This window comes from Eximiradius sp., assembly GCA_937127445.1.
In the GTDB taxonomy this organism is placed as follows: Bacteria; Bacteroidota; Ignavibacteria; order Kapaibacteriales; family UBA2268; genus JAKIZO01.
In genome coordinates, this window is the sequence record CAKZLY010000020.1 from 1 (window position 1) to 57,671 (window position 57,671).

Here is a 57,671-nt window from a genome sequence, read left to right on the forward strand (position 1 = left end):
TTTATTAACAGAGATGATAACGTATTACAAAGAGAGCAAAACCATTCTAAACACAATTAACACATATTAAATTAACAATTTTTGGAGATAATGCAATGAAAAAGGTTGGAATGGTTTGGCTTATTATATTTATTATTAGTTATTCAACTGTATTATCAGATATTAAAAGAAAAGAATATTATCCACCTGAAAACTATTGTCGCGCTAAAGCAACCGTTGCTATAATTCTTGAAAAATTGGGACTCGGCCCAACAGGCGAATGTGAAGTTCGATGTCCCAAAGGTACTACAGCTCGATGTATAGCAGGTTTCTTTGAGGCTAGTTGTGAATGTCATAAAAACTCTGGATCCTCTGCACATTTTAGCATTCCAGGAGGTATTTCTGACCAACATATGCAAATCGCAAACGATTTCATTCATTTTTGCAACCAATCAACAAGTATAAATATTCAATCGCTTGGAACTTATGTTTTAAAAGCCAAAGAAGCAATAGAACAGAATGATCATATGGTGTTTACCGATTACGAAATGGCCTATGATGCACTTTTTGATCAACTATCAACCTCTGAAGTGATGGAAATAGAGAATTGGATAAATAACTACAAATAATTATAATTTTTACAACACCTCGAACCTTTTGAAGGGTTCGAGGTGCAGTATTATTATAAAAATAAAAAGGGAGTAGAATTATGAAAAGTTTTTTTATTGGCTCAATCTACATTTTGCTCATTTTTTTAAACTGTTTAAATTTATTATCTTTTGATATTGTCGGTAAAGTATCAATTTCGTGTATACATACTCCAACTGTAGCTAATATTAAAGTAACATCCTTGACAGATAGTATTTCCGAAAAAATTTATACTGTTGATGAAAAGGGGAATTTTCGATTGAACCTTCAGAAACCTGGATTTTATGAATTTAATGTAACAGGAATAAGCTCAGAACATCATAATTTTCTATATTATTGCAATGCAAATAAAGCAAATACATTTATTGACATTAGCTTACCACCAATAGTATTCCCAAATGATACTTTTTTTGTTTTAGGGAATTTTAATGATTTCGAGTTTGATTGCAAACACAAAATGAAAAAAATAAGTGCTGATGAGTATGAAATTAACATTTACTATCCGAAAGATACTTTAATTTACCAAATTTATTATTATGATCATATCAACGAATATTATCGTAGTTTCAATGGGAACCAAAAAAATGATAAGTATAAATTAGACAAAGCAGGTGATTACTATTCAATAATGGTTGACAATCGCCCCAATAAAACCATACGATTTAAAAAATGTTCATCCAATTATAATTTATCCAAACCGATAGTTGTCTTCAAAAGCGATTTACTTAACAAAGAATTTTACAATTTTCAAGAGAAAGTATCGAACCAAAAAGACCTATTTAATTTTTCTAGTACAATAGAAGATAAGGAAAAGACTTTAGAGCAAAAAAATATGAAATTAAATGATTTTGCCCAAAAATTAGAAAATCATATAAATTATTACAATGCTGTTTTTGATACGACCAAAAATATAGCTATAAAGAAATATATCGCGGCTTACATTCCCAACTATCTTTCAACCATTTACATGTTAAATAGAATCAATCTATTAGGAATAAAACTATTTCCTATTAAATATTCAAAAAGTTTTATGAAAGAAACATTTAGGCTAGTTGAAATTACTTCACCATTGAGGGAATATTTGAAATATTCAGATGGTGTTATATTTGCTTCGTGTCTATTATATGAAGATAATGTATATGATATTAACAAAACTTTTCTACATTACATTAATTATTCCAAAAACACAAGATATAAAATGAAAGAGTTGGAAAAAGCTATATTATATTATAAGATGGATGATTATAATGAAAAACTTTTTAAGTATTATTCAGGATTATACATTACAATGTTTCCTGATGACACCTTTGTTAAATTCCTGAAAGAATATTTGAAAAGCACAGATTTACGTGGAAAAACATTACCAAAATTTCATATTAGCAATCTTTTTGATTCAAAAAAAATAATTTCAAGCGATGAACTAAGAGGCAAATATACTCTAATAGATTTTTGGTCAACTTATTGTGGACCTTGTATAAAAGAAATACCTAAATTAATCGAAGCAAAAAGGAAATATCCTGAACTTAATATTCTAAGTATTAGTTTCGATAGCGACAGTCAAAGAGTACAGCAATTTGTATCTAAACGTTTTACAGAGCCATGGATACATGGAATAGAGCCTAAAAGCTTTTTAAGTGATATTGCTCAAAGACTTGGAATTATAAGCATACCTTATTTAATATTAGTAGATCCAGAAATGAACATAGTAGCTACAACTGGTGAATTGCGCGGCGATAGAATGTTTACAACCTTAGATAAAATATTAAAAAAATAATTTGCAAATTTTTTTATCAACAAATACAATAAATTAAATAATAATGAAAAAGCTTGGAATGGTTATCCTATTATTGTATTTCAGCAGTTCAGCACTTCAAGCAGGGACATTGTCGCCATATTGTCCGGAAGGACATGTCAATAAAAGACTTGATAGAGAATTATCAGTTCCAAAGAACGAAACAGGTAGTTGGGTTGAAATTAATCATCGATACAAAGATGGAGAACCCGATTGGGGCAATAGCGCTTGTATTGACCCTGGCACTTCATGCCATTATGGTGATTGGTTTACTTGGTGGTTTGGAATGGTTCAGCCTCCGGTCAACGAAAACTGTAAACCGGAATTAATAGATTTTGTTCCTGGTGATTACAATCCAGATACAGGTGAGTATTTACCTGTGAAAGAAAAATAATTGCAATTTGTGGAGTATCAACATTCGCGAGTTTTTGGGGAGATTGGATATTAAAATAACAATCTCCTCTTTTTTTGATTTTCGATATGTAATAAATAAAACGGGGTTACGCTATGAAAAAAAATTTTTATATATTTATTTTACTCTTTGTTTCATTTATTCATTGTAACAAATCTTTTGCCGGGTTGACTATTTAAATAGTATCAGCAGAAAACAATGAAGAGGTTAAGAATACTGTTTTAGAAAATCACAAATATTATTTTAAAGTTTTTTCGAATTTTCCAGTAAATAATCATAGTCATTACTGTGCAATTTATGGTTGTTATTTTTACAACGATACAAGAATAAATAATAATTTTTCCAAAGCGCAATTAGTCTATAACAAAGAAAAAAAATGTTTACTTTCAGATAACTTCTCAATTCCTCAAAATAGTACGTTATTATTTGTGCGAGTATATGAAAATGACAAAATACTAATTAATATGGAATATTATCCAGTTATCAATCAAAAAGGTGAATTTAACAAAGGGACCGCAGAATATTTCATTTCAAATGGTGAAACCGAAGAAGCATCTGATTTTTTTAAGTACGAAAGGGAAATGTACCCTGATAACGTAAATGTTTTTGCATTAAAATGGATTAATAAGATTGTAAATCAAGTTGATACAAAAGAAAATATTCAAAAAGAAATTAAATCAGATTTGCTGGAAATAGATAAAATCGAAACTGAATTATCCAATAAATCAATAATTTACTTTATTGGATATTATCTTATGGATGATACAACTAATTATGAAAAAACGATATTAAATATTTCAAATTTCAAGAACATCCCAATATTGAATAATTACTTTATTGCGGACTTTTTTCAATCAATATTGACAATAAATAAAACACCTGAACAAATTGGTAAAGATAGCATATTTGTTAAAATTCTCGCCAATAATCCTGAATCTCGATTAGCTGAAATTGCTTTTAATAGCGGACAAATCTTTGATTATTTCCTACCTAATTCAAAAAATGCTATAACAATAATTAATTTTATAGAAAATAAACAATAATATTCTTCTGAATATAAGTGAACAACTTGCATATATTCTTTACTCTTCATTTTCGTCGGATACAATGCAAAGGAAAAGAGCTCTCAGCATTACGAATGGCTTACTGATGCTGCTCTATCAAGACAACGATTTTTGTGAAAGAATTGCTTCGCCATTTACAATAGATCCTTTAAATCATTTTTCTTTAAAAATAAGTTCGTTGTATAATTTCGCAACAATATTATTTTTTAATACAAATAATATTGAAAAAGGTTTGGAATTACAAAACTATATTATGACAAAATCTCAACCTGGCGATGAGGATTATTTAGAAGCTGTATTGTATAAAGCACGATTTTTCCCAAAAGCTCAGATGTATGATCCTATGCTAATATAGTATGCGAAATCTTATCAACTTAATTCATCGAAAAAAAAATATAAAAAGAATAAAAAAATACCTAAGTGAGATTATTAATTTAGAAGACGAAGAATATGTTGATCTTTTCAATACAATTACTATCACTAATCAAACTCCAGCATCATTTCAAATATACATTGGACCAGATATTATTACTCTTGATAATAGTATAGTAAATTTGAGAAGAGGGAAGTACTTACTTGAATTTTACTCAAAAAATTGCACATTTTGCAAAGCAAATCTAAAATCATTAAACAACTACTCTGAAGATTTTTTTCACTCAAACAGTTTGAAAGTGTTAATAGTAACAAATATTGAAAAATCTCAGTATAAAAAAGAATTTTCAGCATATAATTTCCCCTATAAAATAGCATTAAACTCAAAAGAATTAATTTCATTTTTCAATGTTCAATTTTTTCCAGTAACAATAATAATTGAGAACAATATTGTAAAAAGAAGAATTGACGGAGGGAGTAAAAATAGAATAATTTTAGAAGACATATTGAAATAAACAATAGAATAACCTATACATCTATTTAATTTCACTATTTATAGAGTTTTTGTTAAAAATTTTAAATTTATTGCAGATTGAATTTGATAATGAATAAATATCAAAGATTGATTTTTGAACAAAGTATTAATATTCATAGAGGCGTATAAAAATATGCCTCTAAAATATTTTGGATAGTTTTGTTCGCTCCAAATTATTATTGGAATTTTCTAAATAAAAAATTTAAGTATGAACAGAATTGCAACAATGATTGTAATTAAAGATACTTCTTTAAATTTACCACTCAGTATTTTAAGTAAAACATATGAAAGAACGCCAAAGACTATGCCATCAGAAATAGAGAAAGTAAGCGGCATCATTACGATTGTGAAAAAAACAGGGATAAGCTCTGTGTAATCGTCGAGTTCGATATTTTTTATTGGGGTCATCATCATTGCTCCGACTAAAATCAGAGCAGATGCAGTAGCTGCTGATGGTATCATCAAGAAAACTGGCGAGAAAAGCAATGCCAACACAAATAACAACCCAGTAGTGAGTGCTGTCAGACCTGTTCTGCCACCTTCTGCAACACCTGCTGCACTTTCGACGTAAGTTGTAACAGTAGAAGTTCCAAGCATAGCACCAGCTGTTGTTCCGATTGCGTCAGCCATAAGTGCTTGTTTCACACGGGGCACTCTACCTTTGCTATCTAAGAAATTCGCTTTTGATGAAACTCCAATAAGTGTTCCCACAGTATCAAACATATCGACAAATAGAAAGGTAAAACAAACTATCACCATGTCCATTGAAAAAATTTCAGACCACTCAAACTTCATAAAAATTGGAGAAAGCGAAGGCGGAGCAACCTCAAAACTCGACGGAATAATCGTTAGGTTAAGCGGAATACCAATCAAAGTCCCGACCAAAATACCTATCAGTAATGCCCCTTTTATTCTTAGCGCAAGAAGTGTGCCAGCAACTAAGAGCGAGATAATCGTAATCATAGGAGCAGCGCTATGAGAAACATCCGTAATGTTGCCCAAGGCAACAAAAGTAGCATCGTTGCTAACAATAATTCCGGCATTTTTCAGCCCAATAAAGGCAATAAACAAACCAATGCCGACAGAAATAGCATGCTTTATATTGGTCGGGATAGAGTTCACAATTAATTCTCGAACATTGAAAATAGTGAGAAGAATAAAAATGATACCTTCAATAAAAACAGCAGTTAAAGCAAATTGCCAGCTATGCCCCATTCCAAGAACAACTGTAAAAGCAAAGAAGGCGTTCAATCCCATTCCGGGTGCAAGAGCAAAAGGTAATTTTGCGTAAAACGCCATTACCAAAGTTGCGATTGCCGAAGCAAGAGCAGTTGCAGTAAAAACTGCGCCTTTATCCATTCCAGCTGCGCTAAGAATTTGAGGATTTACAGCAAGGATATAAGCCATTGTCATAAAGGTTGTAAATCCAGCAATGAGCTCTGTTTTGAAGTCTGTTTGATTATCGGATAACTTAAAATAATTAACAAGAAATTTCATAAATCACCTAAAAATTGTACTTAATTGCTACTGTTGGATTGACTTTGAAACCGCTCTTGCCTGCGAAATCGTTACTTAGCTCAATTTCGCTACCTATGGAAAATGTTTTATTAATGTTGTACCAAATTTGCGGTTCGCTTAGAAACACAAAGTTTGATTTTTTAATATGATTTTGGAAATTATCTTTCGAAACATAGTGCTTTTCTCTCCAAAAATCAGCGAATCCACTAAAAGTAAGCTTCCCATCCAACAAATGTAAATACCATACTCCAGTGAGTTGAAAATTATGTGGCTCTTCGTTTCTCTCTATATTCTTGTACATAGCTTGAAGGGTAAAGCCTTTTGTGAAATCAGGAGAATTCCAGCTATATGAAGCACCGACAAGGTAGCAATTATTAAACTGAATTGCAGTATTAAAACCGCCATTATATTCAACGTGTGCAGCAATTGGGAAATCCCAGAATTTCAAGTCACGTGAAATTTCCCAGTATGCTTCTGTTGCACCTTTTTTGCTATGGTTAAAATCGACGAAGAAAAAAGTGCTGCCGTAACTATCTGGCTTGAATTGCTCTAAGGTAGTTGTAATATACTCGCGACCATTTCCAAGGTCATAGTGAACTTGCAGATTTTGCGAAATCAAGGATGAAAAAGGTATCAGAAAAATTGTCAATAACAGTAATTTTTTAAACATAATACCTCCATTAAAAAAGAAGTAAAGTTAATAAAAAAAATTGAAATTCGAGTTTATGAATTCTGTTTGATTTGTAAACGAATATACTTTCATAAAAAAACGAGCCACCCAGAAGGGTGGCTATAGTATATGTATCGCAATAATTTACTCTTTAATAGGTTCAATTCTATCGATGCCGTCTTCGGGACATCTTTGATGAATTTTGTATGAAGCAGAAAGAGTGGTAATAGGCACAGCAAGAAGTCTTTCCTTAGCAATCAAGATACCGCAAACACGGCAAATACCGTAGGTTTTATCTTTAATTCTCAGTAGAGCTTCATCTAACTTCTTTATGTAGTCTTTTATTCTTTGAATTTGAGCGTAAGTTTTTTCTTTTTCCATAGCTTCGGAGCCTTGTTCCGCCATATGCATAGAATAAATCATGCTTTCTTCTGCAAAATCGTAGTTAGTAAGGTCTTCGAGACGTTCATAAAGCATCTGAAGTTCGTCAAGAGCTTCGCTTCGAGCTTCTAAAATAATATTTTTGAACATTTCTAAGTCTTCATCGGAATAGCGGACGTCTGGCTTTGGAGCCTGTGGTTCGATAGGAGTAGGCTTCGACTCTTGTTTTTTAACAACTGATTTCGGAGGAACGGGCTTGGGTTCGGCTTTTGGTTTCTCAACAATTTTCTCAATAGGTTTTGTAACGGGTTTCGGTTCTTCCGCTTTAGGTTTTTCTTCATTTTCTGTTTTTTTACGAACAGTGCGTTTTTTTGAAGTCAGTTCTTCCTCGTATTTAATAGGTTCGAGCAAAGCATCATCTTTAATTATTTTTGGCTTTGCATCTTGCTTTATTTCAGTTTTTGTCTCTTCGACCACTTTTGTTACTTTCTTTTTCTCGTCTTTGGGTTGCTCGACTTTTTCTTCGGCTTTGGCTGCTTTTTTAGCAGATTTTGTTTTTGGCATTGGTTCGGGTTCGGCGACTGCAACTACTTCAGCCTTTTTCTTTGCTGATTTTGACGAAGCGGGTTTTACTTCTTGCTTTATTTTTACTTCAGATTTTGCTTCGGCTTCCTTTTGAGCAGTTTTCTTGGTCTTTTTTTCGTCTTTGGGTTGCTCGACTTTTTCTTCGGCTTTGGTTGCTTTTTTAGCAGATTTTGTTTTTGCCGTTGGTTCGGGTTCGGCGACTGCAACTACTTCAGCCTTTTTCTTTGCTGATTTTGACGAAGTGGGCGCTGTCGCCTTTGACGAATTAATATCCTCAATAGGTTTTTCTACTTTTTTAGTAGATTTTGTAACCTTTTTTGGAGTAGTCTCGACTACTTCTTCTTTTTTCTTCTTTGTAGGCATAATTTATTCCTTAATATTGAAATTTCTTTCATTAATAATCATTGCAGTTCTCAAAAGAAAACTGCAATGATATTTACTTATGTATAAGTTATAAATAAAATTTAAATTTTCAAATTATTTTTTTAGAATTTTAACAAAAACGATAGCTTCTTCAATATCAATTTTTTCAAAATCATTTTGATTAGAGACGAACTCTATATTTTCAGCAAGAGTTTCATTTTTAATATAATCAGATTTAGCAGAAAGAGCTTTTTGAATGTCATCATCAGCTGAAACGAATATCTCAATTCTATCAGTAACTTCGAATCCGGATGATTTGCGAAGGTTTTGGATGCGGTTTATGAATTCTCGCGCAATACCTTCGCGAAGCAAATCTTCATCAAGTGCAGTATCCAAAGCAACTGTAATGCTATTTTCAGTAGCAACAAGCCAACCCTCAATATCTTCGCTGAAGATTTCAACATCTTCGAGTGAAATCAAGAATTCTTCGCCATCGATTTGCAATTTATACTGGTTATCTCCAATTAGTTTATTAACTTCTTTGTTTGGCAAATCCTTGATCGCGTTGGCAACTTTTTGGGTAGATTTGCCAAATTTTTTGCCGATGGACTTGAAGTTGGCTTTTGCTCTCTTACTTACGATAGAAGAAGTTTCGTCAGTTACAAATTCTATTTCCTTGATGTTTATTTCTTCTTTTATAATATCGGCAACTGCTTGAATATCACGGCGTTCCTGAGGGTTATCGACAGGCAAAAGTATACGACGCAGCGGCTGGCGAACGCGGATCTTTGATTTTTCGCGAAGGAAACGAGCAAGAGATACAATTTGCTGAGCTTTTGCCATACGATTTTCGAGAGCAATATCAATTTTGTCGTTTTCAACTTCTGGGAGACGGCATAAATGAACAGATTCAGGCTCACTCGGGAATCGCAAGAATTGATAGATTTGTTCTGATAAGAAAGGTGCTGCGGGCGCCATAAGCTGAACAATAGTTTTCAAGACATAACGAAGTGTTTGATAGGCAGCAATTTTCTCTTCATCTTTTTCACCTTTCCAGAAACGGCGACGATTGCGGCGAATATACCAGTTTGAAAGTTCGTAAATGGTGAAATCCTGAATAGAGCGCATTGCTTTTGTAACTTCGTATTCGTTCATTAAACGGACAAAGTCGTTGATTAAAGAATTGGTACGGGAAACAATCCATCTATCAATTTCGGGCTTTTGAGCGTGTGGTACTTCAGGTTCGCTTCCATCGAAACCATCAATATTTGCATATAGAGCAAAGAAAGCATACGTATTAGTAAGCGAACGGAAGAAGTCGGAAATTACAGTTTTAACAATATCTTCTTCATTAAATAAAGTAGCTTTCCATGGTGGATTATTAACAAATAAGTACCAACGGACTGCATCGGCACCGAGCCTATCCATAATATCGAATGGATCAATAACATTTCCTTTGGACTTGGACATTTTAATTCCGTGTTTGTCCAGGATAAGCTCATTGACAATGATATTTTTGAAAGCAGGACTATCGAACAAAGCGGTAGCAATATTATGAAGAGTGTAGAACCAACCGCGAGTTTGGTCGATACCTTCGGCGATAAAATCAGCAGGGAATTGACTGCGGAAAAGTTCCTGATTTTCGAAAGGATAATGGAATTGAGCAAACGGCATAGCACCACTATCGAACCATACATCAATAACTTCGTGGACGCGGCGATATTTATTCCCATTGCGAATAAAAACAACTTTATCAACAAATGGTCTATGTAAATCGATTTCAAGGTCCGACTCTTTGAGTGGGATAAGACTTCCGTCCTCTTGCTCGTAGAAACCTTCCATCAGTTCAGCAATAGAACCAACGGCAAAGATATCATCTTTATTGTTTTCATTGACCCACAATGGAAGAGGAGTTCCCCAGTAACGGTCGCGGGACAAATTCCAATCTTTTACTTCTTCGAGCCAGTTGCCGAAACGTCCTTCCCCTATTTCTTTTGGTTGCCAATTGATTTGCTTGTTCAGTTCAATCATTCTGTCTTTGTATTGAGGCGATTTAATGAACCAGCTTTCGCGTGCGTAGTAGATAATCGGATTTCCTGTACGCCAGCAATGTGGGTAGCTATGGAGATAATCGTTAGTAGCACGATATATTTTCCCGGCGTATTTTAGAGCAACGATAATATCTTTATCCGAACCTTCTTCAGTGTGGTCATCGTAGACAAATGTTTTAACAGCACGACCAGCAAATTCGCCCATGTCATCAGTAAAATGACCATCAAGAGTAACAGGCTGAACAAATGGAATACGGAACTTACGGCTCATTTCGTAGTCGTCCTCGCCGAAAGCAGGAGCGATATGGACAATGCCGGAACCGTCTTCGGTGGAAACAAAACTGCCTGGAAGAACGCTCAGCGCATCAGGGTACTTGTCATTGTTCCATTTGCAGTATGGGAAAATCTGCTCGTATTTTGTTCCAAGAAAATCACGACCTTTGAATTCTTTAAGAATTTCATATTCACCATCAAGAGCAGATAGACGGGCTTTTGCAAGAACGAGTTCGTCCAGAAGTTCACCATCTTTTGTATTTCGTTTATTGCGGACAAGTACGTAATCGATATCCTCCCCCACAGCCGTAGCAACGTTGGCAAGGAGCGTCCAGGGAGTTGTCGTCCATACAAGTAGATATTTCCCAACAAGTTCAGTTATTGGAGAAGAGAGAATTTTCAATTTAATATAGCAATTTGGGTCGCGTACTTCTTTGTAGCCAAGAGAAAGCTCGTGGGAGCTGAGCGGAGTTCCGATTGTGGGAGATTGTGGAACAACTTTGAAACCACGATAGATAAGCCCTTTATCAAAGAAAGTTTTCAAAGCCCACCAAACTGACTCGATATAGTCATTGGTGCAGGTAATATAAGCTTTGGATAAATCGACCCAGTAGCCCATTCTTTCGGTGAGATATCCCCAACCTTCGTCCATTTCGATGTTTTTATAAACTAATTCTTTGCATTTAGCATTGAATTTATCAATTCCGAAAACTTCAATTTGAGATTTATCTTTAATTCCGAGTTCTTTTTCGACTGCGATTTCCACAGGCAAACCGTGTGTGTCCCATCCAGCCTGGCGGCGTACATAATATCCCTGCATAGTTTTGAAGCGGCAAATAGTATCTTTTATGGTGCGAGCCATCATATGATGTATTCCGGGCTTGCCATTTACAGTGGGGGGACCTTCATAGAAGCTATACACTTTGCTTTTGTCAGCCTTTTCGAGTGTTTTGTCGAATATTTTGTTTTCTTTCCAAAAGTTCAATACGGATTTTTCAATTTCGGGATACGAGATTTTTTCAGGTAATGATTTAAACATTTTTCTTCACGGATAAGTATTAAAACATACGAATATTTATATAAAATAAATTTCAATTTTACGACTTTTTTTTCATATAACAAAAAGAATTGTGAAATAAGTTATTAAGTTATTACGAAGAGCGAAATAATTGAAAAGACAGAAAGTTATCAACACAAGAAAAAAATATTTGTTATTTAGAAACGATTTGTTATATTGCGTGTGAAAAAGTGGGATAAAGTGGTAAAAAATCCCAAAAACGAGACCAAATTGGTAAAAAATGGCATTCTTTAAAGGACAAGAGACATACTCGATAGATAACAAGGGTCGGGTAAATATTCCAGCAAAGATGAGGAAATCACTTTCGCCGGAAGCAAATGATACTTTTGCCATTACACGAGGATTGGATAGATGTGTCACAGCGTATCCGATTGATGAGTGGAAGAAATACGAGGAAAAGTTTGCCAATTTAAATCAGTATGATGAGAAGAACAGGTATTTTTTGAGGATGTTGCTGATGTGGAGCGAAGAGGTGGTGCTCGATGCTCAACAAAGGATAACATTGCCACGTAAATTGCTTGAATTTGCAGGGATAGAAAGCAAAGTGATGATAGTTGGGATGGGAGACCACATAGAATTTTGGAATCCTGATGAATTTGAAAGTTACTTGAATAAATTCAACGAACCTTATGAAAAGGTCGCTGAACAAGTGTTCTCTGACAGTTTGAAGTGAGACTGGCTGTGAAAAAAAAAAGCATAAGAAGCGACAGAAACCTATAAGCACAGATGCGGCAAATTATGATTATCACTTGCCGGTGCTTGGCGAAAAGTCTGTCGAGTTGCTAATAAACAGGCAGGACGGAATATATATAGACGGCACTCTTGGAGGCGGTGGGCACGCGGCGTTAATCCTTCGAAAGCTCAGTTCTGGGGGGAATTTATGGGCTTTCGATAAAGATGAAAACTCTATTCGGCACTGCCGAATAAAATTTGAGGAAGAGTTAAACAAAAAGCCTCCAAGACTTGTGCTGTTCAATTGTGGTTTTGAAGAAGCCTTCGAGCAGCCCGCTCTGGCGGGCAATTTCTCTGGTCTTCTGCTTGATTTAGGCGTTTCCTCAATGCAGCTGGACACCGACTCACGGGGGCTAAGCTATCGGGTTAATTCGAGCTTAGATATGAGGTTTGGTGGAAGCGGCATTTCGGCAGAAGACCTTATCAATTCTTTAACGGAAGAGCAAATCTATAACATTCTGCGAAATTATGGCGAAGAGCCACGCTCGCGGGCAATCGCCCGTGCAATTCTAACTCGCAGAAAGTTTAGTCGACTACACACGACTTTCGAGCTTCGTGAAACAGTAGAAAGCTGCACACCAAGACCGCAACAGATAAGAACTCTCTCGCGTGTATTTCAGGCGTTTCGTATTGCTGTCAATCGAGAGCTAGAAGTGCTCGAATACTCACTCCGCAAAGCAATATCGATGCTTTCTCCTGCTGGAAGGATTGTTGTGATTTCTTATCACTCGCTCGAGGACAGAATTGTAAAGCACATTTTCAAAGAACATACGATAAAAAAAGGCACAGATGATACATCAAACACTGTGCCAAAAATGAAAATTCTCACTACAAAGCCTATTGTTCCTGATGAGGAGGAGCTTAGGATTAATCCTCGTTCAAGAAGCGCTAAATTGAGAGCCGCCGAAAAGATTTAATACCTATTTTGCTTCCTTTGCGTTTTAATTATTATTTGTTCTTCTGAATTTTTATTTAATTTGAAATCTATACGTAAAGTTCGCTTCCCTTCGAATTTATATTTGTGTGATGAAGAAAGGATTTTGGTGTTAGAGAAATCGCCAGAAATCAGCAACACAAGGTCCTCGCTATTATTGGCGTTGTTTGAGAAGGAATATTTGTAGGTTTCAATCTGGTCGATGCCATCAAAATCCAAGTTTTCGATTTCCTCTCGACCGTTGATATTAAAGGCTCGGGAAAGTTTTAGAGCTTCGGTATTATTTATGTTTATGCCATTAGTTTGAATTTCACCGATAAATTCAATGTTTTCCTTATTCATCGAATAAATTGAGAAAATACCCTTCGGAATTGCAAAACCTAATCCATTTTCCTTGGAATTCACCAATTCAATTACATTAAAAGCATCAACTTTGCCTTTTGTATTTTGCCAGGGTTCAAAGCTTGAAAAAGCATATTTTTTCTTTTGAATTTTGATATTGTCTGCACTTTTGTAAGAGATTTTTTTGAATTGTTGGTTCAAAATTGAGAAATCATCTTTAAGGTCGTAGATGAAAAGACCTGTTAATTCTTCTTCGGAAGTATTTGTAATATTCATTTTAGAAGCTTCTGGGGAAAATCTCATCAAACCATAGTCTTGTTGTTCAGAAATGTTGTTAAATCCAGTTGGTTTTTGGACGTCTCCGTAGATGAGTTTCAGTTTAGTATTTTTGAAATCTTTGCCTGAATTGTTATAAATCTGGAAGTGTGAAGAAAGAGAAGCAGTATTTGTCTGGTCGTTGATAATTAAAAAATGTTGAGCGTCCCAGGAAACATCATTAATTTGATAAGTAAGGTTAATGTTTTGCACGCCTGATTTATTGGGCTCTACTTCAAAACTATATTTGTTGTTCAAAGTAATATTCTCGGGAAGTTCTTTAATTTCTATATCATATTCGAGCAGGTTTGATAGAAGAACGATGGAATTATCTTGTTTTTTAATAATTAATCTTGGGTTATCATTCGGAAAGAAGGAAAGAATTTTGCCAGTTAGTTTTTCATTGCTGAATTTGTGGTAAACAGTAACATCTTTGTTGATTGAATTTGATAATATTTCATTGAATAATGATTTTCGGAAAAAGGAATAAGAATAGACATTCCCATTTAATTTTATCATAAGAGAATTAGGAATAACGTTATCAGATAGATTATCAATAAGGAATTGCTGGCGACCGCTTTTTAGATTAGCTTGGATGGTTTCCTCGACAACAGCAAATCCATTGTTATAGATTGTTAGTTTCGCTTCTTGTGCAACCAGAAAATTGCACGCAAGAAGAAACATAAAAAAATTCATTTTCATAGTTTATTCCTTATTTTCATAATAATTTTTGAGAGACTTGTTTTTTAAATCGTATTGTCCTTCGAGGTGGTTGGCTTTTGTTTTTTCCCAGAGAACAGCACCATCGAGATATCCGGCTCGACCTATCATATGAGAGGAAACAGGTGAGGTCATAAACACAAATATTACAATAAGGATAGAGCGAGAATAAACAGCAAGATCGTGAAAGAATACAGCAGTTCCGACGATAACCAAACCAACCCCGAGGGTACTGGCTTTGGTAGTAACAGAAACACGAGTGTAAAGGTCAGGCATTTTAACTAAACCGATAGCAGTAAGAAAAATAAAAATACTGCCAGAAACAATTAAAACACCAGCAATAATTTCGAGAATAGTATTCATTGCAGGTTTCTCCTTTCAAGGTAATAAGCGAAAGAAACAGTTCCGAGGAAGGAAATAAGAGCTAATATTAATGCAACATCCAGAGCCATTGTCTTTTTCATATAAACGCCGAAAGCAGCCATAAAAGCGATGCCAATTGAAGTCATAGTGTCGAGAGCGACAATACGATCAGCGATATCTGGCCCGGCAATAAGTCGGAACAAAGAAATAAGCACAGAAAGAATAATCAATGGCAACGAAATATATAAGCAAATATCGAGGAAACTCATCTCATAACCTCCAAAAGTTTTCTTTCAAGACCATTTTTTAAATCTTTGATAAAAGTATCGACATCATCAACATACATAGCGTGTATATATAGAGTTTTTCTATCGTCCGAAACATCAATACTCCAGGTGCCCGGTGTCATAGTAATCATATTAGCAAACAAAGTAATTTCTAAATCAGTTTTGCAATCGAGTGGGATTGCCAAAATTGCTGGTTTCATAAAATATCCGGGAGTAGCAACATCGTAGGCAACTTTCAAATTGGAAACAATAATTTCTTTTATAAAATAAAGAATAAACCAAATGACTTTGAAAAAACGGGTAAAATATGGTGTTGGTTCGGTTGATTTACGAGTAATAAAAAGGAAGATAAAACCAAGAAAAAAGCCTTCGAAAAAGGCGTATAGATGCATATTTCCTTGAAGAAACATCCAGATAAAAGCAAACATAATATTAACCATCAGTCTATTCATTGGGCACCTCCAAGAACAGCGTTAATGTAGATAGAAGGATTGAGAAGCTGGTGAGCAGCTTCATTAGCATAATTGAGGAAAGGCTCTGGATTTAGTCCAATAAATAAAGTAATTGCTGCAAGAAAAATAATTGGAGCAAACATCATAGCGATTTTGAATTTTGGCAGTTGGCGAAGTGTTTGCTGTTCAGCTGCAAATTCAGCTTTTTGCTCTTTCCAGAAAACTTCGTTCCAAATTTTTATCATAGAAAACAAAGTAAGCAATCCGACGAACAAAGATACAGCAAGCGCAAGGTATTCTCCTTTTTCGACGGCAGCAACAGCAACTGTGTATTTTGCCCAGAAGCCAGAGAGTGGTGGCACACCACCGAGCGAAAGAGCCGGTATTAAAAATAACAAGCCAAGAAGTGGATATAATTTAAGTACACCACCGAGCTTTTTCAGCAGGTAAGTACCTTTTAGTTCATTGACAACGCCTGAAACAAAGAATAGATTAGTTTTTACAATGATGTGATGAAAAATATAGAAAACACCGCCAGCAATACCAAGTGGGGTCATAAGTCCCAATCCCAAAATCATATAACCAATCTGGCTGATTATATGAAATGATAAAATTCTGCGGAATTCCATCTGAGAGGCAGCACCAAGCACACCCGAGAGCATAGTAAGCATTGCGATGATAATAATTATTGTGTGAGTGAAGGCAACATCAGTAACAAATATTAGTGTAAAAACTCTGAAAAGTGCGTAGACACCTACTTTGGTAAGCATACCAGCAAAAATTGCCGACACAGCTGCTGGTGGCGTATGATACGAAGCAGGAAGCCAGAAAAATAGTGGGAATATGGCGGCTTTGATACCGAACGAAACTAAAAAGAACATTGCCATAACATTGACAATACCTTTATTAGGGAGCATAGGGATTTTTCGGGCTAAATCTGCCATATTTAATCCGCCAGTAATCCCATAGAGAATCCCTACTCCAACAACAAAAAGAGATGATGAGAGCAGATTTAAAATTACATATTTTATAGCACCTTCCAGTTGCGAACGTTTGCCACCCAAAGCAACAAGAGAAAAAGATGAGATAAGCAGCACCTCGAACCAGACGAACATATTGAACAAGTCGCCCGTCATAAAAGAGCCGTTTATACCCATAATCATAATTTGTAACAGAGGGTAGTATCCGAAATGCTCTCGAGTTTCGTCCATTGTCCCAAGGGAATATATTGAGGTTGCAAATCCAATGATAGCTGAAACAAGTATCATAGTCATTGTAAGCAAATCGGCAGTAAAGATAATACCAAATGGTGCTTTCCAGGCACCAATGTAAAGACATTGTATTCCACTTGTTTTAACATACCACGTAAGATATATAGCAAGGACTAAAGTAATTGTCGAGCCCAAAGCATTAATGATTCTTTGAATTGAACGATGTTTCCAGAAAAACAGCATAATAATTCCGATAAATAGCGGAAAAACAACAGGCATAGCTAAAATTGAGTTCATCTACTTGTCCCCCGGAATATCTTCGTTACACATAATGTCGGTAGAATTCATTTTATCTAAGTCGTCATCGCCAACTTTTTGGAAAGCCTTACGGAAAAGAGCGATTGCGAAGGCTTGAGTGCCGAAACCTATAACAATTGCAGTTAAAATCAAAGCTTGTGGAAGTGGGTCGGCATAAGTGCCTTCGAGAGTGCTTGCGTTTTCGGGGATAAATGCAGCCAAGCCTTTTGTAACGCGAGCAACTGAAAAGATGGTCAGATTAACTGCATTGCCAAGGAAGACCATACCTAAAATTACTTTCACAAGGCTCCTTCGCAACATTAAGTAGAATGCTGATGTGGCTAATATCCCAACAATTATTGCTAATACAAATTCCATACATTACTCCTTATCTTCGAACAAAGTGAAAATGATGTTGAGAGTAACACCCAAAACGGTGAAATAAACACCAGTATCGAAAACTGTTGGGGTTCCTAAACTCCCGACGATAGGTAATTTATGCTCGTACCAAACACCTGTCATCAGTGGCTTCCCAAATAATATAGGGAAAACAGTACTACTTGCAGCAAGGAACAATCCAAACGCTAATACTTTTATTGGTTGTAGTCGGAATATAGTTTTAACTTTGTCAATACCAAAACCCAGAAGGTAGAGCGAATAAGCAGCAGAAGCGACAAGGCCGCCAACGAAGCCACCTCCGGGATGATTATGCCCACGAAAGAGCAAAAAAACGGAAAAAATAAGCAACAGTGGTAACAAATACATTGTCATTGTTCTTAGAATAATTGATCTCATTGCTCGCCTCCTTGCTTTCTCAGACGAAGTAAAGAATAAACACCAACAGCAGCAATCGAAAGCACAGTAATTTCGCCCATAGTATCAAATCCACGGAAATCTACAAGAATTACATTGACAATGTTTTTCCCATGTCCGATTAAATAACTTGTTTGAGCAAAGTATTCGCTAAGCCCAGTGTCGAATTTACCATATGCACTAACGAAAATAATTATCATTGTGAAAATTGAACCGAATGCTAATGCAATAACTAAATCGCGAATTCTTGTTTTTAGTTTTGAATAAGTGAAAAAACGAGGCAATTTGTATAAAACGAGCACAAACAAAATAACAGAAAGGGTTTCGATGGAAAGTTGTGTCATTGCTAAATCAGGTGCGCCGTAAATAATATAAATCAATGAAATTAGCGCCCCAACAATGCCCATAGATGCAATAGCAGAAAGACGCCCCTGGGAAAGAAGAGCAAAAACACTTGCAATTAGGACAGTTATCAACATCGAAATATCGTATATATCTATGCCTGCAATACTTCTTTCAATCGAAATTGCAAAGGCATTTAGAATGCTTCCCGAGGTGTTGAAACCAAAAAACGAACCACCAACTAACAAAATGAACAGGGCTAAAATTGTAAATATATAATAGCGAAGATGACCATTTTGCAAAAATTTAGTTTGAATTTCGGCAAAACTTAAAGTTCCATTGAAAATATAATCGTACCATTTTGAGGGGAAAAAGTATTCCGGTATTCTAATTTTCTCGATAAATTCAACAAGCGACTTGCGATTAAGAACAAAAATAAGCCCAACGACAATTGTCAGAGCGCTTAGCAGCAACGGTAAATTAAATCCGTGGAACAGCGCAAGATGATGCGAAGCCGAAGGAAAAATTGATTGCAAAGCTTTGTTAGTAAGTCCGTCCACAGTGGAACCAGCAAAAAGACCGGACACCAAGCCCAACAATGCAAAAGCAACGGGTCCACTTGTCATCTGAAATGGGGCTTCGTGAACGTGTTCGGAAGGAGATTTGTATTCGCCGAAGAATGGCAGAATGCCGCTATACGCCATAACAGCAAAAATGTTTACAGCAGAAATCACAGAAATTGTAATAAATAAGGTGCTATATTGACCAGAAAGCAAAGCTGTTTCGTAAAGCATTTCTTTGCCGATGAAGCCAATAAAAGGAATAATACCCATACCCGAAAGAGCGGCTAAAACACCAATTAATGCGGTAATAGGTAAATATTTACGTAGCCCACTGATATTACGGATATCGCGAGTTCCAGTTTCGTGGTCAATAATCCCAGCAGTAAGGAATAGCGCACCTTTGTAGAGGGAATGAGCGAACAAATATATTATCATTGCAGAAATAGCTTTTTCACCACCGAGTCCGATTAGCATAGTAAGAGTGCCAAGCACAGAAACAGTAGAGTAAGCGAGAAGGCGTTTTAAATCTGTTTGCTTCAAAGCCATGGTCGATGCCATAAGCATTGTCCAACCACCGAAGCCACCAAGCAGCCACATCCAGAGTTCAGTCCCACCAAGAATAGGCAAAAACTTAATCATAAGAAAAACACCAGCTTTGACCATTGTAGCAGAATGTAAATATGCGCTAACCGGAGTTGGTGCTTCCATTGCGTTCGGCAACCAAAAATGGAATGGGAATTGAGCCGACTTTGTAAATGTACCGATCAAAAAAAGAATCAATATTGAAGGATAGAGAGCGTTATTTATCAAATTGCTATGAAAAGCAGACATTTGAGAAATTTCATATGTGCCAGCAATTTGTCCAATAATGATAACACTTGCAAGAAGTGCCAATCCCCCACCGGCTGTAACCAGCAATGACTGCAAAGCAGCATAACGCGAGCGTTCCTGTTCGTGATTAAATCCGATTAGCAAAAATGAGCTAATTGATGTGAGTTCCCAGAAAACGAAAAGAGCAAGCGTATTATTGCAAGTTACTACACCAAGCATAGAAGCCATAAAAATGCTTATGTAGATGTAGAATGGCACAATCTTTTCGCTTTTTGCTAAATAGGCAGAAGCGTAAAGATACACTACAAAACCAATCCCGCTAATGATAAGAGCAAATAGAAGATTAAGTCCATCAATCATAAAATTAAGATTGATTTTAAGGGAAGGAATCCAGTAGAACGTCGTTAAGATTTTTTCGCCTGCCAATACATTAGGTAAAAATTGCAAATAGAAGATAAATAGCGAAAGCGGCAAAATCGAAAGCAGTGCTCCCGCTACTTTCCTATTTAACTTGAAGATAAGCGGCACTATGCAGGCAACAATAAATCCTGATAATACAGCAATAAGCATCAAAAATACTCCAAAATATTTATTTATCTGTTAGTTAGCATAAATAAAAATTAAAATAGCAATACCAATAATTATTCTGTAAACAATAAAAATATAAGTTGAGTGTTGCTTTAGATATTTTATGAGAAAATCAATAGTAAAATATCCACTAATAGCGGAGACCGCTGTTGCCACAAGAATATTTAACCAATCGCCAGCAGAAACAAAAGATAAAGCCTGATAGAACTGGAGCAAACCGCTAGCAAAAATTGCAGGTATGCTAAGCAAAAAAGAGAATCTTGCGGCAGTTTCGCGCTTCATTCCTAATAACAAACCTGCTGTAATTGTTGTGCCCGAACGAGATGAACCCGGAATAAGTGCAACGCATTGAGCAAACCCAACCGAAAGAGCATCCCAAAAATTCAAATCTTTTTCGGACTTGCGAAGCTTAGCTATTTTCTCGGCAAAAAGCAAAATCAAAGCCAAGGCAATAAGACTTATGGCAATAACTGTAAGACTTTTAGTGAAATCGCCTTCAATAATCTTTTTAAGAGCAAGGCCGATTGTCATTATAGGCAAACTTCCAACGATAACAAACCAACCGAGACGGCTATTCAGACTTTGTTGTGGAAAAGAAAGTCGATTTTTCCCAAGATTTTCGCGTAAAAATGCTGTTGGAATGTCGTAAATTTCGCGACGAAAATACCAGAGAACAGAAAACAGAGTGCCAAGCTGGATAATTGCAATAAAAGCAGTCCATTGCTCTGGGTGAGTGTGGTCGATAGTTCCAAAAAGTTCGCCGAAAATTGTAAGATGAGCAGTAGAACTAATAGGAATGAATTCTGTAAGACCCTGGATTAATCCTAAAATAATAGCAACAAACAAACTCATTATGAAAACTTATAGTTTAAAATATTAATTGAAACATAATGCACTTAAAAAAACAAATTAACAAGAATTATTGAAATTTGGAAAAGTGATAAGTTTTTTTTCTTATTTTTGTAAATATTTTTTTATTTGGGGAGTCCAATTGATGATACGGCTTAATGTAAATATCGACCATATTGCAACAATACGCAATGCACGTGGTGGGAACGAGCCTGATCCGGTTGTTGCAGCATCGTTAGCTGAGTTGGCAGGAGCAAGTGGAATAGTATGTCATTTACGAGAAGACCGCCGCCATATAAACGATAGGGATTTGCGACTTTTGCGGGAAACAGTGCAAACCAAATTAGATCTTGAAATGGCGGCAAATGAAGAAATAATTCAAATTGCGTTACAAACACGACCAGAATTAGTTACAATTGTTCCTGAAAAGCGTCAAGAGCTTACAACTGAAGGTGGGTTAGATGTTTTTTCGCAAAAAGATAAGATTAAATCTCTATGCGAGAGAATGCATGAGCGAGGAATAGAAGTAAGTTTGTTTGTCGAACCAGAAGAAAAGCAAATAGTAGCTGCCAAAGAAGTTGGTGCAGATATGGTCGAACTTCACACAGGGGCTTACGCTCATGCCAAAACTCCCGAACGTTTCAAATTCGAGCTAAATAGGATTATTAATGCCGCCGCTTATGCTGGCAATCTTGAATTGAAAGTAGCAGCAGGACACGGACTAAACTACTACAACACAAAGCATGTTTGTTACATTTATGAAATTGAGGAATTAAGTATTGGCCATTCAATTATATCGCGTGCTGCATTTGTAGGAATTGAACGAGCAGTAAAAGAAATGATTGAACTCATAAATAACTCAACATTACACAGGAACATAGATATTTAATTTAATTTGTATGTGTGGAATAGCAGGAATATTCAACTACTCTGGACAGCAAAACGCTATAAGCCAAGAAATTTTAAAAAAAATGTCTGATTGTATCGTTGAGCGAGGTCCTGATTCAGATGGCACTTATATTTCCAATGATGAACTATGCGGAATGTCTTTTCGTCGATTGGCAATAGTAGATCTTTCTTCGAATGGCAATCAGCCAATGCAAACTGCCGATTGGCAATTCTCGATTGTGTTCAATGGTGAGATATATAATCATCTTGATGTTCGCAAGCAATTGATTGAATTAGGGTTTAATTACCGCTCCAAAACTGATACAGAAACAATTTTATATGGATATGTAAGATGGGGAAAGGAAGTTTTGCAAAAATTGCTTGGGATGTGGGCAATCGCAATTTACGATAACAGCAGACAGGAACTTTTTTTATCACGGGATAGAATTGGAATCAAGCCTTTATATTTTTACAACAAAAATGGGATTCTACTATTTGCCTCGGAGATAAAATCAATTTTGGCTCATCCGCTGGTAGAAAAAGAGTTCAATTTCGATGAATTACCTAATTATTTAAATTACGGATTGTCTTCCACCCGTGGAACATTATTTAAACATATATACAAAATTCCTGCTGGGCACTATTTAATAATCAATAAGAAAGGCGAGATAAAATTACAACGGTTTTGGAGCCCGTTCAACGGGGAAAAGGAAAAAGAGTTAGAACACTTGAATGACAAAGAAATTCAAGTTCAGTTGCTTGATTTGTTGCGGCAGTCAATCAAAGCACGAATGATGAGCGATGTTCCATTCGGGGTGTTTCTAAGTGGTGGAATAGATTCGAGTGTGAACGTTGCACTAATGGCAGAGCTCATGAATCGCCCGGTAGATACCTTCACGGTTGGTTTTCGAGAACTTGAAAAATACAATGAACTTGAATATGCGAGAAAAATAGCAAAAATTTTCAAAACGAATCATCACGAAATATTAATTAATGAGAATGATGCAATTGGCATATTAGAAAAGCTCGCCTATCGTGAAGACGAACCGAATGCCGATCCAGTTTGTATTCCTTTATATTTTTTATCGAAATTGACACGTGAAAGCGGCACAATAGTTGTGCAAGTAGGCGAAGGAAGCGACGAACAATTTGCAGGTTACCCGTGGATTGTTCAGCATTACAATGTGTATGAAAAATACTGGAAGCATTACATAAAATTACCGCAACTGATTAGAAAATCGGCTTATTTTGCTGCAAAGCCTATTTTGAATGCAACAGGTCAAATTTTGGCACTTGATTATATTCGGCGAGCTGCTTACGGTGAGCAGTTTTATTGGAGTGGTATGCCGATTTTTTCTGTTTGCCACTTGCAAAAACTCTTCGGAGCGAATTTTGAGCATTTAGTAACGAAGCCAGCGGAATATTCTGACTACTTACACAGGCAAGCACTTGAACTATCGCCGAACGCTGATTACTATCAGCGAATGGCGTATTTGGAGCTTACTCAGCGGCTTGCTGAACTCTTGCTAATGCGAGTTGATAAAGTTACAATGTCGCATAGCATTGAAGCACGCGTCCCGTTTTTAGACCACAGAATAGTTGAATTTTCAACAGCGTTAAAAGCAAATCGCAAGATGCCAGATGGCAAAACAACCAAATACATCTTGAAAAAAGCAGTCGAAAACATTCTTCCAACTGATATTATTTACAGACGGAAGCAAGGTTTTGCCGCACCTGTTGAAGAATGGCTACGCAAGGAATGGCGCCAGTACGCTCAAAATGAAATTATGAATTCCTATTTTGTTCAAAATAGCATTTTCAATAAAAAATACGTTGAAAAACTCATAGCAGAACATCATTCACATAAATCAAATAACTCAAAACAAATTTTTGCACTTCTGATGTTATCGCTTTGGTGGAAAAAGTATTTTTAATTGTGGCATATTTCTTGCGTAATTAAAAAAACTTTTGAATTTCAACCAAAGTTGGTAATTTTGGAACGGGCAATTATGATTAAGAAATCAAAAAATATAATTTTGCCATTGATATTGGCAGTGATTGTGTTTATTAGCTCAACTCAGGATAAAGCTAATAAAATTTCACAGATTGCATTGCCCGACGAAGAGGAATTAAGCAAACGCACACCAATTCCACTGATTTTTTCCCCCGTTAAGGATACTATTTATGTGTTGGGCGATGAATATGTAGAAATCTGCTTGACAACTCAGACAGCAAAATTAGTTAAAAGAAATGGCGAAATCTTCGAGTATAAAATTAGCTCGGGTAACCCATATATTTCTCAGGGAATGGAGACAACAACGGGTGTTTTTACGGTGCAATCGAAATCACCGAAAGCAATATCCAAGCAGTTCGATAATGCAGAGCTCTTTTGGTGGATTGGATTTAACGGTAATATTGGTTTTCACGGGCTTGCGGGAAATGGGTACTACCATCATTTAGGCGTTAGGTCGTCCTCACACGGATGCGTGAGAATAAGCCGTGAGGACGGTAAAGATTTGTATGAGAAAGTGCGAATAGGCACTCCGGTAATGGTTTATAAAACCGAGCCAGCAAGAATATTTGCTTTTGCAGATTTTGATTTTTATGTAAAATCGCCTTCCGCAATATTATTAAACGATGATGCAAGTATAAGAAGACTATTGAGTAGTCGGCTTGATAATCTATATCAAGGTAAAGCACACACAAAAAATAAAATGAGATTGTTTATTGATGGAGCCACCAAATTGAGACAACTGAAAATTTCGGAAGGAGATTTTGCAAAAGTTTCTATAATACAGGAAGTACCTATGGGTGAAATTCCACTTCAAGCAGTTGCCAAAGACAGATTGAATAGGAATCAAATCTTGATTGCCCGTGCAAGTAAGCAAAAAGATGAATTATCGGAAAATAAAGAGAAAAAGACAAATTAAAAATCGTTGAGTAAAATAAAAATCCCCAGCTTTGACGAGCCGGGGATTATTATTTTTAAGAATTAATTATCATTTCAAGAGCCATTTGATATTTGTCGAGGGTCCCGCTGATGATTTCAGGAGGCAGATCTGGAGGTGGAGGCTGCTTGTTCCAACCGGTGCTTTCGAGCCAATCGCGAAGAATTTGCTTATCGAAGTTTGTTTGAGGAACACCTGGAGCATAGTTTGCCTTCAACCAGAAGCGAGATGAGTCAGGAGTAAGAGCTTCATCGATTAGTATTATTTTGTCGTCGATTGTTCCAAATTCGAACTTGGTATCGGCAAGTATAATTCCGCGTTCTGCAAGGTAGTTTGCAGCAAATTTGTATAATTCTATTGAATCTTTCTCAATGATACTGTAAACGCTCTTACCAAGAATATCTTTTGCTTTTTCGGGAGAGATATTTTCGTCGTGTCCTGCTTCTGCTTTGGTAGAAGGCGTAAAAATGGGTTCGGGAAGTTGCTCGAATTCTTTAAGTCCTGTTGGCAATGGAATACCGCAAATAGTTTGTGATTTCTGATATTCTTTCCAGCCGCTACCGGCAATATAGCCACGGACAATACATTCGACAGGGAGTGGTGAGCATTTTTTCACCATCATCGAGCGGCCATCGAGGACATCTCTGTATTTGTGGCAAATATCGGGATAATCATCAACATTTGATGAAATGAAATGGTTGTCGATTATGTGTTTAGTATTTTTGAACCAGAATTCAGAAATTTTGTTAAGGATAATTCCTTTGCCGGGAATAGGTTCATTCATTATCACGTCGAAAGCAGAGATGCGGTCGGTAGCAACAAACAAAAGGCATTCGCCGAGGTCATATACATCTCGGACTTTACCTCGGCGAATGAGAGGAATATCTTGAAAGTTTGTTTCGAAAACGTTCATTTAGAGCATTCCTGCAATAACAAGAGAAACAACAGCCATTAACTTTATAAGGATATTGAGCGATGGGCCGGAAGTATCTTTGAATGGGTCACCAACTGTGTCGCCAGTAACGGCTGCTTTGTGTGGGTCTGAACCTTTGTAGTAACGTTTGCCGTCGATTTCGACACCTTCTTCGAACATTTTTTTAGCATTATCCCAAGCACCACCAGCATTAGCTTGGAAAACAGCAAGCAGAACACCAACAACAGTAACACCAGCGAGCAAACCACCTAATGTTTCAGCACCGAAAGCAAATCCAACAAAAAGCGGAACAATCACAGCAAGAAGGCCAGGAGCAATCATCTCACGAATAGCAGCTTTTGTGGAGATGGCGACGCATTTGGTATATTCGGCAGCGTCTTGCGCTTGGTGCAAAGCGTCTAAATCTTCTTTGCTCCATTCTTTTTTATCTTTATCTCCATATTTTTTCATTAATTCGAGGGCTTTAACCATCGAAGGGATTTCAGTAAATTGGCGACGCACTTCTTTGACCATACTCATAGCAGCGCGTCCAACAGCCCCCATAGATAAAGCACTAAAAACAAAAGGAAGCACTCCACCGATAAACAATCCAGCCATTACGTTTGCTTTGGAAATATCGATGGATTTAATATGAGCAGCAGTCATAAACGCACCAAAAAGTCCCAATGCAGTTAAAGCAGCGGAACCGATAGCAAAGCCTTTTCCAATAGCAGCAGTAGAATTACCGACAGCATCGAGTTTATCGGTGCGAGAGCGAACTTCTTTTTCGAGTTCGCTCATTTCTGAGATACCGCCCGAGTTGTCTGCAATAGGACCGTATGCGTCAACTGCGAGCTGAATTCCGGTTGTAGCAAGCATACCGACAGCAGCAATTGCTATTCCATAGAGACCAGCATAATAGAAAGAACCAACAATAGCAATAGCGATAAGAATAACAGGAATTGCTGTAGAAAGCATACCTGTTCCAATTCCAGCAATAATGTTGGTAGCGTGTCCAGTTAGAGATTGCATAGCAATTTTGCGAACGGGAGGTTTGCCCAAGCCAGTGTAATATTCAGTGATAAAGCCAATACCAACACCAGCTAAAAGCCCAACTATTGTTGCAAGGAAAACGCCAAGAGAAGTGATAGTAAATACTTGATTATACAGTGGGTCTTCGTATAGCCATTGTTCGGGGAGAATCCAGTGAATAATCAAGTAAGAAACGATAATCATAAGTACGGCTGCAATACTTGTCCCGACATTAAGTGCAGCTTGCGGATTGCCGCCTTCACGAACTTTTACGAAAAACGTTCCGATGATAGAAACAATTATACCAGCACCTGCAAGGAAAAGAGGTAGAACAACAGCTGAGAGACCTTTGAACAAGGTTGCTTGAAATTCAGGCACAGCAAAGAATGATGCACCAAGAACCATCGCGGCTACAATAGAACCAACATAGGATTCGAACAAGTCAGCCCCCATACCAGCTACGTCGCCTACGTTATCGCCAACGTTGTCGGCAATAGTTGCAGGATTAAGCGGATGGTCTTCGGGGATTCCGGCTTCGACTTTACCAACGAGGTCAGCGCCGACGTCTGCTGCTTTTGTATAAATACCGCCACCAACTCTTGCAAAAAGTGCAATTGACGAAGCACCGAACGAAAAGCCCGTTACAACATTTACCACTTTCAATATAGCTTCGCTTGAACTTAGACCATCAAAAGTGTTATTATATAAAAGGAATAGTATGCTTAAGCCTGTAACACCGAGGCCAACAACGCCCATACCCATAACAGAGCCCCCAGTAAATGCAACACGCAAAGCACTGTTTAGCCCTGTGCGAGCAGCACTAGTTGTGCGAACATTTGCTTTTGTTGCAACTCGCATCCCAATAAAACCAGCTAAGCCTGAACAAAAGGCTCCAACTATAAAGGAAAGCCCGACAAGTGGATGTGTGTTCTCTGTATTTGCACCCTGAATAGTAAGCAGAATTGCAACAAGAACAACGAAAATCGCAATCATTTGATACTCAGCTTTGATAAATGCCATAGCACCGTCTGCGATTGAACGGGAAATTCGCTGCATCCTTTCGTCGCCGGCATCCTGACGGCTAATCCACTTTGCCCTTATGTAAGTAAAGAGCAATGCAATTAAACCAGCAATAGGAATTAAAAATAGTAGTGAATCCATCTAAAACCCCTTAAATTAGTAAATATTAATTGTTTAGTGATGCACAGAAATATTTGTTATTTAGTTCAAAATTAATCACAAATAAGATAAATAAAAAATAAAAAAACATTAATAATCAATGTCTGCAAGTAAATAGAAAGAACCGGTAACAATAAAAGGTTCATTTCTTGATTTAGCGAATTCAAAAGCTTGCTGTGGATTTTGAACTACTATATTTGTAATTTCTAATTTATCTGCTATTTGTTTGATGAAATCCGAGGGCATAGCACGCTTGGTAAATGGTTGAGTAATAATAAGTAAATTAGTTATATGTTTTATTTTATCCAGCATTTCTGAAACGTTTTTATCCGACATAACACCAAATACTATATTGAATTTTACATTTGGAAAGATTAATTGTGATGTTTCGGCAAGTTTTTCGAACGCGGCAGGATTGTGAGCAGTATCGAGAATTACCATTGGACAACGAGATATAATCTGGAACCGACCGAAAAGACCGGTATTTTCAACAACATTTTTCACGCCATCAGAAATTGACTGCTGCAAAACACTGAAATAATGATTTATATTTTCCAGTGCTAATATAGCAAGCGAATGATTAATAGTCTGGTGGTTACCCAGAAGAGGAGAATTGATTAAATAAGTATTTGAATTAGTTTTTATTTGAAATTGCATTGTATAATCAGGATTTATACCAATAATTTTTGTTATTGCACCATCGGATTGAATTAGACGGCTATTTCGTTCAACGCAAATATTTTCGATTACTTTATATGCGTTAAAAGGCAATTCACCTAAAAGAGTTGGCGTATTTTGCTTTATTATGCCGCCTTTTTCGAAAGCAATTTGTTCGATAGTATTGCCTAAATAATCTGTATGTTCGATAGCAATGCTTGTAATAATACTTAAAAGCGGTGCCAAAACATTAGTTGCATCAAGACGCCCACCTAAACCTGTTTCAACAATGGCAATTTCTACATTGTTGCGAGCAAAATAGTCGAAAGCAATTGCAGTCGTAATTTCGAAAAAAGTGGCATCAACGCTCTTCCCTATTTGCATATACTTTATTGCGAGTTGCACCAATTCATCATCAGGAATTATTTTGCCACTTATGCGAATACGTTCATTGAATTGTTTTATGTGGGGTGAAGTATAAAGCCCAGTTCGATAACCTGCTTCTGTCAGTATTGAGGCAATAAGTGAGGCGGTTGAACCTTTGCCGTTTGTTCCTGCAATATGAATAGATGGAAATCTGTTGTGTGGGTTCCCGTTTTTTTCGAGCAGGTAGGAAATTCTATCAAGTCCGGGATTAATACCTTTGCGTTCGAGCGAGAACAATTTTTCAAGTATTTTTTCTTTTGTATCAAACATATCAGACCTTTTAATACAAATAAAAATCAGTAAAAAACGTAAATAAGTTAATTACAATAATAACTATTTTGGAGATTTTATGTCTAATAATTCTTTGCAAGGTAAAACAATATTAGTTACAGGAGCAAGCAAGGGGATTGGGAAAAGTATTGTGGAAGTGCTTGCCCGTTATGATTGTCGAGTAATTGCAACTGCAACAAAAAATGATAGTTTCACAAATTTTGAAATTAAGAGTGATAAGATTGTATTTGAGGCATTTGATTTGAACAACGAAAGCGAACTTATTGCAGGAATTGAGAGACTAAAATCAAACAATCAAATTCCTGATATAGTAATCAATAATGCGGGCGTTGGAATTTTCAAAAATTTTGTGGATTTTTCGGCCATTGAGATAGATAAATTGATAAATGTAAATTTCAGAGCACCTGTTTTGCTTTCAAAATCTTTTTTGCCGGGAATGCTTGAGAAACAATTCGGTATGTTTGTCAATATTATTTCAGTAGCGGCAGTGGAGAGTTTCCATCGTTCTTCGCTCTATGGGGCAACAAAAGCTGCGTTGCTCGAAACTATGAAAACAATTCGCAAAGAGTACAGGCACCAAGGTATCAAAGTGCTGAATATATTGCCTGGAGCAACAAGGACGCCAATTTGGTCGGCGAAGGTCGTTCAGCAATATGGCGATAGAATGATGTCTCCGAAAGCACTTGCAGAATTAATAGTAGCAAATGTTGCTCTTGCTATTGAGCAGGACATAATGCCTGAAGAAATAGTTGTTCGTCCGCATTATGGAGATTTATAGAAGATGAAAATATTAATCACAGGCGGTGCAGGATTTATTTTTTCACGAGTTGCAGAATTTTGCTTGAATGCGGGTTATGAGGTTGTAATCGTTGATAAGCTCACATATGCAGGAGATTTAGCACGGATAAATCATATTTTTGATAAAATAAAATTTTATCAAATTGATGTTTGTAATCAAAAAGATGTGTTCGAAGTATTTGAGCGTGAAAAACCTGAAATAGTAATACATTCCGCCGCTGAAACACACGTTGATAGGAGTATATTAGATGGCAAGCCTTTTCTGGAAAGCAATGTTATTGGAACTTATGTATTGTTGGAAGCAGCTCGAAAATTTAATACAGAAAAATTCCTAAATATTACTACTGATGAAGTTTATGGAGAACTTGGCAATGAAGGGCATTTTTACGAGACAAGCCCGCTGCAACCGAACTCGCCTTATGCAGTGAGCAAAACATCAGCAGATATGTTAGGACGCTCATATTTGCGGACATATCAATTGCCGGTGATAACTGTTCGCCCATCGAACAATTATGGAATGTTTCAGTACCCAGAAAAGTTAATTCCGGTAGTTTTTCTGAAAGCATACAATAATGAGAAAATACCGGTTTACGGGAAGGGCGAAAACATTCGCGAGTGGTTATTTGTTGATGACACAGCCCGAGCTATGCTACGAATCATTGAAAATGGAGTAGTTGGAGAAGTCTATAATGTTGGTAGTTCCGAAGAACGAAGAAATATAGATGTGGTTAGGAATATTTTGGAAATAATGGGCAAGACGAACGAACTAATTGAATTTGTCAAGGATCGTCCGGGACACGATTTTCGTTATTCACTTTCGTGCGAAAAAATAAAACAAGAATTGGGATGGCAGCCAGAGATAGGTTTTGAAGAAGGCTTACGAAGAACTATTGAATGGTATTTTAAGAATATTGATTGGCTACTAAAAAAAATTGAGCAATTAAGAAAATATTGGGAAGTAGCTTACAAGCAATGAAAAATATATCAAAGGCAAAATTTATTATAACAGGCGGTGCGGGTCAGCTTGCACGTGAGTTTTGCAATTTGCTGAATAAGGCAAATGCTAAATACATTGCATTAGATATAGACAAGCTTGATATTTCGAATATTGATAAATTAAGCAAAATATGCAAAGAATATAAGCCGGATTTTCTTATTAATTGTGCTGCATATAATAATGTTGATGCTGCTGAAAGTGAATTCGAGACTGCATTGAAGGTAAATTTTACGGGTTCGAAGAATATTGCAACATTGAGCACTGAACTCAAATTCAAAGCAATTCATTTTAGCACTGACTACGTTTTTGGTGGGCGCGAGCAATTCATTCCGTTCAAAGAGCAAGATGAAACTGCACCACTTAACAAATATGGGATTTCGAAGCTCAAAGGTGAGCAGATATTTTTAGAAATTTCACCAAAAAACCTGGTGTTTAGGGTGAGCTGGCTTTATGGAGAAGGTCGGCAGAATTTTATTTATAAGTTGCTGCAATGGACGGAAACCAGAAACGAGATATTAATTGCAAATGATGAAATTTCAGTGCCGACAAGCACGTATTTTGTAGCGAAGAACGTATTAGAAGCACTTGATTCAAACGGTTTATTTCATCTTGTGCCCGATGGGTATGTGTCGAGGTACGATTATGCAAAGTTTGTGTTGAACAAATTAAAAATAGATGCACTGGTTAAGCCAATATCAGCTGAATATTTCAAATTACCCGCTCGAAGACCAAATTTTTCAGCAATGGATAGTGCGTTATTTTTCAGTTTGTTTAATCTGGGGAAGAAGCATTGGAGCGAGTATTTAGAAGAATTTCTGGTTAAGAACAAATTTGAATAGAAATTAATATTACTCCTTCCCTATTTTTTCACGTAAAGCGTTTTATACAAAATTCTGTTACCAATTTATAAATTTGTATTTTAAAAAATCAAAGTTTACAAAACCCATATCATTAAAAAAAATTAATTGATTTTTATTACCATAAAAAGAAAATTTAGCCGTTATAACAACTGTAAATTATTCTAAATTAATCAAAATCAGAGATTTTTTTTATTTAAAAATAATTTTTCTTGATTAAAAAGTAAGATAATTGTAACTTATTTTTAGAAATCAGATACAGAAAAACCAAACAAGTTCGCAATAAATATATAGGTTCAAATGAAAAAAGTTTTTTTTGACTACGTTTTAAAAGTTCGGCTACCGGTAACATTATTTGTAATATTTGGTGCATTTGCAGTTACATATTATGTGGCGCGCCCCGAGCGGGACGGAATAGGATATGAACCAGAGCAACCTATTGCGTTTTCGCATCGGCTGCACGCAGGAGAAATGCAGATTGACTGTCAGTATTGCCACACAAGCGTCGAAAAATCGCGTCACGCAAGCATTCCGGCAGCGAACATTTGTATGAATTGCCACTCTGTGGCGCGCAAGGACAAGCCAGAAATTATAAAGCTCACGAAGTATTATGAGCAAAACAAGCCTATTCCATGGAAGCGTATCCACAAAGTTCCGCACTATGCTTATTTTAGCCATCAAGCACACGTCACACAAGGTATTCCTTGCCAATCCTGCCACGGAGCAGTAGAGAATATGGATGTTGTTATGCAGGTGAACTCATTTACGATGGGAAGCTGTATCGAGTGCCACAGAAATCCAAACAGTCGGCTCCCAAAAGATTTCCCGAAAATGAAAACTGCCTACGTTCATTGTAACGCTTGCCACAGATAAGGAGGAACTATGAAAGAGAATAAGCGAAATTTTATCAAGAAAGCCGCCCTTGGTGTGCTTTCCTTTCCACTGATTAGCAACATTTCTATTGAAAGCCTTGTAAAAAAAGTATCCATACCTAAAAAGCCAAAAACGAAAGTCAAAATCCACTCCCATGCTGTAAAAAGAAATACAGGAGAATAAGCGAATGAAGTATTTTTTCAACTTATTTAAGAATAAATCTGAATTTAGCAGAAAATCAAAGGCAGCACCTAAATTTGAGAAAATGTCCGCAGAAAGTCGAAGACGTTTTCTTGCTTTGATGGGTGCAACAACTGCAATTACCGCAACTGCCTGCAAAGATTATCGCGACAAGGGTGAAATTATCTCTTACAATAAAAAGCCACAAGATGTAACTTACGGGAAAGCAAACTATTACGCATCGACTTATCGCGATGGCTCGCCCATTCTGATAAAAACCCGCGAAGGACGACCAATAGGGATTGCGGGCAATGACATTCACCCGATAAGCAAAGGCAAAGTGTCAATTCAGGCAGAAGCAAGCGTCTTAGAGCTATACGATCCTCAAAGATTAAAATACCCACTCAAAAATAGTAACAAAACTGAATGGAAAACTGTAAATAAGGATATTATCCAGCGCTTTCAAGATATTTCATCAAAAGGCAAAGAAATTGCTATAATTACAGGAAAAATTAATTCACCAACTTATGCAAAACTATTAGAAGATTTTGCAAGTAATTACCCAAATATAAAGATTTATCCGATAGAACTATTTAGCGATAGGAATAGAAGATTAGCATGGGCTACATGCTACGAAAGCAATGAATATCCAGCAATTGATTGGAGCCAAGCTAATATCGTTGTATCTCTGGAAGCCGATTTATATGCAACAGATGGTGTCCCCTATGAACAAATAAACGAATTAACTAAACGCAGAAGTGGAGAGAAAGCCGAAAATTTCAATAGAATTTATGCAATTGAAGCAAGTATGTCTTTGCTTGGGGCAAATGCTGATTATCATTTAAGGTTACACCCGACTGTGTATTATCCATTATTGTTGGCAATCTACAATGATTTGGTGGAAAAATTAGCTCCGTTCGGACATACTACAATAGGCGATTTTTCGCTCGAAAAAGTAATCAGAGAACATAATTTAAATCAAAAGCATATTAATTTACTCGTTAATGATTTGCTCAATAATCAAGGTAAGTCAATTATTTATGTAGGTGATAATTTACCTGTTCAACTACATATAATAGCAAATTTCATTAATGATATTCTTTCTGCTTATGAACTATATGACTATAATTCAAGTTATGTTGAATTCTACAAGATTTTAGAGCCTGCTGAAATTGAAGAATTAATTATAAAAATGAAGCAAGGCAAAATTGGAGCAGCAATTTTTGCAGACATTAATCCAGCATATTTATTGCCCCCAGATTTTGACCTACAAGGTGCATTAAAAAATGTCGATTTCAAAATTTCACTAACAGAAAAAGCAAATGAAACTTCTAAACTTTGCGATTATGTTTTGCCAATCAATCATCCCTTCGAATGTTGGGGCGATTACCAAGCAAGAAAAAACATAATTAATTTGCAGCAACCAGTTATAGAACCTATATTTGATACACGTCAAAAAGAAGCAATATTGCTTAGTTGGATAAATGGGAAAAATGAAGAATACTCATTTGATTTGTACCATAAATATCTAAAAAATAGATATATAGAAATTTCAAAACAATTTAATACACTCGACTTTGAAAGTTTCTGGTATAGTGCATTGCACGACGGCTTTATCCAATTGAAGAGCAACGAAAAATCAACAAAGAAACTTAATTTAATAATTTTACGACAAACTAAAAAACCGATTGAAGATAGCGGAATTTCGATAGTTCTGAAAAAAAGCCCGTTAATTGGAGACGGCAGATATGCTTCGAATGGTTGGTTGCAAGAAATTCCTCATCCAGTATCTAAAATTGTTTGGGATAATTATGCTGCAATTTCCCCAATTACTGCAAAACGTTATGGGCTTGATTACAAAGATTTCAAAAGTTCTATGATTAAAATATCTATTGGCAGCAAACAAATTACAATGCCGATACTTTTGCAACCGGGCGTTGCCGAAGATACTCTTGTAATTGAAGTTGGTTACGGAAGAAAAGATGCAGGAACAATTGGAACTGGAATTGGATTTGATGCAATACCATTGATGGATAAGACACTTTCGGTAATTTTATCCGGTGCAAGAATTGAGAAAACAGGCAAGAAATACAAATTATTTGCTACTCAAGAATTTCATAAGCTCGAAGATAAGTATTTGAAGGACCTTCACAGAAAACGACAACTAATTCAAGACGGAACGGTTGCGATGTATTTAAGCAATCCGGATTTCATACAAGAACAAAGAATAATGAGCGAAGAAGAAATTGAAAAACACAGTGTAAATCCACCGCACGAATATCCCGAAGCGAAATGGGCAATGGCTGTTGATTTGAGTCGCTGTGTTGGATGTTCTAATTGCGTAGCTGCATGCAATGTTGAAAACAATATACCAATTGTCGGAAAAGAAGAATGCGGGAACGGTCGAGAAATGCACTGGATTAGAATAGACAGATATTATAGCGGAACGAGCGAAGAACCTATTGTTAGTTACTTGCCTGTAATGTGTCAGCATTGCGATATGGCACCATGTGAAAATGTTTGTCCGGTGGTGGCAACGACCCACAGCACAGACGGACTAAACCAGATGACATATAACCGCTGTGTAGGAACCCGCTATTGTGCAAATAACTGTCCTTATAAAGTTAGGCGTTTCAATTTTTACGATTTCCGACATCGTTTTGCAGATGGTTACTATGAGCAAGACAGTTTAGAATTGTTGCATAATCCTGAAGTTACTGTACGTTCGCGTGGAGTGATGGAAAAATGCACATTTTGCGTTCAGCGAATAGCAGAGGCAAGACAAGATGCAAAATCGAAAGGCAAAAATTTCACAGGGGCGGAAGTTCGCACAGCTTGCCAAGAAGCTTGCCCAGCAAGTGCAATAGTATTTGGAAACATAAATGACCCGAATTCAGAAATATCGCAATTAATGAAGAGCAAACTTGGATATAAACTAATCGAGATACTGGGAATAAAGCCCAATGTAACTTACCTTGCTAAATTAAGGAACACAAATTCGGAGGACTTGACGTGAGCATAGAAGTATTAAAAGAGCCTTCGGTCATAGAAGGTAAGCCAACTTTTGTAGAAATAGATGAGCAAATATCTGCTCCAATTGATAAATTGCCGAATATTAAATATTTGATAGCGTTGGGTATTACTTCCACGATGTTGCTTATCGGTATAATCTGTATTGGTGCAACTTTTTTCTATGGAATAGGCCTTTGGGGAAATAATAACCCTGTCGGATGGGCTTTTGATATTATCAACTTCGTGTTCTGGGTAGGAATTGGTCACGCTGGGACATTGATTTCGGCAATATTGTTTCTATTCAGGCAGAAATGGAGAACAGGCATTGCAAGATTTGCCGAGGGTATGACAATATTTGCAGTTATGACAGCTGCACTGTTCCCACTGATTCATGTTGGACGTCCATGGCTTGCGGGATATTTATTCCCATATCCAAATCAACATCATTTATGGGTGAATTTTACTTCGCCTTTGTTGTGGGATGTGTTTGCTGTATCTACCTATTTTACTGTTTCGTTTGTGTTCTGGTATATTGGGTTAATACCAGATTTTGCGACATTACGAGATAGGACTAAAAGCACGATAAAAAAGATAATATATTCAATATTAAGTTTAGGTTGGCGTTTTTCGAACCGTCATTGGCATAATTACGAGATGATTTATTTAATTCTTGCAGGGTTTGCAACGCCGCTTGTGCTATCGGTGCATACTATTGTTAGTTTCGATTTTGCTGTATCGATTATGCCCGGCTGGCATACTACAATTTTCCCACCGTATTTTGTTGCCGGAGCAGTTTTTTCTGGTTTTGCAATGGTGCAAAATGTATTGATAATAATTCGCAAAATATTCAATTTTGAACATATAATTACGCTTGATACACTCGAGAAGATGAATAAAATTATGCTTGCAACAGGAACAATGGTAGGTTATGCTTATGGAATGGAGTTTTTCATAGCTTGGTATAGCGGAAGTCAATTTGAAAGTTTTGTTTTCATCAATCGTGCTTTCGGACCTTATGCTTGGGCTTATTGGATAATGGTGTCCTGCAATGTTGTATTCCCTCAACTATTTTGGTTTAGGAAAATACGTCGAAATATCCCAATAATGTTTGTAATAGCAGTTCTGGTAAATGTAGGAATGTGGTTTGAACGATTTGTGATAATAGTAACTTCACTTGCACATGATTTTATGCCATCGAGTTGGGCGTATTACAAACCAACGCTTGTAGATTTCGGGATATTGGTTGGTAGTTTTGGCTTGTTCTTTACTCTGCTTTTGCTATTTATAAAGGCAATGCCTGTTATATCAATAGCAGAAGTCAAAGCAGTGCTTGATGGAGCTCAACCTCACCACACTCACAATGGAGGTCATAATGGAAAATAAGATAATATATGGAGTAACGGGAATTTTCGATACACCCGACGAAATCATTTCTGCCGTAAAACAAGTAAAATCAAGCGGTTTCGAACGATTTGATGTCCACACACCATATCCAATTCACGGGATGCCGAAAGCGATGAAGTTGGGCACATCGCCGCTTGGTTATTTTGCTTTGGTATTTGGGCTGACTGGTGCATTTGCTGCATTTGCTCTAATGACTTATCTTATGGGCTATAATTATCCCTTGATAATTAGTGGTAAGCCATTTATTCCAATTCCTGCTTTTATTCCTGTTACTTTCGAAGTTACTGTGTTGCTTGCATCAGTAGGGACGGTACTTGCTATGCTATTTTTGCTATTTAAGTTTCCTAACAATAGCCACCCGCTGCACGACACAAATTATATGAAAAAAGTTTCCTCTAATAAGTTTGGTATTTGCATTGAAGCAAAAGATGAAAAATTCAGCAAGATGGAAGTTATTGAGTTCTTAAAAAAAATAGGTGCAAAAGACATTGAGGTTATCTATTACGACAATGATGCTTTGAACTTCAAAATAAATATTTTTGAGTGGAAGTTTGTTGCTTTTCTGGTTGTCTCTGCTCTGGTGGTATCGGGTGCAACATACATTGTATTGAATAAGCTAATGTTTGCACCGCCATTCAATTGGATGATGGGACAACATCGAATAGATGCACAGGTTGAAAGTAAATTTTTCGGCAAAGACAATTTTTCTATGAGAGTAGCCCCAGCGGGAACAGTAGCGCGAAACACAAATCAATTTAAATTTTCGGGACAACCTGAGCTTGCCGAGGCGAAGCTAATCAATCCATTAATTCCGACGGAGGAAAATTTACGTAAAGGTATGAAAAAATATGACATTTATTGCAGCCCTTGCCACGGTTATCACGGGATTGGAGATGCGCGACTAAATGGGCAGTTCCCAAATCCACCGAGCCTACATTCAGAGAAAGTGCGTAATTGGGGCGATGGACATATTTTTTATGTGATTACGGAAGGGCAGAACTCTATGCCATCATATTCATCTCAATTAACTAATGAAGAGAAATGGGCAATAGTTTTGTATGTACGTGCTTTACAAAGAGCTATGAATGCAAAAGAGGAGGATTTGAAATGATAGCAATAAATTATCAGAGGAAAGAATTATCATCGAAATTATTGAAAATTGGTGTTTTGCTATTAGCTTTAGGATTTATCATTGCTTTGCTTGGTTACGTAATAGATCATGAAAGAGCAGCCTTCAACGGAATAATATTACTAATGTTTGTGATGAGCGTTGGGCTGGGTAGTTTGTTCCTAATTGGCTTAGAGTATTTAGTAGGAGCTGATTGGAGTGTGCCATTTCGAAGGATAATGGAAATTTTGGCTATTGTAGTATTTGCAATTCCGGTGTTTTCTCTTCCGCTTTTTGCTAATTTGCATACTCTGTTTCATTGGACGCACATAGAAGATGTAATGAAAGACCCAATATTGAGAAACAAGATGCCATATTTGAACGAGATGTTCTTTTCAATTCGATCGACTGCGGCATTTGTGCTGATGTTTATTTTCTGGTGGTTGCTTGCGGGGCGTTCATTCGGACAGGATAGCACACCGACGAAAAATTTCAGAAAGATAACAGTGAGGATTTCGGCACTTTTTATGCCAATTTTCGCTATTGTGCTAACATTTATGGCGGTTGACTGGCTAATGAGCTTGGAGCCTCATTGGTTTTCGACAATTTTCGGAGTTTATTATTTTGCTGGAACATTTTCGGTTGCACTGGCAGTAGTTACATTGTTTGCAATATATTTGAATGAAAATGGGTATTTGGGCGAAGGCATTGAAGGCGACCATTATTATAATTTTGGTGCTTTATTATTTGCATTTACAAATTTCTGGGCTTATATAGCGTTTAGCCAGTTTTTGCTGATTTGGTATGCCAATTTGCCAGAAGAGACGTTCTGGTATCTTCATCGATGGGAAGGTAGCTGGGCTGTGATTTCGGTTGGAATAATCATTATTCATTTTATAGTTCCTTATGCTGTGTTGCTTCCACAACCAGCGAAGAGTGATCCGAAACGGCTAAAATTCATAGCGTGGTGGCTTGTGTTCGCTCATTTTTACGATCTGTATTGGTTGGTAATACCGACATATTCGCATAGTGGTGCAGTGTTTGGCTGGATGGAGTTATACCCCGTCTTGATTGCATTGGGAACTATTTTAATATTATTCTACTTTTTTGCAAAAAATAAAAATTTATTGCCAATTGGCGACCCGAAGTTGCCTAAAGGTATAAATTTCCATTTGTAATTTATTAAATGGTGAAGATATGGAAGAACTTAACAATAAAAAAATCGAGGAAGAAATAAATTTCAAGAATGTACTCCAAACTCCAATCCGCTGGTTTGGTGTAATATATCCTTACTTTATATTTCTAATTGTTACTGGAGGATTATATTACGTTTCTAACTTAAATAGCATAAATGAGAATAAAATAAAGCCATTGATTATTGATAGCACTCGGCTTAAATCGGAACTGCCCGTTCGTATGGCTGTTAGGATTGAAGGCGTGAACGTTAAAGAAATTGCGGAACCAACGGCTGAGTTGATTACGAAAGGGCGTGAGCTGTATCTTGCAAGCTGTGCGTCTTGCCACGGGAACGAAGGGCGAGGCGATGGAGTTGCAGGCTCTGGGCTTGTTCCTCCGCCAAGGAATTTTCTGAATAAAGACGGCTGGACTAACGGTATGACGTTGGCAGATATATTCAAAACTCTTGAAGAAGGTATCTCGGGAACTGGAATGGCGGCTTACGAGTATATGCCTGTGGCTGATAGGTTTGCAATTATTCACTTTATTCACTCGCTTATGGGCGATTATCCAGAGAATACAGTTGAAGAGCTTGAACAACTAAATATGAAATACAAGTTAGCCGAGGGACGTATTCTTCCAAATCAAATTCCAGTGGAAAAAGCCGTAAAGATAATTACTGAGGAAAACTTGCCAAATTTGAATAAAGCAATTGCTCACGGAAAGGTAATTAGTATTAATCAAAATAAAATAGAAAGTATAACAAAAGCAATTACTAATGAAGATGTTGCAGCATATTACCTTTCAAAATCTGATTTATGGCGGCGAAGTAATAACGATTTCAAAGAATATGTTTCGATTGGGTTACCGGCTAATGGGTTTAAAGCTGGATTTTACCTTCTATCGGAAGACGAAATAACCCAATTGAGAACTTTTCTTGCAGATGTAATCAAATAAATTGGAGAAATAAATGAAAAAACTAACTTTATTTGTTGTAATGGTTGTGGCTTTTGTTCAAATATCTTATTCTGAGAAACCACCAGAAGTTGGGATAGTTGAAAAATTAGGCAATCAAATCCCACTTGAACTTGAATTCACAAGTTCAGACGGGACAAAGAAAAAGTTAAGCGACGTGATTAACAAGCCTACTATTCTATCACTTGTTTATTATAATTGCCCGGGAATATGCAGCCCATTACTTACTAATATGAGCGAAGTAATGGATAAAGTAAAGCTTGAACCGGGAAAACACTTTAAGGCACTCACAATAAGTTTTGACCATCGTGAAGGTGCAGATAAAGCAAAACGCTGGAAGGAAAACTATCTTGCTTCGATGAAGCGGCCATTTGGTGAAGAAAATTGGGAATTTATGGTTGGCGATAGTATATCTATAAGAAAACTTACAGATGCAGTTGGTTTTTATTTCAAACCTGAAGGAAACGATTATGTTCATCCGGGTTCATTATTTATTCTAACACCAGACGGAAAAGTGTCGCGATACTTATTAGGTATAGAATATAACCCATTCGATTTGCAAATGAGCATAAGCGAAGCAGCAAAAGGCAAATCAATGCCTACGGTAACCAAAATACTTCAATATTGTTTTAGTTACGACCCAGAAGGGAAAAAATATGTTTTGAATGTTACAAAAGTTGCGGGTACAGTTATTTTTCTTGCTGCTGGTATTTTCTTCATAACATTAGTTTTGATGGGTAAATCAAAAAGAAAAAAGAAAAATATGGAGGATAGTAATAATGAGCAATAGCATTTCAACTTCAATAAAAAGTTTTTACGAATATGAGGGAAAACATAGAGGAATTTTAGGTTGGATACTATCAACCGACCATAAGCGAATAGGTTTGTTATATCTGTGGTCCATGGTAGGCTTTTTTCTTGTAGGAGTGTTTCTTGGTTTCTTGATGCGTTTAGAAATGTTGAGTATGGGAAAAACGATAATGGGACCACAGACTTATAACGCAATTTTCACTCTTCACGGAATAATAATGATATTTTTGTTTATTGTCCCGGGAATACCTGCAGCATTTGGGAATTTTTTTCTTCCAATTATGATAGGAGCGGAAGATGTTCAATTCCCGCGTTTGAATTTACTTTCGTGGTGGCTATATGTTACGGGAGGATTATTTGCAATAATATCATTATTTTTAAGTGGCGGACCGATAGATACAGGCTGGACATTTTACGTCCCGTATAGTATTCGAACAACCACGCAAGTGATATTACCATTGATTGCTGCATTTATTTTAGGTTTTTCTTCAATATTGACAGGGATTAATTTTATTACAACTGTCCATCGGATGCGTGCGAAAGGAATGACTTTTTTCAAACTCCCATTATTTGTATGGGCATTGTATGCAACGGGCTGGATACAAATCATTGGTACACCTGTAATTGGAATAACCATACTGCTTGTTATAATTGAGCGTGTGTTTAGCGTAGGACTATTTGACCCGGCATTGGGTGGCGACCCAATTTTGTTTCAGCATTTGTTCTGGATATATTCTCACCCAGCGGTATATATAATGATATTACCGGCAATGGGAGTTGTTTCGGAAATAATTCCAACTTTTGCCCGAAAACACATATTTGGATATAAGGCTATAGCTTTTTCGTCATTAGCGATTGCATTTATCGGAACACTTGTCTGGGGACACCATATGTTCACAAGCGGAATGAGTGACACTGCCCGTTGGGTTTATTCATTCCTGACGTATATTGTAGCGTTGCCGAGTGCAGTCAAAGTGTTCAATTGGGTTGCAACGATGTATAAAGGTTCAATTAGGATGAGCGCTCCATTTGTATTCGTGATGGCTTTCATTGTATTATTTTCAATCGGTGGGCTAACAGGTTTAATACTTGGTTCGGTTGCAACAAATGTGCACGTTCACGATACATATTTTGTTGTAGCGCACTTTCATTTTGTAATGTTTGGCGGAACTGGGTTTATATTTTTCGCCGCACTTCATTACTGGTTCCCGAAAATGTTTGGAAAGATGTATAACGAAAAAATAGCAATGACAGCGGTTGGGATATTAACAATTGGTTTTTTAATGCTATATTTCACTATGTTTATTCTTGGATACGAAGGTATGCCGCGTCGATATTATGATTATCTGCCACAATTTCAGTTTCTGCATATTTTGGCAACAGTCGGCTCGTGGGTATTGATTTCTGGACTATTGCTGATGTTTGGTAATTTACTATATTCTCTAAGGAAAGGAGCATCTGCAAAGGCAAATCCTTGGAACGGTATGACACTCGAATGGATGACTTCTTCGCCACCACCGTTCGAGAATTTCAATTATCATCCTGAAATAAAATTCGGTCCTTATGAATATGAACATTATGAAGAGGCTGTGAAAGATGAGTACAAATAGTCATAATATAGCTCACCATCGCGATGACTTCGGTTCGAAAATGGGAATGTGGTTATTTCTCTTTACCGAACTCATTTTATTCGGTGGATTATTCATTATGTATATGGTCTATCGCGTGGAATATTCGGAGCAATTCCATCTTGCGGCTAAGGAGTTGAACTTGGCGCTCGGCACTATAAATACTTTGATATTACTTACAAGTTCACTTACAATGGTACTTTCGATAGTTGCAATTGGACGAGGCTCGAAAAAAATTTCCATTTTCTATTTGATTTCGACAATACTATTAGCATTAGGATTTATGGTTATCAAAGCCTTTGAGTGGGGAGCCAAATTTTCGCATGGGTTATATCCGGGTGGGACGGAGTTGGCTAACTTATCCAATGGTGAGGTGATTTTCTTCGGAATGTATTTTGTAATGACTGGACTTCATGCCCTGCACGTTCTCATAGGGATAGTGATATTATCTTTTATGCTTGTTTTCCTTTTGAGAGATAAGATCAACAAGGATAATTATATAAAGCTCGAAGCAGGTGGGCTTTACTGGCACTTGGTGGATTTAATCTGGATTTACCTTTTTCCACTATTTTACTTATTACATTAATGGAGGGCAGCGATGGAAGAAAAACCCGTTCATCAGGAACACAAGAATTCACCGGGATACGGCTATAATATATTAATTTGGCTCACATTGATTTCGCTAACCTGCGTATCTGTGGCAGTGGCGGGACTTGATTTGGGAGCATATATATTGCTTACAGCTTTGGTAATTGCAACTATTAAATCAACATTAGTTATTAATATTTTTATGCATATAAAATTCGACGACCCGATATTCAAGTTGTTCTTTTCGCTAATAATATTTACACTATTTGTGCTTTTTGTATTAACGGCTTTTGATATATTATATCGATGAGGAAATTATGTTCGAAGGTGCTTCATATTATGCTGATAAAGTAGATACCACGATGCTGATTATCGTAGGTATATCTGTATTCTTTCTCATAGGTATTGTTGCGGCAATGATTTATTTTGTTGTGCGATATAATCATAAAAGGAATCCAGTAGCTTCTCAAATCAAAGGGAATAATTTGTTAGAGGCTATTTGGATTATTATTCCTCTGTTTATCGTTATAGGTATGTTTTGGCTTGGATGGAAGGACTTCAGTAGACTGCGTAAAATCACAGATTACGCAATGAAAATCGAAGTTACTGGAAGAATGTGGAAATGGGACTTCAAATATCCAAATGGTAAGATGTCCGATACGCTATATGTTCCAGTTGGGAAGACAATAAAACTCGAAATGAGGTCCGCTGATGTTAATCACGCTTTCTTTATTCCAGCCTTGAGAATGAAAGAAGATGTAATTGCCAGCAGAAATACTTATATGATAATTGAACCGCAAAAACTTGGAGAATATGATATTGCTTGTGCTGAATATTGTGGGCTGAACCACGCTTATATGTATACTAAACTTATAGTTGTTCCAGAAGATGTATTCGAAGCTTGGCTCGCGGGCGATTCAGCAAACCCATCGGCAGCTTTATCACCTGCAACAATTGCAAAATTAGAACCTAAAAATGAAAATGAATATGCGAAATTCATTCGAAACCATAAAAATTTCGAGTTACTGGTGAAATACGCCTGTGTAAGCTGCCATACTGTTGATGGCGCTAATCATATTGGACCGTCGTTTGTAAAGCTTTCCTCTGGAAAAACAGAAGTCGTGCGAGACGGAAAGAAAATAACAGTTGAAATTGATGAAAAATATCTTCGCACTGCACTGCTCGAACCAGATTATGAAATAGTTGCAGGATATAGTCCATATACTATGCCTACTTTGCGAGGAAGAGTATCAGAAAATGATTTGCGAACAATAATTGAACTACTTTTAGGAAAAAATTAGTAATGGAAAAAGTATCATTCGAAATAAAAGAAAAGATAGAAATAATCGAACGTGGTCATTTGCTCTCAGGATTTATTCTGTTAGCAAAGTTGAGAGTTACATTTTTTGTTGCTTTATCCTCTTTTTTCGGATATATTTTTTTCGATGAGTTTTCTTGGCAGTCGTTGCTTGTTGTATTCGGTGTATTTCTAACGGCAGTATCTTCTTCTGCGATAAATCAATATCAGGAACGTAAATTTGATAAGTTAATGACAAGGACTCGCAACCGCCCTCTGCCATCAAACAAATTGCGAAAAGAAGAGGCACTAATATTTATCATTTTTACAGGGTTATTGGGTATATTTTTGCTCGGACTGACTTTTAACATTATTGCTGTTGCGCTTGCTGTTTTTTCGATGATATGGTATAATCTCGTATATACACCACTGAAAAGAAAAACAGCATTTGCCGTATTGCCGGGAGCATTGCTTGGAGCAATACCACCTGTGATTGGCTGGTCGGTTGCTGGCGGTGATTTATTTTCGCCTAAGATATTATTTATTTCAATTCTATTTTTTTTGTTTCAAATTCCACATTTTTGGTTTCTATTTTTAATTTATAATGATGATTATAAGCAGGCTGGTTATCCTACTTTGAAAGATGTTCTGACAATTACTCAAATTGGGAGAATTTCATTTGTCTGGATAGTATGCCTTGCAACTGTGGCAGTGGCTGAACCTTTTTTCTTTGTGAATAATCCTTTGTTTTTAGCAATAATTTTTGTGATGTCGGTTATATTAATATGGAAGAACAAATTTTTGCTAACTCTCGAAAAAACAAACGAAAATAATAGTTATAGGGTTGCATTTCGAACACTTAATATTTATGTGCTTCTGGTAGTAGTTTTGCTCACAATTGAAAAAATTATTAGTAATAAATAAATGGTTCAATTATGGAATTACTTTACAAACTCGTTATACCGCAGTCGGGAACAAATCTGCTGTTGCTCAATCTGTTGCAGATGATTTCGCTTTCGGCGCTTATGATTTATTCCGGGATATTGCTTGGAAGTATATCACTTTCGATATGGTTTTACAGGAAATCGATAAAGGAAAATTCACTCAGATATGCGGAGTTGGCAAAAGCGTTGGCAGATTTGATAGCAAGCGGAAAAATATTTGCTTTTGGGCTTGGGATTGTGCCATTTTTGGCAATCATTATGGTTTATATCCAGCTGCTAAATTTCTCGGGTTCTTATGTCCCGAAATTTTTAATTCTGGCATTTGTTCTTTGGATCATTTCTATCGCACTAATATTTATTTACCATCATTCAACTGAACTCAATTATTATTTTGAGTATATTAAGTCAAAAATTAGTTCAGAACGAAAAGACGATGATTTTTTGTCGTTTCAGGAAAAAGCAGAACGTTACAGATCAAGGACAGGTTTTTGGGGAATATTGTTGCTTGTAATTTCGCTTTATATATTCATTGCGGCACTAAATCTGGCGGTGGAGAATTGGCGATGGAGGTCGGTGCATAATACATTTGAGTTGATATTAAGTTTTTCTGCTTTTTTCAAATATATGAGTTTTATCACTTCGGCATTTGCAATAACTGGGATTGCTTTTCTATACAAGAAATATAAATGGATGGAAGAGCCACCTTTTACCGATGCAGAACTGAACGATTACGCAAAACGTTTCAATTTGTCTGTGGCACTTATTGCAACAATGTGTATGCCTTTGTTTTACGTGTTGAATTTGCTGATTACTCCAAAAACCGCAATAAACGACTTTTTGTTTGGATTTGCATTGCTGGGACTTGTTCTGCTATTTGTGTTGCTTCATTTTCTCTATGAAATGGTGCGAAATAGCAAGTTTATATATATTTCCGCAGCATTTTATTTGTTAATTGCTATAATTGGAATTTCGCAGGTAAAAGAGCAACTTGTCTTCAAATATGCTAATGCTGAATTAACCGAACGTCTTTCAAAAAATTATGATGTATTTTATCAAGATTTGCTTGCCAAAGCAGGACGTGGCGGAATGGAAATTAGCGGTGAAGAAATATACAAAGGGAAATGCGTTGCTTGTCACGATTTTGAGCAGAAAGTTGTTGGTCCTCCTCATAAATTAGTGCTGCCTAAATATATTGATGCTCCCGAAGCTCTTGCAAAATTTATCTTGAACCCAGTAAAAATTGACCCTGCTTATCCACCTATGCCTTCACAGGGATTGCGACCGAAGGAAGCCGAAGCAGTTGCAAAATATATGATTGAATATTACGGACCGAAAATAAAGTAGCAATGATCAATATAAAAAAGTTAAGGACGTATTATTAAATACGCCCTTATTAGTTTTATTATTTTTCGTAGTTAGTGCGCTGAAAACATAAAAAAAATCATTAAAAAGAAAAATAGAAGAATATCACTGTAATAATTAAATTAGCGTTTTTTCCATTTCATCCAGACTGTTTTATTGAGGTCTGTAACTTCTGCTCCCATATCCCATTTACCGACATCTAAACGGTCGAGCCAATCCAGAAGCTTTGTAACATTTTCTCCACGGAAGATAGCACCGTGTTGTGGACATATCATTTTAGGATTAATCATCCGAACGCGTTTGACCCAATTTTTGAGAGCATTAGTCGAAGGCATCCAGCGAAGATGGAATTTTTCCATAAGCTTAGTATGGCGGTCGAAGTCATCGACGAACATAGGATAATCTGGTGGAATTAATGCAGCGCCAATATCTCCCGAAAAAAGTATTTCAGATTTTGGATCATAAGTCGAGAAATTGCCTGACGAATGGCAATAATGTGCGGGGACCAAATATATATTAGAACGAGAAGCGCCAATTGGAATTTCCATACCTTCGTCAGGAACACCAATAAGCGAAAGCTTTGTTCCCATACCGAAATGAGCAATAAAACCAGTCCAAATCCACGAACAATAGACTTTCACATTTGGGCACAAGTCTGTCCACATAGCAAGCGAAGATGAAATATCTGGGTCTTGGTGTGAAGAAATAATACAAGCAATATTATCAGTAGAGATGTGGCGTGTAATTTCGGTAAGCACTTGGGGAAAAATTTCAATCCCGCCAGGATCAAGCAGGCACGCCTGCCCATCAGAAACAATAATATATTCGTTAGTATCAATTACTTCTTCGGATTTTTCAGGGTCGCGACCTAAAACAATCCATTTGTGGTTATCACCATCAAAAATAATTTCACTTTTCATAGAGCACCTTTATTTTGATTTTAACTTAATTAACGTAGTAATAACACTATCGCCATAAGACAAATCTTCCGAAATTTTCATTAGTTGTTCGTCTAAGATTTTAACGATATTTTTAATATTTTCTACAAGTCCCGAGAAACTTTTTTGGTCGGAAGAAAGATAGGACGACTCGATTAAAATATTAGAGCCCATATAATTAGCAATGAAGCCATTGCGCTTGATAGAATCCAACTTTTTCGAAGCTTTGTTCATAAGAGTATGAGCATCATAAAGCAAATCATTAATTAATTCGATAACTTTTTGGTTTTTCGAAGCAAAACGGATAATATTTTCTCTATCGTTTTGGGTAACATTTTTAAAAGCTGGGTGATTAGCAAGTTTGGCTAATACTTTTGGGTCAAGCAAGTTGAAATCGTCGGCAGTATAGGCAGTTCGGGAATATTTTAGAACCCGGGCAATTAAATTTCTCAGTGCTTCTGAATAATTCAAATAGCGACGCACAGCGATAGAGCAAAGAGTAAGCTGACGGGCAAATTGAGCAGAGACCTGCTCTAATTCTTCGAGTTCAGGCGCAATTTGAACAGGCAAATCCGAAAGGAATCCCGAGAGAGTAATAAGCGATTGCCCTTGATTTGTCCCGATTTTAGCAGCCTGAACAATACCGTTAATAGCCAGCAGCTTCAAGTCCAAACTAATATTTTTCAACGAACGAGTTCCGTTAAGCACATCCACACCAATAGCGAAGACTTTGGAAATCTCGTTCATATAATTGTTTGTAATCAAACTCATATTTTTGGCTTCTTATAGTGGGTTTTACCAATAGTAATTTTCGGTAAAATACGAATAAACTTAAATATAATTATAAAAAAATTTACTTAATAAGTTTAGCACTTTCAACTTGAAGGACTTCATAATCAAGCGATTTAGAATAAACATAGGCTATAATATGAATATTTTTGGGTTTCCAGTCCTTCGATTGAGGAATTATGTATGAATGATTGAGATTGAATTTATTGCCAGCAGTAATTCCGCTGGACGAAATACGTTCGCCCCAAGCGGAATTAATACTACCACGCAAAACGTGATTATGAACGTAATCTAAAATGTTCTGATTTTCGCCAAGCCTGTAATCTTTCTGAAATTGAATGATGCTATCTTCCACTATTAGCAGAACTAAATAATCTTGCGATGTAGAATTTTTTAAATAATGCAAATTAGTGGAAACATCTATTTTTCTGGTATTTTCGTTATATGAAACGTTCAATTTAATAGATAAAAAAGGTTCATTCTGAAGTTCAGCACTAACAAGCGAAGCCCACTTTGTGTGGCGAGTAATATAAGAATTGCTGAATTTTTTTCTGTTAATCATACCATTTGGCAGTCCAGCTTTGCTATTGCCAAAAAACTCATCGTAAGAATTACCTTCGGGGGTTCGAAAATCATAAGGATGTTCTGGATATGGTTCAGCAAAGGATCCGACGTGGATAGCAATCGGAATAAGACGCTCACCATAAGTTTTTTCAAGCTGCTTAATAACATCGTGAGCAGCTGGGCAATTCCCACAGGTATATCCCGTAAAATCTTCTAACAAGACTTTTTGAACAACGTTGGTCGAAGAAGTGTCGATATTTGGAATTTCGTTAACATCGCCAGTAATCTGGTCGCAAGATATAGCGAATAGCAACAAAAAGGCTGATAATATAATATTTATTGTTTTCATAGCAATCTCCTTAAAAAGATGAACTAATCGAAAGATACAAGCCATTTGAGGCAGGCACTGTACGACAAACACCACCTACACAAATGATACCTTGGTTTTGCTTACCGTATGAAAGTTGAATTCTATTTGAGCCAACTACATAAGTGAAAGCAGCAGAATAGTAGTGAATTTTTAAATCGTCAAATTCATTCCCATAGTTATAATCATCGCTTATTGAGAAATAGAACGAAGGAGAAATCGAATATTCGAGCAAGACAGTAAGCCAATTACCATTACGGGTATCACCAATATGAGCCGATGAATCCTGATTTGCCCATAGATGCTGTAATTCGAAACGGAGAGCGTTTTTGTCGTCGATTTTATAAGTGCCGTCCATAATTAAAAAATTCCCTTTGATTTTCCCATATTTTGGGGCTCCTTCGTTTTCTAATATGTCTTTGTCGTAAATCATATTCACATAGCTTAGGCTACCTTTAAATTTTGATGAGAATTTTTTAGAAATGTTAATAGTAAAATCTTGATAGTATAACCTATCACCAATTGCAAAGAAATCAGAATTATATTTGTATTGGCTTGTGTGAGTTGTATCAATTGATTGAATCCGAGAGAAATTAATATTAATATTTGTTCCATATTTGCCGCCAAGGACCGAAGCAGCAGGCAAAACATAGTTCATTTCAGCCTGAACACCGGCTTCTCCATTTAATTTAGTTGCAAAAGGAAACATATTGGGAAGTTTATAAGGGCTTTGTTTGTTGATTGGAGGAATGTAGCTTAAAGTAAGATTATTTCCAGCCGCCGATCTATCTGAGCGAAAATCCATATTATCAAGTTTATGAGCAGATAAAGCGAAGCTAAACCCTTTCGTAAAATAAGAGCCATTAAGCGATACGCCATAACCGTTATTGTAGGAATTTTTATTTGTAGTATTCGGGTCGTTGTATTTATAGCCAAATTCAGCATCGAATAGAAAACTGCTTCCGGAAAGCCCCAATCGCGTTGAATAGGCAAGCACATTTTCCGGCAAACGTAGGAATGGATCGTCGTCTTTCTGATAGCGGCTAACTACACTACTGCCAAGTTTAATATCAAAAGGAAGTTTTAAATTGGCAAATTCATTAAGAGTAAGATTAACGTCTCCACCGCGGACAATACCATCGCTCTTGCCCCAAAAAATTCTCTGTTTTCCGATAAGCCCTGTTATCTCTAAACCTTCGGCTGGGCGAAGTTTTACACGAAAACCTTCGACAGCGTTGTCAATTCCCAATGCACGCTCTTCGTAAGCACGGAAAATCATTCCGCTACCGAATTGCTCATAGAAATCTCCGACAGTAGCAGAAAGGAAGTCGTTGCTCCACGAAGCATAACGGTAGGAAACGCCATAACCCTTATATTGCGGGTCGTAGCCCAAAATTGGATTTAGATAAGATTCGTAACGTAAACCAGCGTTAAAATTATCAAGTGTGTAATTCAGATTGAGAAAACCATTAGAAAGGATTTTTTCTTTGACATTGGGCGCACCGATGAGACTATCTTTTTTATAAGTTTGAGCTTCGAGTTGAAAATTTCCACTAATTTTGCCAATATTCTGAGAAAACAAAACAGAAGGCACTAAAAAAAGCAAGTAAATTAACCTTTTCATAACACTTCAACAATTAATTAAACAAACAATGATTAGCAAATCACCTAACCGCTTCCCATTCCTTGGTAATAGACTTATTGAAAAGCATAACAGTTACAGCATTTAGCCCCCAATAAAGCAAAGTTTTTAAATATCCATATTTTCTGAATCGGCGAGTAGATTCGAGGACGACAATATTGCGGCAAAATTTAACTTTCGCTATTTTATTAATTCGACGGTATAAATCGAAATCCTCGCCCGCAACAATTTCACTATTGTAGCCACCAACTTGTTCGAAAATGTTTCGTCGAACAATTTGGCACTCGCCGCGTCCCATTCCAAGCCCGATAAAATTGAGAAAGGCAACGTATTGATTATGAAGGAAGTAGAAGACCTTATCTTTGAAACGAATTTCCGACGGGAAGCCACTCACATAGCAGGCAATAGCCCCGAAATTATCCGAAAAGTCATTAGACCAAGCCAGAATTTCAGAGAAAAATTTGTCTAAATCGGCAGGATAAGAATCAGCATTAAGAAAAACCAAAACATCACCGCAGGCAACCGATGTGCCATTATTTCGCCCGGCAGCAATAGTTTGACGTTTGCCGCTATCGTGTAATACAATTTTATCAGCGTATTTTCTGGCAATTTCGACTGTTCTATCGGTGGAACCGCCATCGGAAACAATAAGCTCGAAATTGTATTTTTTTCGTATCTCTGGCGAAAACCTCTTTAATTGCTCTTCTATCAATTTTTCTTCCTGAAAAGTAGGGATAATCAAGCTAAGTTTTAAATGAAGTTGATTATTTATAGGAACGCTATCAATTTGCTTAGCTTTTAGAGCTATTTTTTCGTGTTGTTCATATGATAATCTATAATGCAACTTTTCCCTTTAAATGATATATAAATTATAAAATTAAATATTTTTTCGCTCTTATTCAACTTAAATATAATTTCAATAATTATTATCGAAAAAATCAAAGAGATGAGAAGAAATTTATTTTCGAATAATCAACATTAATAAAATTGATGCCTTGATAGAAAAGCAATGAAATTATGCAAGTACTATTTGTAAATAACTTATATAAAATCAAGAAAAAATAATTTGGGAAAATTTTGAAAAAATTGTATTTTTGTTTTTTATTGAAAATGAAATTACTTATTTGGAGATAAAAATGGCAAGAAGATGTGAGCTTACAGGTGTTGGTCCAATGACAGGCAACAACGTTTCGCACGCAAACAATAAGACACGTAGACGTTTTCTCCCAAATTTGCAGAAAAAGAGAATTTGGTTGCCTGAGGAAAAGCGTTGGATAACAATTAAAGCTACTGCTCGTGCTTTAAAAACTTTGGATAAGAAAGGCTACGCAGCAATGATTAAAGAATTAGCAAAGTAATAGCTAAGGACAAAAATTATTTGATATGAGCGAAAACGCGGGGGTTTTCGCTTTTTTTTTTTTTTTAGGAGAACTTATGTATTGGGGTGAAATAGCAGCATTAACAGCAGCATTTTTATGGGCAGCAGGTTCATTTTTATTTACTTCGGCAGTCAAGCGAATTGGCAGCATTCAGCTAAATATTGATAGGATGTCGCTGGCAGCAATCTTTATTGCAATTACAATGGCGGCGACAGGAATTTCTTTTAGATGTTCGATAAATCAATTACTTTATCTTGTAGGTAGTGGAATAGTAGGATTGATTATCGGCGATACGGCGTTATTTAGAGCCTTTCGTGAAATGGGCCCCAGAATAAGCTTACTAATATATTCATTTAATCCGGCATTTGCAGCAATATTAGCTTTTATTTTATTTGATGAAAAACTTCCATTTATAAGCATTATAGGAATATTTCTAACACTTTTTGGTATCATACTTGTTGTAACCGAGAAGCCCAGAAAAGATAATCCAATGAATTTTAAAGTTACATTACCTGGAATAATTTTTGCATTTATTTCGGCATTGGGGCAAGCTGGCGGATTAATTTTTGCTAAATATGCTTTTAATGATAGTTATATACATAGTTTTACAGCAACTTTTTACAGAATATCTACTTCCGTTTTATTGTTTCTTCCGCTTGGAATTCTTCTGAAAAGATACGTAAATCCTTTCAAATTATACACGAGCGACAAAAAATCCTTCAAACACATATCAATTGCATCTATTATTGGACCTTATCTTGGAATAACTCTTAGTTTTTTTGCAATTTCGCACACCAAACTCGGGGTAGCATCTACACTGCTTGCAACCGTTCCAGTAATGATTCTTCCAATGACAAGAATTGTTTATAAGGAAAAACTGACGTTAGTTTCGGTGTCAGGTGCAGTTGTTGCTTTTGTTGGAATAGCGTTATTGTTTGCTTGAAAACAGCAATTTTTAAATTGGGCGAATATATATTTTAGTCTGAAATCACAATTTCATTATTTTGACAACATTTTCCGGAAGAGATGTTTTTTCTGATGTCCCCGTAACAAAAATAATCTTTTCACTCTTTTCGAAAATATTGTTTTCAACTAAGAAATTACAGATTGTTTTAACAATATCGTCAGAATTATTGAGTTCTTCGAGCCAGAAAGAACGCACCCCCCAAATAAGAGCGAGCTTTCTCTGAGTGTCTTTAAGTTCAGTGAAAGCAATAATTTCCTGGCGGGGTCTATATTTAGCAATATTGATAGAAGTGAAGCCGCTGGTAGTCATAGCGATAATGGCGGAGGCATTCACCTGAGAAGCAACCTCGCATGAAGCCTTCGATAGTGCATCGGAAAAATTATGGCGTTCGTCGCTTGGGACAATACGCGGTTCGAGCATACGATGGAAATTTTTCTCAGTAGTGCGAATAATTCTATCCATATAATTAACTGCTTCGCAAGGATAATTTCCCGTGCTGGTCTCACCGCTAAGCATAACGCAGTCTGTTCCGTCAATAACGGCGTTTGCTACATCGCTAGCTTCGGCTCGGGTTGGTCGAGGATTAGTTATCATTGATTCAAGCATCTGAGTGGCAACTATTACAGGCTTGCCATAGTAATTACATTTTTTTATAATGTTTTTTTGTAGAACAGGTACTTCTTCGGCAGGTGTTTCAAGCCCTAAATCACCACGAGCAACCATTATTCCGTCGGATTCTTCGATAATTTCGTCGATTCGCTCGCAGGCTTCGTAGCGTTCAATTTTCGAGATAATTCCAACACTTTTTTTGAAGATTTTCATTGCAGTTTTCAGTTCGATTACATCTTTGGCAGAACGAACAAATGACAAAGCAACATAATCAACGCCTAACTCTAATCCAAATTTCAAGTCTTCAATATCTTTTTCCGATAGCGAAGGGGCGAAAGATTTTACACCCGGAGCAATAATTCCTTTGTTGTTCTTTAAGTTTCCGCCTTTTATTACTTCGGTAATAATGTCGTTGCCTATCACCTGTTTTACATTCAGAATTAAATAGCCATCATCGAGAAGAAGGGTGTCGCCTGCTGAAACTTCTTTAACAAGGTTTTTGTATGTGGTAGAAACGCGATGTTCGTCGCCTTCGTGCAAATCGTCGGCAGTAATGACAAATTCGCTTCCCGGCGAAAGAAATACTATGCCATTACGCACGTTTCGAGTGCGAATTTTTGGACCCTGCAAATCCTGAATAATGGCAATAGGTTTTCCGGTAATTTCTTCGGCACGACGAATATTTGCAAACATTTCCTGATGCTGCTCGTGGGTGCCGTGAGAAAAATTAAGTCGAGCAATATCCATCCCATTTTGAATAAGCTCGATAAGTTTTTCAACATCTGCGGTAGCAGGGCCAATAGTACAGATGATTTTTGTTCTTCTTCTCATTAAGTTCTCTATTTAATTCTACCAATAAAAACAGGTTTTTCGTTTTTCAGATTATCCATAATGCTATAAGCATTTTGTTCGGTTGTAATTAAAACCATACCGATACCTAAATTGAATACTTGCCGCATTTCATCTTCTGGGACATTCCCAACTTTTTGAATTAGTTCAAAAATTGGTAGTCTCTGCCAGCTATCCCAAAAAATTTCTAATTCGAGAGGTTTGCGGACAACACGAGAAGTATTACCAACAATGCCACCGCCAGTAATATGAGAAATTCCGCTTAAAAGCCCTTTTTCAGCCATTGGATGGACAAGGTGCAAATATGAGCGATGGATTTTGAGGAGTTCTTCACCCAAGGAACAACCTAATTCATCAATATAATCATCAACTTGATATTTAGAGAAAAGCACTTTGCGTGCAAGAGAATATCCATTAGTATGAAGTCCGTCAGATGGCAATCCAATCAAAACATCACCTGACTTAACGGCACTACCATTCAATATTTTCGATTTATCGACAACTCCAACAATGGTTCCGCTAACGTCGTACTCGCCATCAGCATAAATCGAAGGCATTTCAGCAGTTTCGCCACCAATTAGAGCAGTCGAATTTTCACGGCAAGCTTTGACAAATCCAGAAATTACTTGCTCGGCAACGTCTGGCTCAAGCCGACCGGTAGCGAAATAATCAAGGAAGAACAATGGCTTAGCTCCGCAGGAAAGGATATCATTTACGCAATGATTTACAAGGCACTGACCAACAGTATCGTGCTTGTTCGCAGCAAAAGCAACTTTCAACTTTGTTCCAACCCCGTCAGTGCTGGCAACAAGCACTGGCTCGGAATACCCGTCGAATTTTGCTTCGTAAAGTCCGCCGAAAAGTCCAATTTCAGAAAGAACTTTTTCATTGAAAGTTGTTTTTACAAGTGGTTTTATTCTACTGACTAATTCTTCGCCTGCTTCTATATTAACTCCTGAAGCTTTGTAAGTTTCGTTCATTTTTTCTCCCTAATCAAAAAAGCAAAATTACGATTAAATACAATAAGTTAAAAATAAGAGTTGAACGTTTTTTGATAATTAACAATAATTTATTTGAAATTAATATAATTTGCATGAAAATAAACGGTATTGATTATTGTTCGCTTTGGGAAGAAAACAGTAAAAAGCTTGCGATAAATGCGATTGATCAAAGATTATTGCCGTTCGAGTTAAAAATCGCTAAAATTACCACTTATCGAGAAATGATTTTAGCAATAAAAGACATGGCTATCCGCGGGGCACCTCTTATTGGAATAGCTGGTGCTTATGCAATTGTGCTTGCAATACAAGAATTAATTCAAAATAAGCAAACATTAGATAGAATAATCGAAATTATTCCAGAAATTCGAATGGCACGTCCAACTGCTGTAAATTTGATGTGGGCAGTTGATAGAGTTGTTTCGAAAATTGATTTTTCGCTTTCGATTGAGAAAAACTTCGAACGAGTGCTTTTGATGGCACGTCAAATTTATTATGATGAAGTGAATTCCTGCAAACAGATTGCGAAATTTGGTTTTGAACTAATAGAGAATCTATATTCTAAATATCGTCGACCTATAAATATACTTACGCACTGTAATGCGGGGTGGTTAGCAACAGTTGATTGGGGAACGGCACTTGCTCCAATTTACTACGCACACAGAGAAGGAATACCATTGCTCATTTGGGTTGATGAAACTCGTCCACGAAATCAAGGATCGAAGCTTACATCATTTGAATTGCTGGGCGAAGGAATTCCCCACACAATTATTGCTGATAATACAGGTGGCTTGCTTATGCAGATGGGCAAGGTAGATGCCGTAATTGTTGGTGCCGATAGAGTTACAGGCGAAGGCGATGTTTGC

General features: G+C 36.6%; 54 protein-coding genes (1 of these 54 running past the window's edge). 31 read left to right on the forward strand and 23 right to left on the reverse strand.

Annotation, left to right across the window (positions count from 1 at the left end; translation table 11 throughout):
* Positions 1–95: 95 nt before the first annotated feature.
* The 6 genes from AC6QZF_RS06385 (at position 96) to AC6QZF_RS06410 (ending at position 4,782) form a co-directional block, all read left to right on the forward strand.
* Positions 96–608: a hypothetical protein gene (locus AC6QZF_RS06385; RefSeq protein ID WP_499799048.1), complete on the forward strand. Its 513-nt coding sequence runs from the start codon at positions 96–98 to the stop codon at positions 606–608.
* Positions 609–688: 80 nt separating this feature from the next.
* The gene (locus AC6QZF_RS06390; RefSeq protein WP_499799049.1) at positions 689–2,401 is read left to right on the forward strand and encodes a TlpA family protein disulfide reductase; all 1,713 of its coding nucleotides are present in this window, start codon (positions 689–691) and stop codon (positions 2,399–2,401) included.
* Positions 2,402–2,444: 43 nt separating this feature from the next.
* Positions 2,445–2,813 carry a hypothetical protein gene (locus tag AC6QZF_RS06395; protein WP_499799050.1) on the forward strand — a complete coding sequence of 123 codons (369 nt, stop codon included), beginning with the start codon at positions 2,445–2,447 and terminating at the stop codon, positions 2,811–2,813.
* A 482-nt stretch (positions 2,814–3,295) separates the two neighbouring features.
* Positions 3,296–3,874 carry a hypothetical protein gene (locus AC6QZF_RS06400; RefSeq protein ID WP_499799051.1) on the forward strand — a complete coding sequence of 193 codons (579 nt, stop codon included), beginning with the start codon at positions 3,296–3,298 and terminating at the stop codon, positions 3,872–3,874.
* 64 nt (positions 3,875–3,938) lie between these two features.
* Positions 3,939–4,250 carry a hypothetical protein gene (locus AC6QZF_RS06405; RefSeq protein WP_499799052.1) on the forward strand — a complete coding sequence of 104 codons (312 nt, stop codon included), beginning with the start codon at positions 3,939–3,941 and terminating at the stop codon, positions 4,248–4,250.
* Position 4,251: 1 nt separating this feature from the next.
* The gene (locus AC6QZF_RS06410) at positions 4,252–4,782 is read left to right on the forward strand and encodes a peroxiredoxin family protein (RefSeq protein ID WP_499799053.1); all 531 of its coding nucleotides are present in this window, start codon (positions 4,252–4,254) and stop codon (positions 4,780–4,782) included.
* Between the two features lie 209 nt (positions 4,783–4,991).
* On the opposite strand, the gene AC6QZF_RS06415 is transcribed toward AC6QZF_RS06410, so the two are convergent.
* The 4 genes from AC6QZF_RS06415 to ileS all read right to left on the reverse strand — a co-directional run bounded on the left by AC6QZF_RS06415 (position 4,992) and on the right by ileS (position 11,682).
* Positions 4,992–6,299, reverse strand: a complete 1,308-nt coding sequence (locus AC6QZF_RS06415; protein ID WP_499799054.1) for an NCS2 family permease — start codon at positions 6,297–6,299, stop codon at positions 4,992–4,994.
* Between the two features lie 7 nt (positions 6,300–6,306).
* Positions 6,307–6,990, reverse strand: coding sequence for a DUF5020 family protein (locus AC6QZF_RS06420; RefSeq protein WP_499799055.1), 684 nt, complete (start codon positions 6,988–6,990; stop codon positions 6,307–6,309).
* Between the two features lie 144 nt (positions 6,991–7,134).
* Positions 7,135–8,319, reverse strand: coding sequence for a TraR/DksA family transcriptional regulator (locus tag AC6QZF_RS06425; RefSeq protein WP_499799056.1), 1,185 nt, complete (start codon positions 8,317–8,319; stop codon positions 7,135–7,137).
* 114 nt (positions 8,320–8,433) lie between these two features.
* The gene (ileS, locus tag AC6QZF_RS06430; protein ID WP_499799057.1) at positions 8,434–11,682 is read right to left on the reverse strand and encodes an isoleucine--tRNA ligase; all 3,249 of its coding nucleotides are present in this window, start codon (positions 11,680–11,682) and stop codon (positions 8,434–8,436) included.
* A 259-nt stretch (positions 11,683–11,941) separates the two neighbouring features.
* On the opposite strand from ileS, the gene mraZ reads away from it, so the two are divergent.
* Both mraZ and rsmH read left to right on the forward strand, forming a co-directional pair.
* Entirely contained in the window at positions 11,942–12,394 is a 453-nt protein-coding gene (gene mraZ / locus AC6QZF_RS06435; RefSeq protein ID WP_499799058.1) for a division/cell wall cluster transcriptional repressor MraZ, read from the forward strand.
* A 76-nt stretch (positions 12,395–12,470) separates the two neighbouring features.
* A complete protein-coding gene (rsmH, locus tag AC6QZF_RS06440) occupies positions 12,471–13,370 on the forward strand; it encodes a 16S rRNA (cytosine(1402)-N(4))-methyltransferase RsmH (protein WP_499799059.1) in 900 nt (299 codons plus the stop codon).
* On the opposite strand, the gene AC6QZF_RS06445 is transcribed toward rsmH, so the two are convergent.
* The 9 genes from AC6QZF_RS06445 to uppP are packed head-to-tail and all read right to left on the reverse strand — an operon-like array spanning position 13,367 to position 21,363.
* Positions 13,367–14,746, reverse strand: a complete 1,380-nt coding sequence (locus AC6QZF_RS06445) for a DUF4139 domain-containing protein (protein WP_499799060.1) — start codon at positions 14,744–14,746, stop codon at positions 13,367–13,369. The two genes, rsmH and AC6QZF_RS06445, sit on opposite strands and share 4 nt — an antisense overlap.
* Before the next feature lie 3 nt (positions 14,747–14,749).
* On the reverse strand, positions 14,750–15,127 hold the full coding sequence (gene mnhG / locus AC6QZF_RS06450; RefSeq protein WP_499799061.1) for a monovalent cation/H(+) antiporter subunit G: 378 nt from the start codon (positions 15,125–15,127) through the stop codon (positions 14,750–14,752).
* Positions 15,124–15,396 (reverse strand): MrpF/PhaF family protein, encoded by a 273-nt coding sequence (locus tag AC6QZF_RS06455; protein WP_499799062.1) that lies wholly within the window; start codon positions 15,394–15,396, stop codon positions 15,124–15,126. The genes mnhG and AC6QZF_RS06455 overlap by 4 nt, the downstream gene beginning before the upstream one ends.
* Positions 15,393–15,866: a Na+/H+ antiporter subunit E gene (locus AC6QZF_RS06460; RefSeq protein WP_499799063.1), complete on the reverse strand. Its 474-nt coding sequence runs from the start codon at positions 15,864–15,866 to the stop codon at positions 15,393–15,395. Before AC6QZF_RS06460 ends, AC6QZF_RS06455 begins: the two co-directional genes overlap by 4 nt.
* Positions 15,863–17,374, reverse strand: coding sequence for a Na+/H+ antiporter subunit D (locus AC6QZF_RS06465; protein WP_499799064.1), 1,512 nt, complete (start codon positions 17,372–17,374; stop codon positions 15,863–15,865). The genes AC6QZF_RS06460 and AC6QZF_RS06465 overlap by 4 nt, the downstream gene beginning before the upstream one ends.
* Positions 17,375–17,752: a Na+/H+ antiporter subunit C gene (locus tag AC6QZF_RS06470; RefSeq protein WP_499799065.1), complete on the reverse strand. Its 378-nt coding sequence runs from the start codon at positions 17,750–17,752 to the stop codon at positions 17,375–17,377.
* A 3-nt stretch (positions 17,753–17,755) separates the two neighbouring features.
* Positions 17,756–18,169 carry a Na+/H+ antiporter subunit B gene (locus AC6QZF_RS06475; protein WP_499799066.1) on the reverse strand — a complete coding sequence of 138 codons (414 nt, stop codon included), beginning with the start codon at positions 18,167–18,169 and terminating at the stop codon, positions 17,756–17,758.
* A complete protein-coding gene (locus AC6QZF_RS06480) occupies positions 18,166–20,493 on the reverse strand; it encodes a putative monovalent cation/H+ antiporter subunit A (protein ID WP_499799067.1) in 2,328 nt (775 codons plus the stop codon). The genes AC6QZF_RS06475 and AC6QZF_RS06480 overlap by 4 nt, the downstream gene beginning before the upstream one ends.
* Positions 20,494–20,523: 30 nt before the next feature.
* Complete coding sequence (gene uppP / locus AC6QZF_RS06485) at positions 20,524–21,363, reverse strand: undecaprenyl-diphosphatase UppP (RefSeq protein ID WP_499799068.1); 840 nt, start codon at positions 21,361–21,363, stop codon at positions 20,524–20,526.
* 142 nt (positions 21,364–21,505) lie between these two features.
* Between uppP and AC6QZF_RS06490 the strand changes: the two genes are divergently transcribed.
* The 3 genes from AC6QZF_RS06490 (at position 21,506) to AC6QZF_RS06500 (ending at position 25,178) form a co-directional block, all read left to right on the forward strand.
* Positions 21,506–22,249, forward strand: coding sequence for a pyridoxine 5'-phosphate synthase (locus tag AC6QZF_RS06490; RefSeq protein WP_499799069.1), 744 nt, complete (start codon positions 21,506–21,508; stop codon positions 22,247–22,249).
* A gap of 10 nt (positions 22,250–22,259) precedes the next feature.
* Positions 22,260–24,182 (forward strand): asparagine synthase (glutamine-hydrolyzing), encoded by a 1,923-nt coding sequence (asnB, locus tag AC6QZF_RS06495; RefSeq protein ID WP_499799070.1) that lies wholly within the window; start codon positions 22,260–22,262, stop codon positions 24,180–24,182.
* Positions 24,183–24,257: 75 nt separating this feature from the next.
* The gene (locus tag AC6QZF_RS06500; protein WP_499799071.1) at positions 24,258–25,178 is read left to right on the forward strand and encodes a L,D-transpeptidase; all 921 of its coding nucleotides are present in this window, start codon (positions 24,258–24,260) and stop codon (positions 25,176–25,178) included.
* Positions 25,179–25,233: 55 nt separating this feature from the next.
* Here the strand turns inward: AC6QZF_RS06500 and AC6QZF_RS06505 are convergent, their stop codons facing one another.
* The 3 genes from AC6QZF_RS06505 to AC6QZF_RS06515 all read right to left on the reverse strand — a co-directional run bounded on the left by AC6QZF_RS06505 (position 25,234) and on the right by AC6QZF_RS06515 (position 29,673).
* On the reverse strand, positions 25,234–26,109 hold the full coding sequence (locus AC6QZF_RS06505; RefSeq protein ID WP_499799072.1) for a phosphoribosylaminoimidazolesuccinocarboxamide synthase: 876 nt from the start codon (positions 26,107–26,109) through the stop codon (positions 25,234–25,236).
* Complete coding sequence (locus tag AC6QZF_RS06510; RefSeq protein WP_499799073.1) at positions 26,110–28,302, reverse strand: sodium-translocating pyrophosphatase; 2,193 nt, start codon at positions 28,300–28,302, stop codon at positions 26,110–26,112. It abuts the gene before it with no gap.
* 108 nt (positions 28,303–28,410) lie between these two features.
* On the reverse strand, positions 28,411–29,673 hold the full coding sequence (locus AC6QZF_RS06515; protein ID WP_499799074.1) for a bifunctional folylpolyglutamate synthase/dihydrofolate synthase: 1,263 nt from the start codon (positions 29,671–29,673) through the stop codon (positions 28,411–28,413).
* 79 nt (positions 29,674–29,752) lie between these two features.
* Here AC6QZF_RS06515 and AC6QZF_RS06520 point away from each other — a divergent pair, with 79 nt between their 5' ends.
* From AC6QZF_RS06520 to AC6QZF_RS06600, 17 genes are all read left to right on the forward strand, one after another.
* Positions 29,753–30,472, forward strand: coding sequence for an SDR family NAD(P)-dependent oxidoreductase (locus AC6QZF_RS06520; protein WP_499799075.1), 720 nt, complete (start codon positions 29,753–29,755; stop codon positions 30,470–30,472).
* 3 nt (positions 30,473–30,475) lie between these two features.
* Positions 30,476–31,468 carry a dTDP-glucose 4,6-dehydratase gene (gene rfbB, locus AC6QZF_RS06525; RefSeq protein WP_499799076.1) on the forward strand — a complete coding sequence of 331 codons (993 nt, stop codon included), beginning with the start codon at positions 30,476–30,478 and terminating at the stop codon, positions 31,466–31,468.
* Entirely contained in the window at positions 31,465–32,328 is an 864-nt protein-coding gene (rfbD, locus tag AC6QZF_RS06530; RefSeq protein ID WP_499799077.1) for a dTDP-4-dehydrorhamnose reductase, read from the forward strand. The genes rfbB and rfbD overlap by 4 nt, the downstream gene beginning before the upstream one ends.
* 318 nt (positions 32,329–32,646) lie before the next feature.
* Positions 32,647–33,219 carry a cytochrome c3 family protein gene (locus tag AC6QZF_RS06535; RefSeq protein WP_499799078.1) on the forward strand — a complete coding sequence of 191 codons (573 nt, stop codon included), beginning with the start codon at positions 32,647–32,649 and terminating at the stop codon, positions 33,217–33,219.
* A gap of 9 nt (positions 33,220–33,228) precedes the next feature.
* Positions 33,229–33,402, forward strand: a complete 174-nt coding sequence (locus tag AC6QZF_RS06540) for a hypothetical protein (RefSeq protein WP_499799079.1) — start codon at positions 33,229–33,231, stop codon at positions 33,400–33,402.
* A 4-nt stretch (positions 33,403–33,406) separates the two neighbouring features.
* Positions 33,407–36,415, forward strand: coding sequence for a 4Fe-4S dicluster domain-containing protein (locus AC6QZF_RS06545; RefSeq protein ID WP_499799080.1), 3,009 nt, complete (start codon positions 33,407–33,409; stop codon positions 36,413–36,415).
* Positions 36,412–37,794: an NrfD/PsrC family molybdoenzyme membrane anchor subunit gene (nrfD, locus tag AC6QZF_RS06550; RefSeq protein ID WP_499799081.1), complete on the forward strand. Its 1,383-nt coding sequence runs from the start codon at positions 36,412–36,414 to the stop codon at positions 37,792–37,794. Before AC6QZF_RS06545 ends, nrfD begins: the two co-directional genes overlap by 4 nt.
* Positions 37,784–38,926: a quinol:electron acceptor oxidoreductase subunit ActD gene (locus tag AC6QZF_RS06555; protein WP_499799082.1), complete on the forward strand. Its 1,143-nt coding sequence runs from the start codon at positions 37,784–37,786 to the stop codon at positions 38,924–38,926. Before nrfD ends, AC6QZF_RS06555 begins: the two co-directional genes overlap by 11 nt.
* On the forward strand, positions 38,923–40,101 hold the full coding sequence (locus AC6QZF_RS06560) for a quinol:cytochrome C oxidoreductase (RefSeq protein ID WP_499799083.1): 1,179 nt from the start codon (positions 38,923–38,925) through the stop codon (positions 40,099–40,101). Before AC6QZF_RS06555 ends, AC6QZF_RS06560 begins: the two co-directional genes overlap by 4 nt.
* Positions 40,102–40,120: 19 nt before the next feature.
* Positions 40,121–41,056, forward strand: a complete 936-nt coding sequence (locus AC6QZF_RS06565; RefSeq protein WP_499799084.1) for a c-type cytochrome — start codon at positions 40,121–40,123, stop codon at positions 41,054–41,056.
* Between the two features lie 13 nt (positions 41,057–41,069).
* On the forward strand, positions 41,070–41,864 hold the full coding sequence (locus AC6QZF_RS06570; RefSeq protein ID WP_499799085.1) for an SCO family protein: 795 nt from the start codon (positions 41,070–41,072) through the stop codon (positions 41,862–41,864).
* Positions 41,854–43,494, forward strand: a complete 1,641-nt coding sequence (locus tag AC6QZF_RS06575; protein ID WP_499799086.1) for a cytochrome c oxidase subunit I — start codon at positions 41,854–41,856, stop codon at positions 43,492–43,494. The genes AC6QZF_RS06570 and AC6QZF_RS06575 overlap by 11 nt, the downstream gene beginning before the upstream one ends.
* On the forward strand, positions 43,481–44,098 hold the full coding sequence (locus AC6QZF_RS06580; protein WP_499799087.1) for a cytochrome c oxidase subunit 3 family protein: 618 nt from the start codon (positions 43,481–43,483) through the stop codon (positions 44,096–44,098). Before AC6QZF_RS06575 ends, AC6QZF_RS06580 begins: the two co-directional genes overlap by 14 nt.
* Before the next feature lie 12 nt (positions 44,099–44,110).
* On the forward strand, positions 44,111–44,410 hold the full coding sequence (locus AC6QZF_RS06585; RefSeq protein WP_499799088.1) for a cytochrome C oxidase subunit IV family protein: 300 nt from the start codon (positions 44,111–44,113) through the stop codon (positions 44,408–44,410).
* 7 nt (positions 44,411–44,417) lie between these two features.
* Positions 44,418–45,401: a cytochrome c oxidase subunit II gene (gene coxB, locus AC6QZF_RS06590; RefSeq protein ID WP_499799089.1), complete on the forward strand. Its 984-nt coding sequence runs from the start codon at positions 44,418–44,420 to the stop codon at positions 45,399–45,401.
* 2 nt (positions 45,402–45,403) lie between these two features.
* A complete protein-coding gene (locus tag AC6QZF_RS06595) occupies positions 45,404–46,321 on the forward strand; it encodes a protoheme IX farnesyltransferase (protein WP_499799090.1) in 918 nt (305 codons plus the stop codon).
* A gap of 11 nt (positions 46,322–46,332) precedes the next feature.
* Entirely contained in the window at positions 46,333–47,685 is a 1,353-nt protein-coding gene (locus AC6QZF_RS06600; RefSeq protein ID WP_499799091.1) for a c-type cytochrome, read from the forward strand.
* Positions 47,686–47,825: 140 nt separating this feature from the next.
* Here the strand turns inward: AC6QZF_RS06600 and AC6QZF_RS06605 are convergent, their stop codons facing one another.
* From AC6QZF_RS06605 to AC6QZF_RS06625, 5 genes are all read right to left on the reverse strand, one after another.
* Positions 47,826–48,623, reverse strand: a complete 798-nt coding sequence (locus tag AC6QZF_RS06605) for an oxygen-binding di-iron domain-containing protein (RefSeq protein WP_499799092.1) — start codon at positions 48,621–48,623, stop codon at positions 47,826–47,828.
* Between the two features lie 9 nt (positions 48,624–48,632).
* Entirely contained in the window at positions 48,633–49,412 is a 780-nt protein-coding gene (locus AC6QZF_RS06610; RefSeq protein WP_499799093.1) for a hypothetical protein, read from the reverse strand.
* 82 nt (positions 49,413–49,494) lie between these two features.
* Complete coding sequence (locus tag AC6QZF_RS06615; RefSeq protein ID WP_499799094.1) at positions 49,495–50,343, reverse strand: Omp28 family outer membrane lipoprotein; 849 nt, start codon at positions 50,341–50,343, stop codon at positions 49,495–49,497.
* A gap of 10 nt (positions 50,344–50,353) precedes the next feature.
* Complete coding sequence (locus tag AC6QZF_RS06620; protein WP_499799095.1) at positions 50,354–51,985, reverse strand: DUF6029 family protein; 1,632 nt, start codon at positions 51,983–51,985, stop codon at positions 50,354–50,356.
* A 40-nt stretch (positions 51,986–52,025) separates the two neighbouring features.
* A complete protein-coding gene (locus tag AC6QZF_RS06625; protein ID WP_499799096.1) occupies positions 52,026–52,847 on the reverse strand; it encodes a glycosyltransferase in 822 nt (273 codons plus the stop codon).
* Positions 52,848–53,139: 292 nt separating this feature from the next.
* Here AC6QZF_RS06625 and rpmB point away from each other — a divergent pair, with 292 nt between their 5' ends.
* On the forward strand, positions 53,140–53,361 hold the full coding sequence (gene rpmB / locus AC6QZF_RS06630; RefSeq protein ID WP_491814480.1) for a 50S ribosomal protein L28: 222 nt from the start codon (positions 53,140–53,142) through the stop codon (positions 53,359–53,361).
* Positions 53,362–53,437: 76 nt separating this feature from the next.
* Complete coding sequence (locus AC6QZF_RS06635) at positions 53,438–54,325, forward strand: DMT family transporter (protein WP_499799097.1); 888 nt, start codon at positions 53,438–53,440, stop codon at positions 54,323–54,325.
* A gap of 45 nt (positions 54,326–54,370) precedes the next feature.
* On the opposite strand, the gene pyk is transcribed toward AC6QZF_RS06635, so the two are convergent.
* Together pyk and purM are read right to left on the reverse strand one after the other, a co-directional pair.
* Positions 54,371–55,789 (reverse strand): pyruvate kinase, encoded by a 1,419-nt coding sequence (gene pyk, locus AC6QZF_RS06640; protein ID WP_499799098.1) that lies wholly within the window; start codon positions 55,787–55,789, stop codon positions 54,371–54,373.
* 8 nt (positions 55,790–55,797) lie between these two features.
* Complete coding sequence (purM, locus tag AC6QZF_RS06645) at positions 55,798–56,787, reverse strand: phosphoribosylformylglycinamidine cyclo-ligase (RefSeq protein WP_499799099.1); 990 nt, start codon at positions 56,785–56,787, stop codon at positions 55,798–55,800.
* A gap of 113 nt (positions 56,788–56,900) precedes the next feature.
* Between purM and mtnA the strand changes: the two genes are divergently transcribed.
* Positions 56,901–57,671: the 5' portion of an S-methyl-5-thioribose-1-phosphate isomerase gene (mtnA, locus tag AC6QZF_RS06650; protein ID WP_499799100.1), read on the forward strand. It continues 315 nt past the right edge of the window; only the first 771 of its 1,086 coding nucleotides appear in the window; it begins with the start codon at positions 56,901–56,903; the stop codon falls past the right edge of the window.

Excerpts from the sequence above, each read along its gene's own strand:
- AC6QZF_RS06385 (WP_499799048.1), top strand. The coding sequence starts at position 96 with ATGAAAAAGGTTGGAATGGTTTGGCTTATTATATTTATTATTAGTTAT.
- AC6QZF_RS06390 (WP_499799049.1), top strand. The coding sequence starts at position 689 with ATGAAAAGTTTTTTTATTGGCTCAATCTACATTTTGCTCATTTTTTTA.
- AC6QZF_RS06395 (WP_499799050.1), top strand. The coding sequence starts at position 2,445 with ATGAAAAAGCTTGGAATGGTTATCCTATTATTGTATTTCAGCAGTTCA.
- AC6QZF_RS06400 (WP_499799051.1), top strand. The coding sequence starts at position 3,296 with ATGGAATATTATCCAGTTATCAATCAAAAAGGTGAATTTAACAAAGGG.
- AC6QZF_RS06405 (WP_499799052.1), top strand. The coding sequence starts at position 3,939 with ATGCAAAGGAAAAGAGCTCTCAGCATTACGAATGGCTTACTGATGCTG.
- AC6QZF_RS06410 (WP_499799053.1), top strand. The coding sequence starts at position 4,252 with ATGCGAAATCTTATCAACTTAATTCATCGAAAAAAAAATATAAAAAGA.
- AC6QZF_RS06415 (WP_499799054.1), bottom strand. The coding sequence starts at position 6,299 with ATGAAATTTCTTGTTAATTATTTTAAGTTATCCGATAATCAAACAGAC.
- AC6QZF_RS06420 (WP_499799055.1), bottom strand. The coding sequence starts at position 6,990 with ATGTTTAAAAAATTACTGTTATTGACAATTTTTCTGATACCTTTTTCA.
- AC6QZF_RS06425 (WP_499799056.1), bottom strand. The coding sequence starts at position 8,319 with ATGCCTACAAAGAAGAAAAAAGAAGAAGTAGTCGAGACTACTCCAAAA.
- ileS (WP_499799057.1), bottom strand. The coding sequence starts at position 11,682 with ATGTTTAAATCATTACCTGAAAAAATCTCGTATCCCGAAATTGAAAAA.
- mraZ (WP_499799058.1), top strand. The coding sequence starts at position 11,942 with ATGGCATTCTTTAAAGGACAAGAGACATACTCGATAGATAACAAGGGT.
- AC6QZF_RS06445 (WP_499799060.1), bottom strand. The coding sequence starts at position 14,746 with ATGAAAATGAATTTTTTTATGTTTCTTCTTGCGTGCAATTTTCTGGTT.
- mnhG (WP_499799061.1), bottom strand. The coding sequence starts at position 15,127 with ATGAATACTATTCTCGAAATTATTGCTGGTGTTTTAATTGTTTCTGGC.
- AC6QZF_RS06455 (WP_499799062.1), bottom strand. The coding sequence starts at position 15,396 with ATGAGTTTCCTCGATATTTGCTTATATATTTCGTTGCCATTGATTATT.
- AC6QZF_RS06460 (WP_499799063.1), bottom strand. The coding sequence starts at position 15,866 with ATGAATAGACTGATGGTTAATATTATGTTTGCTTTTATCTGGATGTTT.
- AC6QZF_RS06465 (WP_499799064.1), bottom strand. The coding sequence starts at position 17,374 with ATGAACTCAATTTTAGCTATGCCTGTTGTTTTTCCGCTATTTATCGGA.
- AC6QZF_RS06470 (WP_499799065.1), bottom strand. The coding sequence starts at position 17,752 with ATGGAATTTGTATTAGCAATAATTGTTGGGATATTAGCCACATCAGCA.
- AC6QZF_RS06475 (WP_499799066.1), bottom strand. The coding sequence starts at position 18,169 with ATGAGATCAATTATTCTAAGAACAATGACAATGTATTTGTTACCACTG.
- AC6QZF_RS06480 (WP_499799067.1), bottom strand. The coding sequence starts at position 20,493 with ATGCTTATTGCTGTATTATCAGGATTTATTGTTGCCTGCATAGTGCCG.
- uppP (WP_499799068.1), bottom strand. The coding sequence starts at position 21,363 with ATGAGTTTGTTTGTTGCTATTATTTTAGGATTAATCCAGGGTCTTACA.
- AC6QZF_RS06490 (WP_499799069.1), top strand. The coding sequence starts at position 21,506 with ATGATACGGCTTAATGTAAATATCGACCATATTGCAACAATACGCAAT.
- asnB (WP_499799070.1), top strand. The coding sequence starts at position 22,260 with ATGTGTGGAATAGCAGGAATATTCAACTACTCTGGACAGCAAAACGCT.
- AC6QZF_RS06500 (WP_499799071.1), top strand. The coding sequence starts at position 24,258 with ATGATTAAGAAATCAAAAAATATAATTTTGCCATTGATATTGGCAGTG.
- AC6QZF_RS06505 (WP_499799072.1), bottom strand. The coding sequence starts at position 26,109 with ATGAACGTTTTCGAAACAAACTTTCAAGATATTCCTCTCATTCGCCGA.
- AC6QZF_RS06510 (WP_499799073.1), bottom strand. The coding sequence starts at position 28,302 with ATGGATTCACTACTATTTTTAATTCCTATTGCTGGTTTAATTGCATTG.
- AC6QZF_RS06515 (WP_499799074.1), bottom strand. The coding sequence starts at position 29,673 with ATGTTTGATACAAAAGAAAAAATACTTGAAAAATTGTTCTCGCTCGAA.
- AC6QZF_RS06520 (WP_499799075.1), top strand. The coding sequence starts at position 29,753 with ATGTCTAATAATTCTTTGCAAGGTAAAACAATATTAGTTACAGGAGCA.
- rfbB (WP_499799076.1), top strand. The coding sequence starts at position 30,476 with ATGAAAATATTAATCACAGGCGGTGCAGGATTTATTTTTTCACGAGTT.
- rfbD (WP_499799077.1), top strand. The coding sequence starts at position 31,465 with ATGAAAAATATATCAAAGGCAAAATTTATTATAACAGGCGGTGCGGGT.
- AC6QZF_RS06535 (WP_499799078.1), top strand. The coding sequence starts at position 32,647 with ATGAAAAAAGTTTTTTTTGACTACGTTTTAAAAGTTCGGCTACCGGTA.
- AC6QZF_RS06540 (WP_499799079.1), top strand. The coding sequence starts at position 33,229 with ATGAAAGAGAATAAGCGAAATTTTATCAAGAAAGCCGCCCTTGGTGTG.
- AC6QZF_RS06545 (WP_499799080.1), top strand. The coding sequence starts at position 33,407 with ATGAAGTATTTTTTCAACTTATTTAAGAATAAATCTGAATTTAGCAGA.
- AC6QZF_RS06555 (WP_499799082.1), top strand. The coding sequence starts at position 37,784 with ATGGAAAATAAGATAATATATGGAGTAACGGGAATTTTCGATACACCC.
- AC6QZF_RS06560 (WP_499799083.1), top strand. The coding sequence starts at position 38,923 with ATGATAGCAATAAATTATCAGAGGAAAGAATTATCATCGAAATTATTG.
- AC6QZF_RS06565 (WP_499799084.1), top strand. The coding sequence starts at position 40,121 with ATGGAAGAACTTAACAATAAAAAAATCGAGGAAGAAATAAATTTCAAG.
- AC6QZF_RS06570 (WP_499799085.1), top strand. The coding sequence starts at position 41,070 with ATGAAAAAACTAACTTTATTTGTTGTAATGGTTGTGGCTTTTGTTCAA.
- AC6QZF_RS06575 (WP_499799086.1), top strand. The coding sequence starts at position 41,854 with ATGAGCAATAGCATTTCAACTTCAATAAAAAGTTTTTACGAATATGAG.
- AC6QZF_RS06580 (WP_499799087.1), top strand. The coding sequence starts at position 43,481 with ATGAGTACAAATAGTCATAATATAGCTCACCATCGCGATGACTTCGGT.
- AC6QZF_RS06585 (WP_499799088.1), top strand. The coding sequence starts at position 44,111 with ATGGAAGAAAAACCCGTTCATCAGGAACACAAGAATTCACCGGGATAC.
- coxB (WP_499799089.1), top strand. The coding sequence starts at position 44,418 with ATGTTCGAAGGTGCTTCATATTATGCTGATAAAGTAGATACCACGATG.
- AC6QZF_RS06595 (WP_499799090.1), top strand. The coding sequence starts at position 45,404 with ATGGAAAAAGTATCATTCGAAATAAAAGAAAAGATAGAAATAATCGAA.
- AC6QZF_RS06600 (WP_499799091.1), top strand. The coding sequence starts at position 46,333 with ATGGAATTACTTTACAAACTCGTTATACCGCAGTCGGGAACAAATCTG.
- AC6QZF_RS06605 (WP_499799092.1), bottom strand. The coding sequence starts at position 48,623 with ATGAAAAGTGAAATTATTTTTGATGGTGATAACCACAAATGGATTGTT.
- AC6QZF_RS06610 (WP_499799093.1), bottom strand. The coding sequence starts at position 49,412 with ATGAGTTTGATTACAAACAATTATATGAACGAGATTTCCAAAGTCTTC.
- AC6QZF_RS06615 (WP_499799094.1), bottom strand. The coding sequence starts at position 50,343 with ATGAAAACAATAAATATTATATTATCAGCCTTTTTGTTGCTATTCGCT.
- AC6QZF_RS06620 (WP_499799095.1), bottom strand. The coding sequence starts at position 51,985 with ATGAAAAGGTTAATTTACTTGCTTTTTTTAGTGCCTTCTGTTTTGTTT.
- rpmB (WP_491814480.1), top strand. The coding sequence starts at position 53,140 with ATGGCAAGAAGATGTGAGCTTACAGGTGTTGGTCCAATGACAGGCAAC.
- AC6QZF_RS06635 (WP_499799097.1), top strand. The coding sequence starts at position 53,438 with ATGTATTGGGGTGAAATAGCAGCATTAACAGCAGCATTTTTATGGGCA.
- pyk (WP_499799098.1), bottom strand. The coding sequence starts at position 55,789 with ATGAGAAGAAGAACAAAAATCATCTGTACTATTGGCCCTGCTACCGCA.
- purM (WP_499799099.1), bottom strand. The coding sequence starts at position 56,787 with ATGAACGAAACTTACAAAGCTTCAGGAGTTAATATAGAAGCAGGCGAA.